Here is a 52,223-nt window from a genome sequence, read left to right as displayed (position 1 = left end):
AATTTCTATTGAACCGCCGTGTACCGAACGGTACGCACGGTGGTGTAAGAGGTCGGCTAATCAAATAATGATTAGCCTCCTACTTGATTTATATTAGGTTTAAGAGTAATTTTAACCTCTATTTAAACTAAATGGTCAGAGTGCTATAATAAGTAAGAGGTGATACAATATGCCAAGAAAAAAAATGAAAGTAATTATTCTTACAACATTAATAATTATAGCAATATTAATTACGGGCTTTATAGTTTTTTTTACAAAAGGGGACAGTGCAACTAAAACTTTCAATACATATAAGAATAATTGGGTAAAACAGGATTTCAAAACTATGTATAGCATGCTTTCAGTTAAAACTAAGGAAACAATAACTGAAGAGCAATTTGTAGATAAATATACAGCTATTTATAGTGGTATAGAAGCTAAAGGCATGTCAATGAAAGTAGAAAATGAAATAAAAGATGAAAATAAAAATACTATTAAAATACCATTTTCCATATCTATGAATACAGCCGCAGGAAAATTGAATATGCCAGGCTACAAGGCAACTATGGTGAAAGAAAAAGTAAATAATAAAAAGAAATGGGATCTCTTCACAAAAAAAGAATGGACATTAGTTTGGGATGAAAAAATGATATTTCCAAATATGGAAGCAGGAGATAAGGTTAGGATAAAACCAGAACTTGCTAAACGTGGAGAAATTGTTGATAGAAATGGAAAACCACTTGCTATAAATGCTCCTATTGTTTGCATTGGAATACAGCCTAACAGATTTATTAAAAGTAAGGACACTAATATATCACAAATGTCTAAGATACTAGATATTGATGCTTCAGTTATAGAAACTAAACTAAAAGGTAAAGAAGATTTAGATCAATTTGTACCTATTATTAACATATTGCCTAGTGAAAAAGTAAAAATAGCTGGAGTTATGAAGCTTGAAGGTGTAATCCATAATAAACCTGAAGGTAGAATATATCCTGGTGGAGAAGCCTTTGGGTCTCTTATAGGGTACATCGAGCCTATAACTGCGGAAGAACTAGAAAAACTGCCTGGACAAGGGTATACCTCAGTGAGCTTAATAGGTAAGGCAGGTTTAGAGCAGGTCAATGAAAAAAGGCTTAAGGGAGAAAATGGAGCAACAATATATATATCAAAAGAAAAGGATGGAAAGGAAACCCAAAACCTTGTTATTCTTAAAAAAGAATCTAAAGATGGTGAAAATATAAAGTTATCAATAGATTCTGAACTTCAGAAAAAAATATATGGTGAAATGAATAAGGATGCAGGAGCCTGCGCAGCAATAAACCCCAAAAGTGGGGAAGTGCTTGCTTTAGTTAGCTCTCCATCATATGATTCAAATGCACGGACCACTTATATATCCAATAGCCAGAGGAGTGCATGGAAAAGCGGTAAAGATCCATTCAAAAATAGATTTAAGGCTGTATATTCTCCTGGGTCTACCTTTAAAATGGTAACGGCTGCAATTGGGTTAGATAGAGGTAAGATAAAACCTAATGAATTTATAAACATAAAGGGAACAAAGTGGCAAAAGGATAAATCCTGGGGACCTCATAATATTACTAGGGTTTCAGATCCTGGAAAGCCAGTTAATTTAGAAGATGCATTTGTACATTCTGATAACATATACTTTGCAATGGCAGCGCTTAAAATTGGCAAAGAGGAATTTATAAAAGGAAGTAATAATTTTGGAATAGGCGAGCAACTGCCTGTAGGTTATCCCATAGCAAAATCACAGGTAGCCAATGATAATAAAATTAAAGATGACGTATCATTAGCGGATAGTGGATATGGTCAAGGACAGGTACTTATGAGCCCACTTCAACTTGCATTAGCTTATAGCTCAGTTGTTAACAATGGTAATATCATGTCTCCAACATTAGAGAGTTTTAATGAAAAAATAACATCTAAAGCATGGAAAACCAATGCAGTTTCTGTGGCTAATATAAAATTCATTAAAGATGGTCTTTATGCAGTTATAGAAAACACTGCGGGTACGGGACATGGAGCAAAAATTGAGGGTATAGCTCTTGCAGGCAAAACTGGAACAGCAGAACTTAAAAAAAATGCTGATGACAAAATTGCTGAAGAAAATGGATGGTTTATATGCATGGATACAGCAAATCCTAAAATAGTAGTATCTATGATTATAGAGGACGTCAAAAACAGAGGTGAAAGCCACTATGTGGTACCTATTGTAAAGGGAATAATGGGGTACTATTTGAAAAAAGCAGTAAAATAGGGTTAATGCAGAATCTGACTTTTTATGTGTGAAAAGAAGGAAATAAGTATTATTTAGGGAAGTATAATCTAAGTAGTATTTATACTTCTCTAACCATTAATAGAAAAAGGAGGCAAAATAGTATGGAGAAATTTATTGATTTAAATAGTGATGTAGGAGAGAGTTTTGGAGCTTATAAAATTGGAATTGATGATGAGGTACTAAAATATGTATCATCAGCTAATATTGCTTGTGGATGGCATGCAGGTGACCCTATTGTTATGAGAAAGACTGTAGAAGCGGCTACAATAAATGGTGTAGGTATTGGTGCACATCCTGGATTTTTTGATATTATGGGTTTTGGAAGAAGAAATATGATAATATCTCCCTACGAGGCAAAGCAGTATACGATATATCAGCTTGGAGCGCTATATGGTTTTGTAAAAGCCACAGGAGGCGAAATGCAACATGTAAAGCCTCATGGAGCAATGTATAACATGGCAGCAAAAGATGCAAAATTAGCCAAGGCAATAATAGAAGGTATATGGGAAGTGGATAGGGATTTGATAGTTCTGGGACTTGCAGGAAGTGAAATGGTTAAAGCGGCAGTGGAAAAAGGATTGAAAGTTGCAAATGAAGTTTTTGCGGACAGAGCATATAATCCCGATGGAAGCCTTGTGGCAAGAAGCCTTCCTGGTTCAATGATCATTAATAAAGATATTGCTATTTCAAGGGTAATAAGAATGGTAACTGAGGGGAAAGTCACTGCAATAAACGGTGAAGAGCTAGATATAAAGGCAGACTCCATATGCGTTCATGGAGACAATCCAGAGGCAGTTCTGTTCGTACGTCTTATAAAGGAAGAACTATCAAAGGCTAGAATAGAAATAAAACCACTACATCAATTCATAATATAGAGGGTGAATTAATGAATAACAAGGCACATTCAGAAAAACAACATTCAAACGCAAAAAATAAAAATAATTGGGGAGTGTTGATTGGAGCAGCTTTCCTTATGGCTACATCTGCCATAGGGCCAGGATTTATAACTCAAACCGCAGTATTTACAGAAAAGTATAAAGCTAACTTGGGATTTATTATATTACTAACTATTATTGTAAACGTTGTAGCACAACTCAATATATGGAGAGTTATTGGCGTATCGGGCCTTCGAGGACAGGACATTGCGAATAAGACACTTCCTGGCCTTGGTATTTTTTTAGCAGTGCTAATATGTATTGGGGGACTTGCATTTAATATAGGCAATATTGCAGGAGCTGGACTTGGTCTTAACGTTATCTTCGGAGTAGATGCTAAAATAGGTGCTGCAATTAGTGCTGTTATAGCTGTTATAATATTTACTTCTAAGGAAGCCGGAAAAGCAATGGACAATTTTACAAAGGTACTAGGTGTTCTTATGATTATTGTTGTGGGATATGTAGCATTTAAAACTAGGCCTCCTGTTGGAGAAATGATTGTAAGTACATTTATACCAACTAAGTTTGACTTTTTGCCATTTATAACACTTGTGGGTGGAACAGTAGGTGGTTATATTACGTTTGCGGGAGGACACAGACTAATAGATGCTAATATTATAGGTGAGGAGAATTTGGGAGAAATAAATAGGAGCTCAATAATTGGTATATTAGTAGCATCGCTTATGAGAATACTTCTTTTTGCCGCTGTGCTTGGAGTGGTTGTTAACATAGGTAAACCACTTGGCATAGAAAATCCTGCAGCTGAAGCATTCAGACTTGGAGCAGGTAACCTGGGTTACAAGTTCTTTGGAGTTGTTCTTTGGTCAGCCGCTATATCATCAGTGGTTGGCTCAGCTTATACATCGGTATCATTTTTAAAAACACTTGCGCCAATTTTTAACAAACACACCTCAAAATTTATAATAGGGTTTATTGCTATATCTACCGTAATATTCCTTACAATAGGTAAGCCTGTAAAGTTACTTATACTAGCAGGTTCATTAAATGGATTAATCCTTCCAATTGCACTTGGAATAATACTTATTGCTTCTAGAAGGAAAGATATTGTTGGGGAATATAAGCACGCAAAGTGGCTTATGTATTTGGGTTATATTGTTGTAATATTAGCACTTGTTGCAGGCTATCAGTCCATGAGCGGAATAGCTGCACTATTGAAATAGGAGATGAGAACCATATATGTATGAGAAAGTAAAGTATTTAATGGCTGGAGATAAAGCATTAGTTATAGAATTTGGAGATGAAATTGAAGAGGAGAGTAATGCTAAAATTAGAAGTCTCACACTGGCAATGGATAAAGAAGCTATTATAGGAATAATTGAGACTATTCCACATATAGGTCATTAATGGTGATTTATGAGCCTATGTTAATAGAACTAGATGAGATTATAAATAAAGTAAAATCCATCTTGTCCAAAATGGATGAAATGAAATTGCCTGATGCTAAGGTTATAGAGATACCAACACTTTATGGAGGAGAGTATGGCCCTGATATTGAGTTTGTGGCAGAGCACAATAAAATATCTCCAGAGGAAGTAATAAAAATTCATACGTCCAATGAGTACTTAATTTATATGTTAGGATTCACACCTGGATTTCCTTACCTTGGAGGCATGGACCATAAAATAGCAGCGCCTAGGCTGCAAACCCCAAGAACTAAAATACCAGTTGGAAGTGTAGGAATTGCAGGGAAACAGACTGGTATATATCCTATTGAAAGTCCTGGTGGCTGGCAACTAATTGGTAGGACTCCTGTTAAATTGTATGATCCATATAAGAAGGAACCTATACTATTAAATGCAGGTGATTATATAAAGTTTGTACAAATAGATGCGATGGAATATAAAAATATTGAGGCTTTAGAGAGTGAAGGTAAATATAAAGTTATCATAAGAGAAAAGAAGGTGAGTATATGACAATAATGAAAATATTAAAACCGGGTATGTATACCACCATCCAGGATGAGGGCAGATATAATTATCAGAAATCTGGAATGTCTGTCTCAGGTGCAATGGACCAATTTTCTCTAAAAATTGCAAATATTCTAGTGGGAAACAGTGATGGTGAAGCATGTATAGAAGTTACACTTATGGGACCAGAAATAAAATTTCAGGGTAATGCTCTAATTGCAGTTACAGGAGCAAATCTTGTACCAATGATAAATAGTGTAGTTGTGGATATGTGGTGTGGACTTAAAGTATCAAAAGGTGATGTACTTTCCTTTGGAACTGTAAAAAATGGTTGCAGAAGTTATATTTCAATAGCCCATGGTATCGATGTGCCTGAGGTTATGGGTAGTAAGTCCACCTATGTTAAGGGTAAAGTTGGAGGTTTTCAGGGAAGAATATTAAAGGCTGAAGACGAGATAAAAATTGGAGGTTCAGATGAAAGTAATTTTACTAATGTATTAAGACTTCCAACTGAGTTTATACCATGTTATAATAAGGATAATATGGTAAGAGTAGTAATGGGACCACAAGATGATTATTTTACAGAGGTGGGTACAAATACATTTTTAAATTGTCCCTATGAAGTAACAAATGAAGCTGATAGAATGGGATACCGCTTATCCGGAACTAAAATTTCTCACAAAGTAGGTGCAGACATTATATCTGACGGAATAACCATGGGGTCGGTGCAGGTTCCAGGACATGGATCACCAATAATTATGATGGCGGATAGGCAAACTACAGGGGGATACACAAAAATTGCTACAGTAATAACCCCGGATATAAATATAGTTGGACAGTTAAAGCCTGGTGACAATGTAAGGTTTAAATCAATAGGCATTCAGGAAGCTCATAAAGTATATAGAGAATATATGAACAACTTCCATAATATAAGAGAATGTGTGACAAAATTAAGAACCACCATAATAAGTACAAAGAATTATAAAATAAAAGTAAATGATAAGGAATTCGAGGTGGTAGTTGAGGAAATTAAATAGAGGAAATTAAATAGATCACAAAGTGAATCCTATTACTAAAATATTTAGGAGGCAGTTATTATGAATTTATTGATCTTAGCCCCAATTTGTTCCGTGTTAGCCCTTAGTTTTGCTGGATATCTTGCAATGAAGGTATTAAAAGAAGATGAGGGAACGGATCAGATGAAAAAAATTGCTACTGCTATTAGAGAAGGTGCAGATGCCTATTTAAAAAGGCAGTACACGGGAGTAGCTCTTTTCTTTATAGTTATGTTTATACTCCTAGGAATACTTGCAGCAACTGGGTTTCTTACCCCATTTGTACCTTTTGCATTTATAAGTGGAGGTTTTTTCTCAGGTCTTTCAGGTTTTATAGGAATGAAAATTGCAACACGTGCAAATGTTAGAACTACACATGCAGCAGGAAAGAGTCTTAACAGTGCTTTAAAAGTCGCTTTTTCAAGTGGTGCAGTAATGGGACTTACGGTTGTAGGTCTTGGACTTCTTGATATTAGCATATGGTATTATCTATTGGATTTTTTCTATAGAAATTTAGATCAAGCAGCAAGAATTCAAAATATAACAAGTGCAATGATTACCTTTGGAATGGGAGCTAGCTCCATGGCATTATTTGCTAGAGTAGGTGGAGGCATATTCACTAAAGCAGCAGACGTAGGCGCAGACCTTGTTGGTAAGCTTGAAGCTGGAATTCCAGAGGATGACCCAAGAAATCCTGCAGTTATAGCTGACAACGTTGGAGACAATGTTGGAGACGTAGCTGGTATGGGCGCGGATCTTTATGAATCCTATGTTGGTTCAATAGTATCCACTGCAGCTCTTGCCGTAGCAGCGGGGCTTGGGGTTTCAGGTGTTACGATTCCTTTGGTAATAGCAGCAATTGGTGTAGTTGCGTCTATCATTGGAACCTTCTTTGTTAAATCAGGGGAGAAAGCAGAACAAAAAGCTCTACTATCGGCTCTCAGGAGAGGTGTCTATGTAAGTTCTGCAATAATTGCAATACTTTCTTTCTTCCTAGTATGGAATGTACTTGGAATGGAGCGCATCGGAGTTTATTTTGCTATTTTAAGTGGGCTTGTAGCAGGTAATTTAATTGGCTTTTGTACAGAATACTTTACTTCAGATACGTACAAGCCTACTAAAAAATTAGCTGAAACAACAAAAACTGGTGCAGCTACAGTTATAATAGGCGGTCTTTCACTGGGAATGATGTCTACTTTTCTTCCTGTTATAATAGTAGCTGTGGCAATCTTTGCTAGTTTCTATTTTGCTGGAGGAGCAATAGATTATAATATGGGTTTATATGGTGTAGGAATAGCCGCAGTAGGTATGCTTAGTACATTAGGTATAACATTGGCCACAGATGCTTATGGTCCAGTAGCAGACAATGCTGGTGGTATTGCAGAAATGACTCATCAAGATCCTATAGTACGAGAAAGAACAGATGCTCTTGATTCACTCGGAAATACTACAGCCGCTACAGGGAAAGGGTTCGCTATAGGCTCAGCAGCTTTGACGGCACTTGCGCTTATTGCAGCATACAGAGATCAAGTGGAAATCATCGTAAAAAAAGAGAACTTGGATTTTGTTTTTAACTTGTCAATATTAAATCCTCAAGTTCTTATAGGGCTATTTATAGGTGGAATGGTGCCTTTTGTATTTGCAGCACTCACCATGGATGCAGTAGGTAAAACAGCACAACTTATAGTGGTAGAAGTTAGAAGACAATTTAAAGAAATATTAGGTCTTATGGAAGGTACAGCAGAAGCTGACTATGCAACTTGTGTTGATATTTGCACAAAAGCTGCTCAAAAGGAAATGGTTACGCCAGCACTGCTAGCTATTATTGTTCCAATAACGGTTGGAATACTTTTAGGTGTAAATGGAGTGGCAGGACTACTTGCAGGAGCAACTGTAACAGGTTTTGTACTTGCGGTTATGATGGCTAATTCGGGTGGAGCTTGGGATAATGCCAAAAAGCATATCGAAGCTGGAAACCTAGGTGGAAAAGGATCAGATTGTCATAAAGCGGCTGTTGTAGGCGACACTGTAGGAGATCCATTTAAGGATACTTCCGGTCCAGCCATAAATATATTGATCAAGTTACTTTCAATGGTATCAATAGTATTTGCAGCATTTATTTTGAAATTCTCAATATTTTAAATAAAACAAAAGCGGTTTCCTACTAATTTAGGAAATCGCTTTTAAAATTAAAAATATTAAACTTCTGCAACTATATCTTCATATCCTCTTTTATATGATCTTGGACAAATATTAAATTGTTTTTATTTAATTAATAAAGAACAAAGGATTTGAAAATATTTAGTCGAATTAGATATATTGTGTACAGAATATTTTGTTTAAAATAAATATGAATGTGAAAGGAATTTTTTTATGAATGATAATAAAAATATAAATAAAAACAAGAATAAATCTATAAAAATAATAGAGATTGATCCATATCTCAAACCATATGAAAAAGATATTCAACTTAGAGTAAATAGTTACAATTCTTGCAAAAAAAAATTACTTCAAAATAATCAAAGCTTTGAGTCTTTTGCCAATGGAGACTTATTTTACGGTTTTCATTTAGTAGCGGATGGATGGGTTTATAGAGAATGGGCTCCGGCAGCTGATGCTCTTTATTTAATTGGCGATTTTAATTGTTGGGATGCAAAAGCACATCCACTTCAAAAAAAAGAGAATGGCAATTGGGAGATTTTTTTGCCAGGAGTACAAACCTTAAAACATATGTCATGTGTCAAGGTAAGAGTAGTAGCTAAAAATGTATCAAGAGATAGAATTCCTCTTTATATTAAACGGACTGTGCAAGATCCTATTACTCATGATTTTGTAGGACAAATTTGGCAACCGGATTATGATTTTAAGTGGCAAGATGGTGAGTTTAATCTTGATAAAGAGAATACACTGTTTATATATGAGGCTCATGTTGGTATGGCACAGGAAAAAGAAGGAATGGGTACTTTTAAAGAATTCACAGAAATTACGCTTCCAAGGATAAAAGCTGCTGGTTATAATACAATACAGCTTATGGCTATAATGCAACATCCTTATTATGCATCTTTTGGTTATCAAGTATCTAATTTCTTCGCTGTTTCTTCTTGGTTTGGAACTCCTGAAGAGCTGAAAGTATTAATAAATACCGCCCACACAATGGGTATTGCGGTATTACTTGACTTAGTACACTCTCATTCAATTAAGAATATTGCAGAGGGTATTAATGAGTTCGATGGAACAGATTACCAGTTCTTTAATACTGGAGCTTTAGGGAATCATTCCGCCTGGGGTACAAAACTTTTTAATTATGGGAAACCAGAGGTTCTTCATTTTCTTTTGTCAAACATTAAGTTTTGGCTAGAGGAATATCATTTTGATGGTTATCGTTTTGATGGTGTATCATCCATGTTATATCACCATAATGGACTCGGAGTAGAATTTTCCGATTACAGTAAATACTTTAGTATGGATACAGATATAGACGCAATTACTTACCTTCAATTTGCAAATGACTTAATAAGAGAACTGAACCCTAATGCAGTAACTATAGCAGAAGATATGAGTGGAATGCCGGGAATGTGTTTACCTGTAGACTTTGGTGGTTTGGGTTTTGACTATCGTTTGTCTATGGGGGTACCTGATCTTTGGGTGAAAATACTAAAAGAGTTGCCCGATGAGAAATGGAGCATGAATCAGTTATGGCATGAATTAACTAGTAGAAGGCCTCGGGAAAAGAATATTGGCTATTCTGAATCTCATGATCAGGCACTTGTAGGTGATAAGACCTTAATGTTCCGTTTAGGAGACAAGGAAATATATACTCATATGTCAAAAAATGATGATAATTTGATAATAGGAAGAGCCATGGAACTTCATAAACTTATTAAATTTATTACCATAACTTTAGGTGGAGAAGGCTATTTGAATTTCATGGGTAATGAATTTGGTCATCCGGAATGGATTGATTTTCCAAGGGAGGGTAACAACTGGAGTTATCATTATGCAAGAAGACAATGGAGTCTAATGGAAAATAAAGAGCTCAAGTATGAATATTTATCAAATTTTGATAGAGAAATGTTAATTTTAGTAAAAACCTATAATGTTTTAGGCTCTTCTGATTTACAAAATCTTTGGACTGATGAGCAGCAGAAATTGCTTGCTTTCAGAAAAGGTGGGCTAGTATTTTTATTTAATTTTAACCCAGTGGAATCTTTCTCTGAATATGAGCTTCCTACAGGTGAGATGGGCGAATATAAGATTGTGTTTAATAGTGATGACAAAACATTTGGTGGGCAGGGAAGAATAGCAAAAGATTATATTTACCATACCGAGAAATTGCGGAAGAAGAAAGGTAAGATTGGTATTATAATATACTCACCTAGTAGAACTGTACTAGTTTTAAAGAAAGAATAAACGGGTTAAGGAAATTAAGTTAATAAAATTTACAATCTTATCCGAACAAAGGAGTATATAGTTAAAATGGCTATGTACTCCTTTGTTCCTTAAGGGCAAAATGAATTAGGTGCATTCATAAATTATATATTTTTACCTTTTTCATGAAGAAAATCTATTAACATTGTTCTATTTGTATTAATTATAAGTTCCTCAGGCATATCTACGTCTTTGAGTATTTTTTCTGCAACACTAAAATTTCCTATACAATAACAAAAATGAGCATCACTATTTACAATAATCCTTTGTCCAAATTCTTTGCAAAGTTTTACTATTTTAGTGCAATTGACGTCGCTGCCTAATCTTGAAGATACAAAAGAACTATTATTTAACTCTATTAGTATATTTTTTTCTTTTGCCTTTTTTACTATTTCTTCCTCGTGTATAGGAAACTTCGGATTTCCCATATGCCCTAAAATATTCACATTTGGATTATCCATAGCCTTTAAAATAGTAGCCGTATTTAAATCAGAACTCTTTCCACCTTCCATTAGAGGTTCATGCATACTAACTATCATTACGTCTAATTTTTTTTGCACCTCTACTGGTATATCAAGATTACCTTCATAATCAATTATATTAGCTTCACAACCGTAAAGCATTTTAACACCGTACAATTCTCTTGGAAGCACTTTAAAATTTCCGAAATACCAAAGATCAGGAGCACCTGGCATATTAGGACCATGATCTGTAACACCTAATATCTCAAGACCTATTTCACTAGCATATTTTGCATTTTCCATGAGTGTACTGTATGCATGGCCACTAACTATAGTATGTGTATGTAAATCTGCAACAAACTTCATAAAATCTCTCCTCTATGTTTTCCTTTATCATCTAATTATAAACCTCTTGTATACTTTTGGCTTCTTAAAAAAAGTCCTTATTTAAATTACTGTGAATTTTCCACCATAAACAGTAAAACCTATTACTAGCACTGCGAATAATACCAGGATATATATTACTTCAAATAAATTCCCCGCATCGGAGCCTGTGGTAATATGGGGTGGTAATTTAACTTTAAACTTGCCTATTTTTTCTAAAGCATGAACAAATTTATTGTGAAAACCCAATTTTTTAAATAACTGCGCAATAAACCTTGGCATTGAAAGTAATGGAACTCCTTCCTTTGTTAATATGTCGGCCCAATAAATATGGCTAATATATCCGACAAAAAAACATCCTGTTAAATATTCATACCCTAATTTATTAAATACATAGCTGGCTGAAATAGTAAAAATAGTAACACCTTCTATTGAGTGCAAAAATGATCTATGAGGGAAGGTTGCTATTCCAATTAGTAAAATACAAATAATATATATAAATGGATCATTGGAATTAGTAAAGTTATAAATTGCCAAAATTGCACTCCCACCAGCGTAAGTTAAAAACATGGAAATTCTTACAAAGTCATTTGATCCCACACTTATTATAGCTGATATTTTTTTATAAACTGACCCAATTATAGGAATCCTTTTAAAAATTCTCTCATTAGATACTCCTAAAAATATTAAAATGAAAGATATAGAATATGTAATTATAGGAGCATATCTCCCTATATATTTTAGCTCAACCAGCTGTCCTATAATAGTTTGTGAATACCATAAAATAAGTGCACCTAGTCCAACTCCTAAGAATAATCTTAACAAAAACTTTAATATTTTTTCTATATTATTTATTACTTTATTACTTGTACCTGTAAGTGGGTTCATGTGGTTTATTTTGCTATGTTGACTATCCGCATCAACAAGTAATCCTGAAAGACCTGCAGTAACAAGACCTATAAGGCTTATACCCATAGGTATATGTATATGTATATAGCTATTGTTGAATATTGGCAGGGAATTAACAGAAGGTATTGTTGCTACTATTGCATAGGATAACATTGCAATTTTTTGATGTGATTTTCCATTCATATTATGTCTCCTTACCTTTTTAATGTCATAGCAAAAATCACAAGCGAGATTAATTACATATTGTTTTTCAAATACTTAACTATATAACTTAAGGTGTAAAAGTCACAATCCAGTTCTGATTGAATCATATTTAATCCACTAGTTAAGGATTTTTCATCAAAATTTTCTAGTAATATCATTAAACTTATCATGTTAATACCGCCATCTTTTGTATCAAGAACTCTTGCTGCTTTTACATGTTTGTTTTTCATGGCATTTACAACAGCAATTCGAAGGTCTTCACTAATTTCAAGTTCAGGCATTTCACTAAATACTCTAGTATCCGTATTCTTAACACTAAGATTTTTAGCTTTTGTAAGATCAGTAGATAAAAATATAGTATTTTTAAATTCTGCATCTTTGAAATCAACCCCATCTAAATTCACGGAGTCAAATATAGCATTTTCAAATATAGTATTTTTAAAATCACTGCCCTTTAGATTTGTTCCAATAAATTCAGCCCATTTAAATGTACATTCGAAAAAAACACAGGCTTTAAAATGTGCACCTCTAAAAGTTACAAAGTCAAAATTTGACCTTGTAAAATCACAATTATAACAATTGCTTCTCTCAAGATTTTTATACATAAAGTTCTTCCCTTTTTTTTCAATATTATTGTAGACAAAATTATTCCTAACACTATGATTCTTACCCATTTTTACCTCCATGGCAAATACATTTATTTGCCTTCCTTCTATATATTATACTTAAAAAGACTTCTAACCAATTTTGTGAAGTGGCTAGAAGTCCTCATATTTCATTATAAATACTATACAAAAATTCAATAAAAGTCAATGATTTATTATAATCTTATATATTTGAATCATCTATAACAGATTTAAGTACCTTGGAAGAGTCAACAAGTTGGTCCTTTTCTTCCTTATTTAGATTAACTTGTAACAATTTCTTTACTCCTCCTCTACCTATAATTGTTGGAACACCCATATAGACGTCTTGAATTCCATATTCACCGTTTAACAAAGAAGACACTGTAAGAATGGAATTTTCATTGCTAAGTATTGCTTCAACTATCCTTCTAACAGCTAGCGCAACCGCATAATAGGTAGCTCCTTTCTTCTCAATAACCTTATAGGCTGCTTCTTTTACATCTTTATATATATTTAATTTCATCTCACCACCACATTTTTTAAGGCAAGTATCACAGTACTCATCAACATTCATGCCTGCAATACTAGTTAAACTCCAAGTGGCAATTTCTGAGTCCCCATGTTCACCCATTATATAGGTATGTATGTTTCGGGGATCAACTTCAAAGTGCTGACCAAGCATATATTTAAATCTGGAAGTATCCAAAACTGTTCCTGATCCAATTACTCTATTGCTTGGAAAGCCAGAAAGCTTGTAAGTTATATAAGACAATATATCCACCGGGTTTGAAACTACTATTAATATAGAATCGGGGCTGTATTTTACAACCTCTGGAACTATGCTTTGAAATATTTTAAGATTTTTTGAAATACAAGTAAGTCTAGAGTCTCCTGGTTTTGGTCCAATTCCAGCAGTAATAATTACAATATCTGAATCTTTTGTGTCTGAATATTCACCGGAAGTTATATCAATAGGCCTTACAAAAGGAGCACCATGAGACAAATCCATTGCCTCCCCTTCGGCTTTGTTCTTGTTTATATCTACTATTACAATTTCAGATGTAAGTCCACTAGTCATAAGTGCAAAGGCTGTAGTAGAACCTACAAAACCTGCACCAATTATAGATATTTTATTTCCTCTTGTTTTCATATAAAAACTTCCCTTCATTTGAATCTTTAACAATATTATATACTAAATAAGAACAATTATCAAGTCGGGGTTTTATAACAATTTCTTTAATTAAATTACCTTTTTGTGAAAATATAAATTGATTTTTTTGAAAAACATAGGGTATTTCTTGGAAAAACATTGGTTGACAAATACACCTAACATGATATACTGTTTAAATATTAAAGAATTTACGGAAACTAATTCAAACTTTTGTGAGGCGCAATTATGAAAAATGTCATTGTTAAAGGAATCAATCAAAAAGTATATTTTTATTTTAGCTTTAGCTATCGTTATTTTAGCGTTGGCTATTTTGCGTGCAAAAAAATATATATGATTTCTTTAAATAATGAGTTTAACCATAAAACTATAATACCGGCTTATGCTGATTTATAGAAAGTAAGCTGTGTCTGTTCGCAAGGAAGACTCATTATAAGAGGTTTTTCACTTTTAAAAGGGAAGACCAATTATAAAGGGGCTTCCCTTTTTTTTATAGTTTTTTATAACAGATTATAAACTAAAGATTTTATTGAAAATAGAGCAAATTAATAGTTTAGGAGGAATTTAAAATGGTAATTATAATGAATCAAAATGCAAAACAAGATGAAATAAGAGGTATCGTGAAAAAATTAGAGGGGCTTGGTTGCATTGTCCATCTTTCTCAGGGAGAAAACCATTGTGTCTTAGGCCTTGTTGGAGACACAAGTGCAATAAACGTAAGTCAGATTGAAGCAGAGGATTTTGTTGATAAGGTAGTGAGTGTTCAAGCACCTTACAAAAGAGCTAATAGACTTTTTCATCCTGAAAATACTATAATAAATGTAGATGACCAAGAAATAGGAGGAAAAGAACTAGCAATAATAGCTGGACCTTGCGCTGTGGAAAGTGAATCACAACTTATAACTATTGCTAAAGATGTAAAACTCGCAGGAGCTAATTTTCTAAGAGGTGGAGCATATAAACCAAGAACTTCTCCATACAGTTTCCAAGGGTTGGAGGAAGAAGGACTAAGAATATTATTAGAAGCAAAAAAAATTACTGGACTTCCAATAGTTACTGAAGTTATGAGTGTAGAGCTTGTTTCCAAAATTTCACAATATGCTGATGTATTGCAAATTGGTGCTAGGAACATGCAAAACTTCGATCTTTTAAAAGAGGTAGGAAGATGTAATAAGACAATCCTTTTAAAAAGAGGTATGAGTGCAACCATTGAAGAACTACTTATGTCTTCGGAATATATAATGTCTGAAGGAAATGAAAATGTAGTTTTATGTGAAAGAGGAATTAGAACCTTTGAAACTTTCACAAGAAATACTTTAGATTTAAGTGCAATTCCAGTGCTTAAGAAGCTTACGCATTTGCCGGTCATAGTGGATCCGAGTCATGCTACAGGTAAATGGTGGTTAGTAGAACCATTAGCAAAAGCTGCTATAGCAGTTGGTGCAGATGGACTTGAAATTGAGGTACATTACGATCCTGCTAATGCATTGTGTGATGGAGCACAATCTTTAAAACCAGAGAAATTCAAGGCTTTTATAAATTCAGTAAGGGCAATTGCAGAAACACAAGATAGAATAATTTAAGAGGTGATAAAATTGGACATTAGTGACTTTAATATTACAATTGTGGGTATAGGACTTATAGGTGGGTCCTATGCCATGGCACTAAAAGAATTAAAACCTAAAAATCTATGGGCTATTGATATTGATAAAGATGTTTTAGTAGCGGCGGAAAAGATGAATATTATAGATAAGGGTTATATAAATCCAAAAATACCTCTTAGGGATTCGGATATTGTAATACTTGCTATTTATCCTCAAAAGACAATAAATTTTGTGAAAAACAATATGAAGTTATTTAAAACTAGAGCAGTTATTACAGATACTACTGGAATTAAGAAGGATTTACTAAGTAAAATTATGCCCGTACTCAGGAAAGATTTAGATTTTATAGGGGGACACCCTATGGCAGGAAAAGAAGAATCAGGTTTAAAAGCTGCCACTGTGGATATGTTTAAACATGCTAATTATATTTTGACACCGATACAAGGTAACAAGGAGGAAAATATAAATTTAGTAGAGAATTTAGCTAGGGATATGGGTTGCAAAAGAGTGGTTCATCTTACCCCTGAAAAGCATGATGATATAATTGCTTATACTAGTCAATTACCACATATTATAGCTGTTTCATTAATAGACTCTAATAGCTCAATTACTGGGGTATCTAAGTTTGTAGGAGAAAGTTTTAAAGATATCACTAGAGTGGCTACTATAAATGGTGAATTATGGCCTGAATTACTCTTATATAACAAAGAAAATATAATTAATAAAATACAAGACTTTGAAAATAATATAAAAGAGATAAAAGAAGCAATAATAAATGGAGATGAAGCTTTTCTAAAAAAGAGGTTTGAGAGTGCAACTATGAAGAGGAAGGAGCTAGACTAAGATGTATAGTTTAGATGTTAAAGCATCCAGTGGAAGTTATCCAATATACATTAAGAATGGATTATTAGGTGAAATAGGCAGTGAAGTTAAAAAGATATATAAAGGAAGAAAAATAGCTGTAGTAACAGATTCTAATGTTAATAAATTTTATGGGCAAAAGGTTATTAACGCGTTAAATGCTGAAGGGTTTGAGACTTTTAAAATTGTGGTTAAGGCAGGGGAAGAAAGTAAGTCATTTGAAACTCTTTTACAGGTTTATGACAAACTATTAGATTTTAAGATAAACAGAGGGGATATTATAATTGCCTTAGGTGGTGGAGTTGTAGGTGATATGGCTGGCTTTGTAGCCTCCACTTTCCTTCGAGGAATTCCACTTATACAAATTCCAACTACACTATTGGCGCAAGTGGATAGTAGTGTAGGTGGAAAGGTGGCAGTAGATCTACCTCGGGGAAAGAACCTTGTAGGAAGCTTTTATAATCCAAAGGCAGTTTTTATTGATCCATTGCTACTGGGAACGCTTAGTGAAAAGTTTGTATCGGATGGCATGGGTGAAGTTATAAAGTATGGAGTAATTAAAGATAGTGAGTTATTTTATAAATTAATGAATTATGAAAATAGTGAAGCAGCTTTGAAAGGAATAGATGAAATCATTTATACTTGTTGCACAATTAAGGCTGATATTGTTGAAAGAGATGAGCATGACACTGGGGAAAGAATGTTATTAAACTTTGGTCACACAATAGGTCATGCCGTTGAGCAATTCTTTAATTTCACAGGGTACTCTCATGGAGAATCGGTGGGAATCGGCATGTATACTATAACAAAAATAGGGGAAGAGCTAGGAATTACTAAAATTGGCACAGCGAATATTATAAAAAACATCTTAATTAAGTATAATTTACCTTGGACCTTGCCTGAAATAAAAACCGAAGCTATAATTGAAGCTATAAGTCATGATAAGAAAAACATTGGTGATTCTATGAATTTTATATTAATAGAATCTATTGGTAATAGTTTTATTGGAGAAATTCATGAAGATAAGATTGTGGAATATCTTCAAAACAATCAAAAATAAATTTTTATTTCAAAGCGAGGTGATAATATATGAAAGCAGTTACTATTCAGCCCTTTTCATTAAATGGAAAAGTAAAAATACCACCTTCAAAATCATTATGTCATAGAGTAATTATAGCCGCAGCACTTAGCAACGGCCAATGTACAATTAATAATATTAGTATGTCTGAGGATATAATAGCCACCTGCGAAATAATGGAAAAACTAGGAGCACAAATAAAAAAGATCCCTGATGGTCTCCACATAAATGGTAAATGTGCTAGCGGGTTTTCCAGCCTAGGATTTGTAAATAGTAAACTTGAAAACAATGTGGCTGCACGCAATGAGCTAGAATGCAATGAAAGTGGATCAACCTTAAGGTTTCTAATACCTATAGGCATGCACAGTGGTGAAAAAATAATTTTTAAAGGGAAGGGTAAACTATCACAAAGACCACTTAAACCTTATTATGAGATTTTTGATAAGCAGAATATAAAGTACACTACAAAGGGAGGTTGCCTTCCACTAACAATAGAAGGAAAACTTAAACCCGGAAATTTTGAACTTAGAGGGGATGTAAGTTCTCAATTTATTACTGGGTTACTTTATGAACTACCCTTATTAAATGGCGATTCCACAATTGTAGTTACTACAAAAATGGAATCCATTGGGTACATAGATTTAACTTTAGATGTACTTTCCAAATTTGGAGTAACCATAGAAAATAATAATTATAGAGAATTCAAAATAAAAGGAAATCAATGCTATGAAAATAGAGATTATAGTGTTGAAGGCGATTTTTCTCAAGCAGCATTTTATCTAGCAGCAGGTGTTTTAGGTGGAGAACTACAGTGCCTCGATGTAAATATGGAATCACTTCAAGGCGACAAAGTAATAGTGGACATAATAAAAGATATGGGCGGAAATATATCACTTGTTGATGGTATCATAAAAGCTTCAAAATCAGATTTAAAAGGCAGCATTATTGATGTATCACAATGTCCTGACCTTTTACCAATAGTAGCAGTGCTTGGAGCATTAAGTGTTGGAACTACAGAAATCATTAATGCTAGGAGAGCTAGATTTAAAGAATCTGATAGAATAAAAGCTATAACTACGGAATTAAATAAAATTGGAGCGGAGGTTATAGAAAGAGGAGATTCACTTATAATTCATGGTAAACCATGGCTTGTGGGTGGCATTGTAAACAGTTGGAATGATCATAGAATAGCTATGGCCTTGGCAATTGCTTCAACTAGATGTACTGAAAATCTTACAATAGAGGATAGTGGTGCAGTAAAAAAATCCTACCCGGATTTTTATCAGGATTTTATGCGCCTAGGAGGGAAAGTTAATGAGTGGACAATGGGGTAAAAAAATAAAGTATTCTATCTTTGGAGAATCTCATGGAAGAGGCATAGGAATAACCATTGATGGATTACCAGCTGGTATAGCACTTGATATGAATTTTATAGCAAGCGAAATGCAAAGAAGAGCGCCAGGCAGAGATGAATTTTCAACCAAAAGAAGTGAAGGAGATAAAGTTGAAATTTTAAGTGGATATTTTAATGGATATACCACTGGAACACCACTTTGCGGGGTTATTTTCAATGAAAATCAAAACTCTAGGGATTATGATAAGTTAAAGGATTTAGTAAGACCGGGTCATGCAGATTTCACAGGAAAAGTTAAATATTCTGGGTTTAACGACTATAGAGGCGGCGGCCATTTCTCGGGAAGGATTACTGCACCACTTGTTTTTGCAGGTGCTGTTGCTAAACAAATCCTTAAAGGTAAGGGAATCAAAATTGGAAGCCATATTTTGAGTATTGGCAATGTCTCAGACAGTTATTTTTCTGGTGTCAATTTAAAAAATCAGCTTCTAATAGATATTTTAAAGAAAAACTTCCCCGTGATTAATGATGTGAAAGGTGAAAAAATGAAAAATATTATTTTAAAAGCCAAGGAAGAATCAGATTCTGTGGGAGGTATAATTGAAGCTGTTATATTGGATTTACCTTGTGGCCTCGGTGAACCGTTTTTTGATTCTATTGAGAGTAATTTAGCTCAATTACTATTTTCTGTACCAGCAGTAAAGGGTGTAGAGTTTGGTGAAGGATTTGAAATAACAAAAGTTCGGGGAAGCAATGCTAATGATATTCCTTACATGAATAACGGCAAGGTTTGCATGAAGACTAATAATAATGGTGGAATTAATGGTGGAATTTCTAATGGGATGCCTATTGTGTTTAGAGTAGCAATTAAGCCTACACCTTCCATAGCTAAGCTTCAAAATACTATCGATATGGGTACTTACGAGAACTCAGAAGTATCTGTTACAGGTAGGCACGATCCTTGTATAGTGTTAAGAGCACTACCAGTAATTGAATCCTGTGCAGCAATGAGTATTTTAGATTTTATATAATATTACAGCTTCGTAGAAAATAAGCAGCTGCGATGGTGATAATTTAAGGATGTGATTTTATGAGTAATGTAGATGATTTTGACATAGTTGATTTGAGGAATGAAATTGATAAAATTGATGGGAATCTCCTTTCACTTTTTGAAAAGCGTATGGAGGTAGTTCTAAAGATAGCCCAATATAAAAAGAAAAACAACATAGATATTCTGAATGCTGCAAGAGAAGAAGCAGTTATAAAAGAAACTTTAGATTTAGTTAAAAATAAGGATTTACTTTTAGAAGTAGAAGAGTTCTTTAAATCTGTTATGGAAATAAGTAGGGGATATCAAAACAAAAATTTAAATACGGATGGAGTTTTAATTAGGGATGAAAAGCTAACTGTTGGATTTTATGGTGTTAAGGGTTCCTTTAGCGAGGAAGCACTTAAAGGATATTTTGGTGAAAAAGTGTATACAAAAGCAATAAGTGAGTTTGAAGATATATTTTTGGACTTAAGATATGGGAAAATAAATTATGGTGTTATTCCTATAGAAAATTCATCTACAGGAGCTATATCTGAGGTTTATGATCTTCTTAATAAATATAGCTTTTATATAATAGGGGAAAAATATCTTAAAATAAGCCAAAATCTAATGGGAATTAAAGAAGTTTATTCTCACCCCCAAGGTTTAGAGCAAAGTATGGAATATTTGAAAGGTTATAAGCATTGGAAGTTAATTCCTTTTAATAGCACTGCGAAAAGTGCAGAGTTAGTTAAAGAAAGGCGGGATAAAACCTTGGCTGCTATAGCAAGCTCTAAGGCGTCAGAAATATATGGTCTGAAAATTTTACAAAAAAACGTAAATTCAAATGCAACAAACACCACTAGATTTGTTGTCATTGGGAAAGAAATGGAAATAACTAATAAAAACGATAAAATAAGCTTGGTTTTGTCCACAACCCACAAAGCAGGCTCACTTTATAACGTATTAAAGCACTTTGCAGAGAATAATATAAATCTTTTGAAAATTGAATCTAGACCAATAGTGGATAAGCCCTGGGAATATTTCTTTTATATAGATTTCGAAGGAAATATAAATGAACCTAAGGTAGTAACTTCAATTGAATTAATTAAATTGAATAGTCGTTACTTTAAGACATTGGGCAATTATAGAAGTTCAATATCGGATATAAAATGAAGATGAAAAATATAGTTTTAATTGGTATGCCTAGCTCGGGTAAATGAGACTAGTCCTCTACTTGCAAAGGATCCTTCTCAAATTTATAGATTATTTTACTAGAGAGGACTATTGTACAAAAGATATTGTGACTATGAAATTATGAATATTAGTAATATTGATGATATGAAGAGTAATATTATAGATATATATGCAGAAAATATTAAATAAGGAGAGAGGGTATGAAGGTAATAATAATTAATGGTCCAAACCTAAATTTTCTTGGAATAAGGGAAAAGGGTGTGTACGGAAACACAACTTACGAAGAAATGTGTAGCTATCTCTATAAAGAGGCTAAAAAGATTCAGGTTCACGTTGATATTGTCCAAAGCAATATTGAAGGTGAAATAATAAATTTTATACAAGGGGCCTATGAAAAGTATGATGGAATAATCATCAATGCTGGGGCATATACCCATTATAGTATTGCAATATTTGATGCTATAAAATCCATATCAATAAATACTATAGAGGTTCATCTTAGTAATATTCAGGCAAGGGAAGAATTTAGACATAAATCAGTAATTGCACCAGCCTGCTACGGTCAAATTTGTGGCTTTGGTAAATATGGATATGTTATGGCAATAAACGCACTAGTTCAGCAATAGTAAAGCACTACCGTCCATTTTAAATATAGGCAAAATTTATACAAAGGAGGAGAAAGCTCGTGGCTGAATTTTTACTAGAGTTAGGTTTAAAGTTTCAAACCGTTAGTGTTTTAATAAGGTTAATAATAACTTTAGCTCTAATAATTATATTTCATCTAATGAAGAAAGGTATCTGCTCATTTGTAGATAAATCGAAGTTTTATTCTAAAGATATAATAAAATATAAAAAGACAACTTCATTATTTATAAATATTTTATCAGTTATAGTTATTATACCAATATGGATGTATGAGTCTAAGGACATATTGACTTTTTTAGGTATTTTCTCAGCAGGGCTAGCCTTTGCCTTTCGTGATGTTGTAGCTAGTTTTCTGGGGTGGGTAATAATCAACACCCAAAAGCCCTTTGCAATTGGTGATAGAATAAAAATCGGAAAAAGTCTTGGTGACGTATTGGCAGTTGACTGGTTTTATACTACTATAATTGAAGTTATTGAAAATGACAACAAAACATACGGACAAAGTACTGGAAGAATTACTCATATACCCAATATAATGGTTCTAACTGAAGAGCTTATAAATGAGACTAACTCCTTTCCATTTACTTGGAATGAGATTGAAATACACCTTACCCTAAGCAGCGACTGGAAAAAAGCTAAAGATATATTAATGGCTATAGCTAATGATAAAGTAGGGGATATAGAGGAAGAAGCAAAGGGCGCACTAAGTATAGCCTCAAAAACTCTACCAATTTATTACGAAAACCTCTCTCACACAATATATACCTCCATGGAGGAGGGAGGAGTGTGCCTTAGCTTAAGGTTTATTTGTAAGGCACGAAATTTCAGAAATTTAAAACATGTGCTAGTAGAAGATATCTTAGAAGAATTATCTAAACATAAGGATATAGAATTATTATAATGAAAGGTAAGTGGTGTTATTTAACTATGGACCTTTCATTTTTTTAATTATCTTTATTTTTTTCGAATAAAAACTGACCTCTACCAAGATTATTAACCATTACTTTTACATTAACGTTAATGTCTGCACTACAAACAATGTTATCCCAATCTGTTTCAAGATTTCTTCCAAAAGCAGCTGCGGCATCACGGCCCAGTTCTAGGCAGTCGGTTTTATACCCGTTTTGCATTTTATTTATAAATTCGTTACACCTTTTCTTTGTTTCTTCCTCTAATTCATGAGTGTACTTAGCTATAGTTTCGGGATTTGTCATGAAATCCTTATACATAGTATTACTTACAACCGTGCCGCTAAATTCTAAATCAATATTAAATTTATATTTACCATTGATTTTTTCGCACCGTACCTTCCTTTTTACCTTTCCATAAGTCGATACCAAGTGTTGTGAATCCTTTTGAAGTGTGAGTGTTCCTTTAACTTTATTATTCCTTAAAAAATTCATATACCTGGCTTCTTCCATTGGCATTTTTGCAAGCAACTTGTCTTTTTTGAAAGCAACCATACCGGTTATAGTAATTTTATTGTTTAATATTTCTAAGTACGGAAGAACTAGATCTCGTCCCTCTGAACCTACCCGTACAAACACATCTACGACTTTATAGTCTCCAGACATGAAGTTCTGTTCGATGGAGCTTTCTATAATACCGTCAATATGATCTGATGAGGTGACAGCATCCTCAACTTTAAGCTTTAGCATATCAACAGCCTTTCCTTTACAAACAACCACCCATGTAGAATCATTCATTTGTTGATTGGAAAACATTATATCAATAATGGGATTAATGCCAGAAGCTGACACATCTTCACTAAAAATAAAAACTTTCTGCAATCCAAGTAAGAATTCTTTGCTACTGATAGTTGACCTGATCGATCTGGTATCAGGGATGTTTTTAGCAATAGAGTCTAATATAACACTTGAAACTTTATCTTTCTGGGGGAAAGCATACGTACTTGCACCAACGTTATATTCATTTATCGGGCTACTTGTAATGAGGTCAAAGGATAAGCCCGAGCAAATATCAATTTTTTCTATTGCAAGATTACCTTTGCTGGAATTAAATATGAGATATATAACTATACATGAAATAGATATTATAAGTATACTATATCTTTTCATTTAGAAGATTCTCCTTTTTCTTGAATATATCTAAGTTTGCTTTTACCTTTTAAAAGAGTTAATAGCGCAATTATGGTTATATAAGAAATATTAAATAAGGTTACCCAAGGAATAATCATACCTGCAATATTTCGCCTCAACACTTCATTTTCCATAAACAGTGGTAAAATTAAGGCAATTGGTAATAATAAAAAACAAATTATCTTTCTTTTAATATTAGTAATACTATTTAATATTTTAGTTGCGGCATAAAATTCAATAGATATGGTTTTATATGCTAGAGCAATCCATATAAGTATCTCTATATATCTAAAATTATTTACCACTGGTATTTTGAATGATTCAGCCACGAAAGAGAATGGCCATAATTGTTTTACTATTAAATCTGGTCCAGAAAAATAAATAGATGTAAAAACTATCCAGGTATGAAAGACGGTTACTACAAGTGTACTCATTAAGGCAGCTTTTAGTATGTTTTTTTTATCTTGCACATATGGATATATTATTAGTAGTAATTCCATAGCTGAATAGGCGAAAATAGTTTTTAGGCTTCCGCTTAAAATTTTCGACAAACCTGAACCAAAAAAAGGTTTTGCATTTAAGATACTACCAGCCTTAAAGGATACTGTGGAAGCTACAATAATAAAAGATAACAAAAAAAATGTTATTGTAGTAAATTTGGCTAATACCTTTAAACCTTTAATCGAAGCATAACAAGCAACAGCAACAAAAAGTATAACTATTTTAAAATGCGGGATAAAATATATACTATATGCTCTTAATTGATTGCTTGAAGCGGAAATAACTAGTACCATGTAGAATAAAAATGAAAACAGAAAGAATAAATTTAAAATATTGCCTATTATCTTTCCAAAGTATGATTTGCTTAATTCCATAATATTATTATTAGGGTGTCTTTTTATTATTATTCCGGAAGCTAAGACAATATATAATGGATATACTCCACCTATTATAGTAGAAATCCACCCATCTTGATGTGAAATGGTTACTACATCCGCAGGGATGCTAGTGACACCCATACCAATAATACAACCAATTAATATAAAAAATAGCTGAGTAGAGGTTAGTAGCCTGTTTTTTTTATTCATCTTTCTTTCTCCTAAATTTATATCTGAAACTAGTTTGTCTTTTTTTATTTCTTTCTGAGATTACGGAGGGACGCGAATTCATTTCCCATAATGGGGCACGAATAAAAGTATCCTTTAAATCATTCTTATTAAATTCCATATATGGAACACCGAAATTCTCTAAGGAAGATAAATGAAGGATAAGAAGTGTATATCCTGTAGCAACCCCCAATATACCTATGCTATTTGCTAGAAACAACATCGGAAATCTTAATAGTCTTATAGAAATAGACATATCAACCGAGGGCACTGCAAAAGAAGCAATAATTGTGATACCAATTACAAGCAGAGTAGTAGGACTTACCATATTTGATTGTACTGCGGTATTTCCTATAATAATACCACCTACTATACTTAAAGTTGAGGCTATTTTTGAAGGAAGGCGTAATCCACCTTCTCTTAATATTTCCATTAGTATTTCTAGTATAAGTATTTCTATAAAAGGTGAAAGAGATATTCCTATTCGTGATTGTACTACCGGAAGAACAAATTCTATAGGTATGAGTTCGCCATTATATTTAATTAATGTTAAATAAATTGAGGGAAGTGTAATAACTAATAAAACTGATATAAATCTAATGAGCCTTATTATATTTGCAGATATTGTTCTTTCATTATAATCTTCTACGGTGTGAAAAAATTCAACAAATATAGAAGGAAGTGTTAATACAAAGGGAGACCCATTTAAAATTACAGCTATTCTACCTTCCATAATAGCTGGAGATACTCTATCTGGTCTCTCTGTGGACATACACATAGGAAAAATACTGTAGGGGTTTTCATCTATGAATTCTTGGAATGCCCCAATTCCAGTAACTGAATCTACGTCTATTGCATTTATCCTTTCTTTTAGATCGTCTAGAGCCTCTGTATTAACTAAATCTTTAATATAAACTAAAGCTAAATCCGTTTGTGATCGCCTTCCGACAACAAATTTTTCAATGGAGAGGTTAGGGTCTTTTATCATCCTCCTAAGTAAACTTATATTAACTTCTAAGTTTTCCACAAAACCATCTCTTGATCCCCTTAATGAAGTTTCATTCAATGGGTCGCTTACTGCCCTAATTGCACCACCAGTGGTATCGATTATTACATAGTCTTCTATATTTTCAATTTGAAGTAGTGTGTTTCCATTTTTAATAGGCTTACAAACTTCTTCAGTGTTGCCCTTAATAAAAGAACAATCTGCCGTAATGTAATTACTACATAAAAAACTTGCAGTGTCCATATTTAGTTCTATGGAGCTGTTTATTTGAATCATTAGTGGATTAAGAATATCCCTATTAATAATGTTTTTATCTACTAGACCATCAATATAGATAATTGCACCTTGTATTGATGGATTTTTACCAATTGATATTCTTTTTACTTTAGTAGGAGTGGATGTTCCTATGGCATTTATAATAGTATTTATTTTTGAATCAATTGTTTCAATTTTCATATATATCACCTTCATGGTATATTAGTACTAAATATAATAATTATTATAGTTTACCCCTTAAAAAACATTGTATGTAAATATTATTAAGAAATTATATAATATTTTTAAAATAACTAAAAACCTTTGTAACAATGAAAAAATAAAGTAGCTAGGATTTTATAAAATCCTAGCTACTTTATTTTTATTTAACTTCAGTCCATATCTTATCTAAATCTGTTGCCGACTTTCCAATATCCTTTAAGTACTCACCTTTTTTTACAGCTTCTTCTGGTGGATAAACTGCCTTATCATCCAGTATTGCTTTATCTATATACTTGTAAGCTGCAGTATTAGGACTCCTATAAGGGAACTTTTGAGAAATTTAAGCACTTATTTCTGATTCCATTATAAAATTAATAAAAAGCTCCGCTGCCTTTATATTTTTTGCAGCTTTTGGAATTACAAAATTATCTTGTTGGAGGAATAGAACTTCCACAGGTATTACATACTTTATGTTTAAATTTTCACGACTAGCCAAGTTTCCTTCTGCTCCCCAGGCAAAGATTGCTTTTGCTTCTCCATTTATAAGACTTGTTTTTGGACTATCACTGTCATAAGACTTAATATTTCAACCATGAAATCACTGGCAACTGTTAAATCATAATTTCCGCCACCTGCCATGAGTTTTGCTAGCATTTCTTCATTGGAAGAAAATGTACTATAATTTACTTTAATATTATAAGTTTGTTCAAATTTATCAATAACAGATTGTGGTAAATATTCAGACCAGTTAAAAACATTTAAAACCTCTTTAGGCTCAGTATTGTTTTTAGAATAAAGAAATATTCCACCACCAATACTTGAGAAAACAAGGAAAATTGAGGTAAGTATAAGTGTGATTTTTTTCATGTTTATATTCACATTTCTAATCAAAAGTGCAAATCCAAGTACTATAACTGTTAACAATATTATTAAGGTGGATAGAGCATTAATTTCAGGTGTAACACCAAATTTCACCATAGAGAAAACTTTAAGTGGCAAAGTCACACTTCCAGGTCCAGCTACAAAAAAAACTGATTATTACATCATCAAGTGATAAGTTAAAGACTAAGAGCCACCTGCTATAACCCCTGGCATAATAATTGGTAGTGTCACATAAAAAAAAGTTTTTAATGGAGTTGCACCAAGGTCCATTGCTACCTCTTCAACTGATTTATCGAAACCGTCAAGACTTGTTTTAACTACAGCAACTACATACGCTATGCTGAAAGTTACATGAGCGATAATTAATGATACTTTTCCTAAAGGAATTTTTACAATAGAAAAGAAGACAAGTAAGGATATACCCATAACTATTTCAGGTATAACTAAGGGAACATAGAGTATTGCGTCAACTATTCTCTTTCCTTTAAACTTATATCTATACATTCCAATAGCAGCTAAGGTTCCTATAATTACAGAAAGTATTGTACTTATTATAGCTATGATAAAGGAGTTTTTAACAGCCTCTAAGATTCCTGCATTATGGAGAAGGCTTTGATACCATTTAAAGGTGAAGCCTGTCCAAACAACATTTAATTTTTACTGATTAAAGGAAAATGTGATAAGTACCATAATCGGTATATATAAAAACATGAATATTAAAAGTAAATATACAAATTTTATAGAAGCTATTTTTTTATTTTTCATCCTTATAAAACCTCCTTAGTTCCCTTAGTTCCTGATACTCTCGAGTTATATATAATAATTGATAGCATGAAAATTATTAAAATAACTGATATAGCGCAGCCGAAGGGCCAATCTCTTACAGTAAGGAACTGATTTTTAATAAGATTACTCATAAGGATTACTTTACTTCCACCCATAAGGTCAGTTATGAAGAAAAGACCAAGAGTAGGAATGAAAACTAAAATTGAGCCAGATACAATTCCACCCATTGTAAGCGGAAGGTGTATAACGAAAAATCCAATCATCCATAGCATAGCAGGTAAAATTGTGGGGAAGTATTTTATAATTGCATTTCTATATTTATTAGTTTTCATTTATGACCTCCATTTATGCTTTAATTACAATAGTATGATTTGGGTCCCATGTTATGAAATACTCTTTGATCTCATCAGAAACTATAAACTTATCTCCCAGCTTATAATTTAGGTTAGGTATTCTTATTATGCCTTCTTCATGTTCAAGTTTAAGCAGAACTTCATCTTCTTTTAACTTAAAGATTTCTCCCTCTAAAATATTTGTCTCTCCTAAAAAATCAGCTACAAATTTAGTTTTAGGGTGTTCATAAAGTTCTTCCGGTGTTCCAATTTGCTCAATAATTCCATTGTTCATAACCACAATTCTATCAGACATAATCAGTGCTTCTTCTTGATCATGGGTTACAAATACAAAGGTTATACCAAGTATTTTTTGGAGATGTTTAAGTTCTAACTGCATTTGCTTACGAAGTTTTAAATCAAGAGCGCCCAGTGGTTCATCTAAAAGAAGAACCTTTGGATTATTTACTATAGCTCTTGCAATAGCAACACGTTGAATTTGGCCGTCACTTAACTGCGATGGCTTCCTATTTTCATAACCCTCAAGTTGAACCATTTTCAACATCTCATTTATCTTATCTTTGATTTTACTCTTTGGCATCTTTTTCATTTTAAGACCAAAGGCTATATTATCATTCAAAACCTGCTATCATTCTTAAGGTAGTTGTTTTTCCACAACCACTTGGTCCAAGTAAGGTTAAAAACTCCCCTTGTCTAATATTAAGGTCTAAGTTTTTAATGACTGCCTCATCTTAATCAAAACTTTTACAAACATTTAACAATTGAACAAAAACATTTTTTGTCACACCGTAACAGCTCCTTTTTTATAATATATTTATAGTATACTAACTATATTAGAATTGTTATAAATTACAAGTTATAATTATACATTATATTGAATAATTATAACTTAAAAAATAATAGCATAATAGTTTTTAAATATCAATAATTTTATATATTATGACAGCGAGTTTATATTTTTTAGCAGATTAATTAAAAATAAAATTAGTAGTTCTTAGCAAAGAGAATTCATTAATCGTATTGCAATAAGCGTAATGTATACTTTTTTTCTTTTTTATTGCTTTAATATTTTTTTGATGTTACAATTATTATTGTGAAATTAATAAAATAGAATATTAGCAATAGGTGCCCTGTGACAAGGGTTAAAAGGGAAAGTGGTTAAAAACCACTGCAGCCCGCCGCTACTGTATTAGAGGATGAAATCCAAAAAACCATTGGGAAACTGAGAAGGTTGGAGAGTAAGATGATGCTAAAGCCAGTAAACCTGCCTAAATGCTCAAGATTTTAGTCTTCGGAGGGAGGATGAAAAGTGCTTAATTTAGCAATGATATTGGGTAATCCAATAGATGGAAAAATTAATTGCATTACCACATCCATGAGGTGTGGTTTTTTTATTTGCTGGACTTTTTTTAACTAGGGTTTTATCAATAAATTAATAAGGAGTGTACTATGAAAAAAATTGTACTTATAACAGGTGGTGCAAGAAGTGGGAAAAGTACCTATGCTGAGAAGCTAGCTAAAGAAGCTAATGGCGGAGTACTTTATATTGCCACTTCAATTCCATTTGATGATGAAATGAAGGATAGAGTAAAAAAGCATAAAGAAAGAAGGCCATCTACTTGGCATACTTTTGAAGGCTATAAAAATTTAAAACAGGTATTTTATAATAAAGAAATAAAATTTGATACAATTTTATTGGATTGTATAACAATAATGGTTACAAATCTTATGTTTGAAAGTGCCGGAGATAACTTCGACGATTTAAATAATGAGGAAATAGATAACATGGAAAGTGAAATTTTAAAAGAGGTAGCTGATTTTCTTTGCGAAGCTGAAAAAAGTTCAAAAACAATTATTATTGTAACTAACGAAATTGGATCAGGAATTGTTCCAGAATATAAGATGGCCAGGATTTTTAGAGATATTGCAGGTAGAGTAAATCATTATATCGCATCCAGATCACAGGAAGTTCACTTAGTGGTTTGTGGCATACCAATTAAAATAAAATAACAAAGTAGAAAATTAAAATTTGTATAGGCTAAACAATTAATAGTTTAGTGCCAATAAGGAATACTAGGAGGAATATTGTGTTTAAAAAAAAAAGTATTATAAGTATAGTTTTAGCCGTTATTGTTTGTTTTGCGTTTAGTGCTTGTGGTAACAAAGCTACGGACAAGAAGGTAAGCACTACTAAAAAGGAAACAACTGCTGTTGTCTATCCATTAAAAGTGGTGGATTCATATAATAGAACCGTTACAATTGAAACTGAACCAAAAAGGATCATTACAATTGCACCCAATATAACAGAAGGAATATATGCCCTTGGTAAAGGTGGAAATTTAGTTGGAAGAAGTGATTATGATGACTATCCAACAGAGGTTAGTAAGGTATCATCTGTTGGTAGTTTATTACAACCCAATATAGAAAAAATTGTTGAATTGAAACCCGATGTAGTTATTGCATCAACTCATTTTGATAAGGCAGTTGTTAAAAAATTAGAAGCTCTTAATATAAAAGTTATAGTACTTTACGGTGAAGAGAGTTTTGCTGGAGTATATGATACAATGGCAAAGCTTGGCCAGGTTGTAAATGCAAATGAAAAAGCACAGTCGATAATATCAGATATGAAAAAGAAAGTTGCAAATATAACAAGTAAGGTAAAGGATGCAAACAAACCAACAGTATATTATGTAGCAGGTTTTGGTAAAAGCGGTGATTTCACTGCAGGAAAAGATACATTTATAGGTAATATGATAGAGATGGCTGGTGGGACGAATGTTGCAGATGATGCGATTGGTTGGAAATACAGTGTAGAAAAGCTTGTAGAAAAGGACCCAGATGTGCTAATATGTTCAAAGTTCTTTGATTCAAAAAAAGGTATAGAAGCTACTACAGGTTACAAAGATTTGAAAGCAGTTAAAAATGGTAAATTATTGGAAGTTGACGATAATTCTATTGTTAGGCAGGGACCAAGACTTGCAGAAGGTCTAGAAGCAATGGCTAAACTAATTCATCCTGAACTTTTCAAGTAAAAGGGGTTGCACTACCATGACATTTATAGAAAATAAGAGTTATTATAAAAGAGTTTTTGTAATTGGAGTATTTATACTTATAATTGCGATAATTGCCTCAGCAAATTTTGGGGTGGCAGATATTTCTTTTAGACAGACAGCTTTAATTGTAATAAGTAAAATCCCAATATTAAATAAATTTGTATCTATAGAAGGAATTAAGTCTACATCTATAATCATATTATTAAATTTAAGACTTCCTAGAATACTCTTAGCATGTTTAGTAGGAGCAGCACTTTCAGTGGTGGGGACTTCTTTTCAAGGGATTTTTAAGAACCCAATGGCAGACCCCTTCGTTCTGGGTGTTTCGTCAGGAGCAGCGCTTGGAGCCACTATAGCCATGGTTTTTCTTAGTGAAACTCATTTTTTCGGAATGAGTTTGGTAGCATTCACTGCTTTCATTGGGGCTATAATAACTACTTTTTTGGTTTATAATATTGCAAGAGTTGGTACAAAAGTTCCAGTAGCCACATTACTTCTGGCTGGAATTGCTATAAATTATTTGCTGTCTTCTATTATTTCATTATTGATGACCTTTAATAGCGATAATATTGAAAAAATAGTTATGTGGACTATGGGTAGTTTTTCCACAGCAGGGTGGAACGAGGTTATTTTACTATTTATAATAATAGTTCCCTCTATTTTATTTATATTCACATTTTCAAGAGATCTGAATATTATGCTGCTTGGAGAAGATAGCGCAAGAAGTCTAGGTATAGATGTAAATGGATTTAAAAAGTATATATTTATAATAAGTACACTAATGGTGGCAGCAGTTGTATCTGTAAGTGGGATAATTGGATTCGTAGGCCTTATAGTACCTCATGCTATTAGAATGATTTTTGGTTCTGATAATAGAGTGGTTATACCATTTTCAGCACTTGGAGGAGCTATATTTCTAATAATTTGTGATACGCTTGCAAGAGTAATAGTGCCTCCATCGGAAATACCAGTTGGAATTATTACTTCGATTTTTGGGGTCCCATTTTTTATATATCTATTATATAGAACAAAGAAGAAGGCGATTTGATTGATAGAAATAAATAACCTGTGTTTTTCCTTTGAACACGAAGTATTAAAGAATATTAACATAAATATAGAAAAAGGGAAATTTTATACCATTCTAGGACCTAATGGATCAGGTAAAACTACTCTTTTAAGACTATTATCAAAATCGCTGCATATGGAAAAAGGTGAGATTTCAATTAATGGAGTTGATTTATCCCAAATAAAAGCAAACACACTTGCAAAGGAAATGTCTGTGGTACCACAAAGTACAGACATTGAATTTGATTTTTCAGTGCAAGATATAGTTCTTATGGGGAGAACTCCTCACATTCCTAGATTCTGCTCGGAAAGTGAAAAAGACGTAGAAATAGCTATGACCGCTATGAAGTCTACAAACACTTGGGAACTTAGGAATAAAAGCATAAATGCACTTAGTGGCGGTGAAAGACAACGAGTTGTAGTGGCAAGAGCAATTTCTCAAGAAACAGAAATAATTCTTCTAGATGAACCTATTTCTCACCTAGATATTCATCATCAAATTGAAATAATGAATCAATTGAAAAAATTGAATAAGAATAAAAACATAACAATTATTGCAGTGCTACATGATTTGAATATAGCAGCTGCCTATGGTGATCATATGATACTAATGCATGATAAAGAAGTTTATAAAGATGGAACCCCAGAGGAAGTATTAACAGAAGATATAATTAAAAAGGTTTATGGATTAGATGTATATATAACTAAAAATCCTAAAACAGGAAAGACTTTTATCATGCCTTTTTAGTATAAGAATAGCGGAGATTTTAATCTTTAGCTATTCTTATTTTGTATGGCATTAAATTTATTCGAATTGCTTATAGCACAAACTGTAATAGCTTTTGCTATAAGTACATATAAATAGTTAGGATAAAAAATTCTCATTTGATATGAGAATTTTTTTTATATACTAATTTATTAATATGAATAATAACTCAATATTTATTTTTAAAACATATGTATTTACTAGTAATAATGTGTTATTATTTTATCTATGTAACGATATCTATTATTTGTTAATAAATAATATTCTCAAGGAGTGTCTGTATATGGAAATGACTAATATAAATGGAGAAGTATTATATAACAAATTTATATCGGGTGTTATGTACGTAAGAGTGCGAATAAAAAAAATAAAATAAGCTCATATAGTGTAGTTCATGCTAATGCTAATGCAAAGGCTAATGAATTGAGTCTGAAATTAACAGAGAGTTTAGGACAACCGCCAGAATATATTACTGAAATATCACCGGTTGTTGGATTAAATGCAGGTATTGGTGCCATCGCTGTATCATTTATAACTCTATAGTATTGTAGATGGTAACTTCAAGTGATGAGTAATGTTAAAATACAAAATAAGGGGGTTTAGTATGAATTTATATGTTAAAATATATATAGATTTAAAAAATCAGGATGAATTTTATGAAAATCGGGAAAATATTATCGTTTATTGGTTTTTTATTAATGCTTGGAATGCTTATATATGGTTTTACTATTGGTAGTTTCACTGGGGAAGGTAATATATTATTAGGAATGTCCTGGGGACAAATATCTCTTGTAGATATTTATATTGAATTTATTATAGTATGCTCTTGGATAGTGCATAGAGAGAATAATGTTATTAAATCTATAGTTTGGGTTTTATTCGTTTTGATTTTAGGAAGCATGATGAGTTGTTTATATATTTTCTTAGCCTTTAATAGTAGTAATGGAAACTGGGAAAAATTCTGGCATAAAAATAGAATTAACTATTTAAGTTAAAGGGAATTAAATTTTAAAATGAAAGGAAGCCTTAATATGATTAGAAATCAATGGTATGGTATTTTGGATTCAAAAGAAGTAAAAAGTAAAAAGCCAATAGGTGTGACAAGACTGGGTGAAAAATTGGTTTTTTGGAGAAGTGAAAATGGTAAAGTAAATTGCATTTTTGATAAGTGTTGTCATAGAGGGGCTTCTTTAAGTGCAGGTAAAATAGCTCATGACAAAATGACTTGTCCCTTTCATGGATTTCAATATGATGCGTCTGGAAAAGTAACTTTAATACCAGCTAATGGTATTAATACACCTATACCAGAAAGGTTTAAGGTTAATGCTTATCAAGTTGAAGAAAGATATGGTCTGATTTGGTTATGGTTTGGAGAATTTACTTATGAGTTACCGGAAATTCCTTTTTTCAAGGAGTTACGGGAAGGTTTCTCCTATGGAGGATTTTCAGAGATGTGGCCAGTTCATTACACTAGAGCTATTGAAAATCAATTAGATGTTGTCCATTTACCCTTTGTGCATACCTCTTCTATAGGTAGAGGAAATAAAACACTAGTAAATGGGCCTGTAGTTAAATGGAAAGAAAATTTGATGACTTTCTATGTTAATAACATTGTGGATGATGGTAAAGTACATCCATTAAAACAAAATGAAATTAAAAATTTTGAAAAATTGTTTAGTCTTCAGTTTCAAATGCCAAATCTATGGCAAAATGTTATTAGTGCTGACCTTAAAATAGTAGCAATTTTTGTACCTATCGATGATGAACACACTCAAATTTATCTCAGATTTTATCAGAAATTTATGAAAATCCCTGTATTAAAACAATTAGTTAATAAAATGAGTAATATTAGTAATAAATATATTCTTCATCAAGATAGAAGAGTTGTTTTAGCACAAATCCCTAAAAAAACTGAATTTAAAATGAATGAAAATCTTATTCAAGGAGATGCTCCTATTATCGAATTTCGTAAGAGAAGAGCATTTCTAAAAGGAGAATTATAATATGGATTACTTATTCCCTATTAACAAAAATGAATTTGATGATTTAGAAATATAAAATACATGGTAATTTATGTTGTAAAATAAATATAAAAAAAGTAAGATATAGTTGTAACATTAAATTAAAACAACTGTAGGGGGAATTTTAAACATGTTTGAGATGAAAGAAAAATACTACACAGGAATTACGTTTATTGATGAAGAGCATAAAAAACTTTTTGAAATAGCAGAAAAAGCCTATCAATTGCTAAAAAGTCCATATGAGTTGGATAAATATGATAACATAGTGGAGGTAATTGAAGAACTAAGACAGTACACAGTTTATCATTTTAAAGATGAAGAAAAATATATGGAGAGTATAAATTACAAAAGATTATTTACTCAAAAAATTGATCATGCAAATTTTATAGAAAAATTATATGAAGTGAATTTAATCAAAGTTGATGAAAATCCAGATGAGGCTATTATGGAAATACTAACTTTTTTAAATGATTGGCTGATTAATCATATATTGGACAAAGACTTACTTATAGCTTCTAAATAAAATTTTAATTAACAATAAAGCTTGGGATTGTGAAAACAATTTTAAGCTTTTTTTCAGCAGGTGCGGTCCTTGGACTTATCATCACAAGAATAATAATTTATATTTTTAATCGAATAGGTCACAATAGCAAGGCATGTATATAGAATATCTATTAATCACTCCAGTAGCTTAAAGTTACTGGAGTGATTTCTTTTTACAATAAAGTCTATCCATAATAACTTTTAAAAATAAAAAAACTTTATAAGAAATAAATGGGAAAAGCAACAGTTGACATCCTTATAGAAAGATGATATTATTTTATTAGTTTAACAAGTTAACGCAATACAGTGGTGAAGTAAAGACGAAGGAGTGGGATTTTGAATAATTGGAAAAGGAATATACCTGAAGGTTCAAGAGATATACTTTTTGAGGATTGTAGTAATAAAATTAAGATTATAAATACCCTTAGGAAATTATATATAAAGTCTGGTTTTTTAGAAGTAATATCCCCTACTTTAGAATTTTATGATGTTTTTCAAGGGGATAATTTATCCATTGAACAGGAAAGAATGTATAAGATTTTTGATAATGCAGGAAGAATATTGGTATTAAGACCAGACATGACAATGCCAATAGCCAGAATCGTAGCAACAAAACTTAAAGATTCACTATATCCATTACGAATATGCTATAGCGGAAACATATTTAGAATGAATGAAAATTGGGATGGAAAGGTAAGTGAAACCACCCAATCGGGAATTGAAATAATAGGAAGTGAAGGAGCAAAATCAGACGCAGAAGTAATAATAACAGCAATAAAAGCGCTTCTCGCTATAGGTGTGCAAAAATTCGAACTTGAAATAGGACAAGCAGAGTTTTTCAAAGGTCTTGTTGAAGGAATAGACCTTTCGGAAGATGAGATGGAAAAATTAAGAGGACTTGTTGAAAACAAAAACTTTGGAGCGCTCAGACAGTTCATAGAAGAAAGAAAAGGAATACTTGGCACAAAAAATTTAGAGGCTTTAAAAAAACTGCCTGAATTATTTGGAAACATTGAAATATTAGACAAGGCAAGAATGTTAACACAAAATAAGAGAGCACAATCCGCAATAGATACTATAGAAACAATATATAAAAGAATAGAAAGTGTAGGTCTGGGTGATTATATTTCTATTGATTTAGGAATGGTACAGCATATTGATTATTACACAGGCATTATTTTTAAAGGATACAGTAGTAAGGTAGGCACTACAATTATTAGTGGGGGTAGATATGACAATTTGATTTCCAAGTTTGGTGAAACTAAACCAGCAGTTGGATTTGCAATAGATGTGGATAATATTCTATCTGTTCTTGAAAAACAAGGTAATAATGAAAAAGATAGGCCAAAATTTCTTATTCATTATGAGGATTCGCGAATAGGAAATTCAATTAAAATTGCAGAAGAAATTAGAGTAAAAGGTTTTGTTTGTGAATTAAGCTTATTTGAAGAAAAAGAAAAGGCTATAAGATATGGAGAGCAAAAGAACACAGATAAGATGATTTGCATACTTGAAGACGAAAAAGCTGAAATAACAGATATTAAAAGTGGAAAAAGTTGGCAAGTGGATATTTATGAATTTATTGAGAGTTTGGAGGAAAAATAATGAAGGTAGTACGGATAGCATTAACAAAAGGAAGACTTGAAAAGTACGCTGTTAATATGTTTGAAGATATAGGAATAGACTGCAGGGAACTTAAAAACAAAGGAAGAAAATTAATTCTAAAAGATGAGAAAAACAATATAGAATTTGTTCTAGTAAAATCTACTGATGTTCTAACCTATGTAGAACATGGTGCAGCAGATATTGGAATTGTGGGCAAAGATACACTAATGGAGCAGAACAAAGATTTTTATGAAGTAGTGGATTTAAAAGTTGGAAAATGTATGTTTGCTGTGGCATCACTACCAAGTTTCAAAAATTATGATGGATACAACCGTAAAAAGATAGCTACCAAATACCCTACAGTGGCAAAAGAGTATTTCAAAAAAAATAACGAAGACGTTGAGATCATTAAACTTGACGGGTCAGTGGAACTTGCCCCAATACTCAAGTTAGCTGATGCAATTGTAGATTTGGTTGAAACAGGAGACACGTTAAAGGAAAATGGATTGATTATTATAGAAAAAATTTGTGATATTAGTGCAAGAATGATTGTAAACAGAGCCAGTATGAAGATGAAAAAGGAGAGAATCAGCAATTTGATAATCAAGATTCAACAATATGTAGACAGGAATGAGGTGACGATATAGTGATAAAAATTACACAAGCAAATAGTAAAGAGGGAGAAGAATACATAAATTTTTTGAAGGAAAGAGCTGAAGACGTCCAAAAGGATGCAAATATTGTAGTTAATAAAATTTTAGAAGATGTAAGAGCTAGAGGCGATGATGCCATAATAGAATACACACAAAAATTTGATAGTAAATTTATCACTTCTAAAAATCTTATAGTTTCGAAAGAGGAAATTAAAAATGCATATAAAATGGTAGACCAGGACTTTTTAGATGCAATAACAATGGCAAAGCAAAATGTAGTTGAATTCCATGAAAAACAAGCACGAACTCCTTGGAGCATAAAAAAAGACAAGGGCATTATTTTAGGCCAAACGGTAAGAGGGCTTGAAAGTGTAGGGATATATGTGCCTGGAGGTACAGCGGCTTATCCTTCTACCGTTATTATGAATGCAATTCCAGCAAAGGTGGCAGGTGTTAAAAATCTAGTTATGGTAACCCCACCTACAAAAAACGGAAGTATAAATCCACATATTTTAGTAGCAGCAGATATAGCAGGGGTGGACAAGATTTATAAGGTAGGTGGTGCACAGGCAATAGCTGGACTTGCTTTTGGAACAGAAACTATTTTTAAGGTAGATAAAATAGTAGGACCGGGAAATATCTACGTGGCCATGGCGAAAAAAAGTGTATTTGGCTTTGTTGATATAGATATGATTGCAGGTCCCAGTGAAATATTAATTATAGCTGATGAAAGTGCCAGTGAAAAGTTTATTGCTGCTGATTTAATGTCTCAAGCAGAGCATGATGTGCTTGCCTCTGCAATGCTTATAACTACTTCAAGTGAACTTGCAGAAAAGGTTGCATTTGAGCTAGAAGTCCAAATAAAAGCTATGAGTAGGAAAGATATTATAGGTGAGTCTTTGGAAAAATATGGTGTTATATTAATTGCTCAAAGTATAAAAGAGGCTATAAATTTAGCCAATGAAATCGCACCAGAACATCTAGAAGTTATGCTTAACAATCCATTTGATTTTTTAGGGGATATAAAAAATGCAGGCTCTATATTCCTAGGGCAATATTCTCCAGAACCACTTGGTGATTATATTGCAGGTCCTAACCATGTACTTCCAACTAGTGGCACTGCAAGATTCTTTTCTCCATTATCTGTGGATGATTTTATTAAAAAATCAAGTTATATTTATTATACAAAGGAAGCATTAAGTGAAACTGCAGATAAGGTTATAAAACTTTCAGAAGTTGAAGGCTTAACTGCTCATGGAAATTCTATAAAAGTGAGGTTGGAATAATGATACAGGATTTTTTCAGAAGTGATTTAAGTGATTTTAAAGCATATGAGGTTTCCAAAACTGATTATAAAGTTAGGCTAGATGCCAATGAAAATTTCAGTAATCTACCTAGCGAGGTAAGAGCAAAAATAGCTTGGGCAATAGAGGATTCTATTTTTAATAGATACCCAGATGGAGCTGCATCAGAAGTATGTGCCCGTTATGCAGAGTATGCAAATGTAAAAAGTACAAATGTAATGGCTGGCAATGGTTCAGATGAGTGCATACAAATCATTGCTAATACCTTTCTGAATACTGGTGATAAGGTTTTAGTCCAAAGTCCTGATTTTTCAATGTATGGTTTGTATACTAAAGTTGCGGGAGGAATCCCAATTGAATTTCCACTGGGCAATGAATTAAAATTGGATATAAATGGATTTATTTCAATGGCTAATGAAAAAAAGGTTAAAATAGTATTTTTGTCTAATCCTAATAATCCTACAGGTGGCATTATTCAAAGAGAGGATATTATTAAAATAATAAATGGCTGCAGTTGCATTGTAGTCATTGATGAAGCTTACTTTGAGTTTTATGGAAAAACTATAGTTGATAAAATTGAATCCTATGAAAATTTAATTGTACTTAGAACTTGTTCTAAGGTTGGACTTGCTGCAATAAGACTAGGATTTTTGATTACTAATAATGTTCTAATGGCAGAACTTAAAAAAGTTAAACCACCTTTTAATGTGAATGCAATTTCTCAGTGTATTGCTTGTGTTATTTTAAAACAACCGGAGATAATATATAAGAATGTAGAGTGCATACTTAACCAGCGAAAGTACTTATGGCAAAAATTGAAGGATATTAATGGTATACAGCTCTATAGAACAGGCGGGAATTTTATGTTGATTCAAGTTGAAAATGCACAAAAAATGAAAGAACGACTTTTGCAAGCTGGTATAAATGTAAGAAGTTTTACAGCTGCTACATTAAAAAATTACTTAAGAATAACCGTAGGAAGTAGAGAAGAAAATGACTACTTGCTTAAGAATATTTCATGTAAAAACGGAGGCATTATATAAGTTTTAATATATTGATATTTATAAGAATTGAAGGGGTGAGACCTGTGATTTTAAGACAAGCTAAAATTGTTAGAGAAAGCAAAGAGACAAAGATTGAAATACGTATAAACTTAGATGGATCTGGAAAGTATGAAGGAGACACGGGAATAGGTTTTTTAGATCATATGTTATGCCTTTTTGCAAAACATGGATTTTTGGATTTGTATGTAAAAGTAGAGGGAGATTTAAATGTGGACTCCCATCATACAATTGAAGATGTAGGAATAGTACTTGGCAGTACCATTAAAGAGGCAATGAAGGGCAAAGAGGGTATAAAGAGATATGGAACTAGTTTTGTACCTATGGATGAAACATTGGCTACAGTATCGCTAGATTTGAGTGGAAGAGCCTACCTTGTATTTGATTGTAACTTTACACTAGACCGACTTGGAAGTTTTGATACAGAGATGGTGGAGGAATTTTTTAGGGCCGTTGCAGCAAATGCAGGAATTACACTTCATGCAAGAGTGCTTTATGGTAAAAATAATCATCATATGGTAGAAGCACTATTTAAAGCTTTTGGAAAAGCACTAAGTGAAGCCTTAACTTATGACGAAAGAATAAAAGGTGTATTATCTACAAAAGGATGCTTATAAGAGGAGGAATGTAATGATAGCCATAGTGGATTACGGTGTGGGAAATTTAAAAAGTGTTCAAAATGCGCTTAATAAACTTAATATTCCTTCCATAATATCTTCAGATAAAGATGAAATAGCAAAAAGCAGAAGCATCATTGTTCCAGGTGTAGGTGCTTTTCCGGACGCAATTAAAAATCTAAAGGATATGGGACTAGATATAGTAATCAAAGCTGCAGCAAAGAAAGGCATACCAATACTTGGTATTTGCCTTGGAATGCAACTTTTGTTTGAGGAAAGTGATGAAATTGTAAAATGCCAGGGGTTAGGACTTTTAAAAGGAAACATTAAAAAATTAGAAGGTTCTATAAAGATTCCTCATATGGGTTGGAATGATTTATACTTTGAAACTTATACACCACTTCTGGAAGATGTAGTAGTGCATAGTTATGTATATTTCGTTCATTCTTATTATGCAGAGGTTGGTGAAAAAAACCTAGTAAATGCATTTAGTATGTATGAAAAAAAGATACCTGCAATTGTAAGTAAGGGTAATATTTTTGGTTTACAATTCCATCCAGAGAAAAGTGGAGAGGCTGGAATGAAATTACTTGAAAACTTTGGGAGGATGATGTAATGAAAATTTTTCCGGCAATTGACTTGAAAAATGGAAAATGTGTTAGGCTTTATCAAGGTGAATTTTCTTCATCTCAGATTGTGGGTGAAGATCCTATGCAAACAGCCCTAAACTTTGTAGCCCAGGGAGCGGAGAATCTACATATGGTAGATTTGGATGGTGCTTTAAATGGAAATATTAAAAACATAAATAGTATAGACAGTGTTTTAAAGCATGTAAAGATCCCTATACAGTTGGGTGGTGGGATAAGAAGTTTGGATACTATTGAAATGTTACTTGAAAAGGGCTTGAATAGAGTAATATTGGGTACTGCAGCTTTAAACAATCCTCCACTAGTAAAAGAGGCGGTAAAAAAATTTGGAAATAAAATTGCAATTGGTATTGATGCAAGAGATGGGTTTGTAGCAGTGGAAGGTTGGAAAAAAAGCAGTAAAATAGAATATATAGATTTTGCAAAGCAAATGGAAGATATAGGGGTGAAAACTATTATATTTACAGATATAAGTAGGGATGGTACTTTAACTGGACCCAATTTAGAGGCAACGGGGAAGATAAATGATAAGGTTACCTGTAATATTATTGCTTCAGGTGGTATGAAAGGAATTGAAGATATTAAAAAACTAGTGCAGATGAATATGTATGGAGCAATAATAGGAAAAGCACTTTATAGTGGAAATATATCTCTAGCAGAGGCAATCTCTGAGGGAAGGGGGATACCATATGCTGACTAAGAGAATCATTCCTTGCCTAGATGTAACTATGGGAAGAGTAATGAAGGGAATCAATTTTATTAATTTAACAGATGTAGGTGATCCTGTAGAAATTGCAGAGTTTTATAACAGTGAAGGTGCAGATGAAATTGTATTTCTGGATATAACAGCTACTAATGAGGGAAGAAAAAACATGTTGGATGTGATAAAGCGAACTGCTGAAAAGGTATTTATTCCTCTAACAGTAGGTGGGGGAATAAAGAGTATAGAGGATTTTAAAGAAACACTTAGAGCTGGAGCAGATAAGATATCCATAAACTCAGCGGCAATTAGAAGTCCAAAGCTTATTTTCGATGCAGCCGCAAAATTTGGAAGTCAATGCGTAGTTGTTGCTATAGATGGGAAAAAGAATGAGGATAGCCTAGGGTGGCATGTAGTTATAAATGGTGGAAGAATAGATACAGGCCTTGATGCAGTGAAGTGGGCAAAAAAGGTAGAAGAGCTAGGAGCCGGAGAAATACTCTTAACAAGTATGGATGCAGATGGAACAAAAGAGGGATATGATATAGAGTTCATAAATGCAATTACAAGCAGTGTAAATATTCCTGTTATAGCATCAGGTGGCTGTGGTAAAATAGAAGATTTTTATGAGGTCTTTGAAAAAAGTGGAGCCGATGCAGCCCTTGTAGCTTCATTGTTCCATTATAAAGAACTATCAATTAAAGAAGTAAAACAGTATCTTAAAAATAGTGGTGTAGAAATTAGAATATAATTAAAAATAAAGAAATGTGGTGGCTTTTATGGAAGACATAATAAAAATTCAATTTATTAATGGATTAGTACCTGCAATCGTACAAGATTATAGTAGTGGCAAGGTTTTAATGTTGGCATACATGAACAAAGAATCCTTCAGAAAAACTACTGAAACTGGAACCACTTGGTTCTTTAGTAGATCTAGAAATAAATTATGGAATAAAGGAGAAACTTCAGGACATTTTCAATATGTAAAAAGCATAAGATATGATTGTGATGGTGATACAATTCTTATACAGGTAGAGCAAATTGGCGTAGCTTGCCATACTGGAAATGAAAGTTGTTTTTATAGAGAAATTTGGAATGCGCAAGTAAAGAAAGAAACAAAGTAATATTAAATAAATAAAAATAAATATAGAAGGGAAGTAATAAAATGAGTGAAAATAACGTAATACAGGAACTTTATAAAATAATTGAAACAAGAAAAGAGAGTCCTATAGAAGGATCTTATACAAGTTACCTTTTTGAACAAGGCTTGGACAAAATCCTAAAAAAAGTAGGAGAAGAAAGCGCGGAAGTTATAATTGGTAGTAAGAACAATGACACAAAAGAGATAGTCTCAGAAATATCAGATTTAGCATATCACATTTTAGTACTCATGGTAGCACAAGGTGTAAAAGTAGAAGATATTGTTACTGAACTTGAAACAAGACGAAAAAAAATATGCAATAAAAAGCAAAAAAGAGAAGACATTATAGGTATACACTAATATTAGAAGACGACATCTTCAAATTATATCATAGGACTTTCCAATGCTAATCATGCATAAATATAGGCATTCCAAATGAAGAATGCCTATATTTTTATGGCCTAAAAGTTACTTTTCCGGTCTTATCAATAATATTTATTTCTACTATCTGAAAGTCCATTAATTTTAAATTTTCCATATTTTCCATAGACTGCACAGCAATCAAGGTATTGTTGTCTTTAAACCAAAAGCGCTCTGTATAGTTTTCAGTAAACAGTTTAGTTATATTTCCTTTAGCATCTGTAAAACTTAAATCTTCGGAATTTAAGAATTTACTTGTATCCGAAACTTCTTTTACATCTATTGGAAGCACACCTAAGGTTTTTACTTTAGCTACATCCCAAATCACTGTATTTTTATCATCTTTTACAGAAACTACCCACTTATAGGTTGAGTCATTGTATTTATTGTACCATTTTACATTTTCTCTTTGCATCTTAAAATTAGTGACAAACTCTTTAGCGGTACCATTATTTACATCATAGATATATAAACTCTTATCAGACTTTAAATCTCTCTCCAGAATATTAGTACCAAATAGCACATAGTTTCCATCAGGGCTAATGCTAAAAGTTATTACCTGACTTCCTTGGTAGGTTCCCACCTTTAAATTACTGAAATCTAGAATAGAATATATGCCTTTCTCTTTTTCACTGTAGTTATATGCTATCATATGACCATAATTATAAAATATCATCTTATCATTATTACAATAAATTGTTCTCCAGGGACCTACGCCTTGCGGTAATTGTTTCATTTTGTTTAGCATTTCAACTAGCTTTTTTCGAGATGTTGAATTAACAAAAGAGCTTATTCCATCTCCAGTCGGATTTAAGAGCTGTTTAGGAATATCCTTAAAATTTATTTTTACAGTTGAAGAGATTATAGGATTAGCTGTTGGGATCACTTTTTCTGAGGGCTTATCTACTACCACATTTTTTTCAGTCATATTAATAGTGTATTGCATAACTGTATTGTAGATATTCTCTCCATATTTAAGTGCAATAAATATTAAAAACCCAGCGGCCGCCACTGCAATAAACGTTTCTCTTTTAACATGTTTCATTTTTTTACTCACCCCTATGATTGTAAATTTAAATCTGTTTATGTTAATAAGTTTTTACATTTCAACTGTAATACGTATTAATTTATAAATAGTTCCATTAATTCTATATAAATGAAATGAAAATATATTAATCTATTATATCATCTAAAATTATTAAACAATTTTAGCAGTGTTATAGTTGTAAATGATTATATAAATTCATTGATATAGATTAATATTATGTAATAAAAAAGCTAAAAAAAGATGCAAATGGTAAATAACATGTTGACAAAGTTTTAAAAAAGGTGTATTTTAATAGTATATTTAGCACTCAACCACATAGAGTGCTAACAAATAAAAATAATAGGAATTGTACGAAAGGGGAAATTTTAATTGGAAAAGAAACAGTTTAAAACGGAGTCAAAAAGAATTCTGGATATGATGGTAAATTCAATATATACTCATAGGGATATATTTTTAAGAGAACTTGTCTCTAATGCTAGTGATGCTATTGATAAAATTTATTATAAGACATTAACAGATGAATTATTAACATTTGATAAAGATAACTATTACATTACAATAACTAATGATAAGGAAAACAGGATATTAAAAATATCTGATACAGGTATTGGAATGTCAGAAGAAGAGCTTAGCGATAATCTTGGAGTTATAGCTAAAAGTGGATCTTTGGCATTTAAAAAAGAAAATGAAATAAAAGATGGTTACGATATAATTGGTCAATTCGGAGTTGGATTTTATTCTGCGTTTATGGTAGCTGATAACATTACTGTTATAAGTAAAGTTTTAGGTAGCGAAAAAGCTTACAAGTGGGAATCTGATGGTGCAGAGGGTTATACAATAGAACCTTGCGTAAAAGATTCTATTGGTACAGAAATTATACTTAAAATAAAAGAAAATACTGAAGATGATAACTTTGATCAATACCTTGAAGAAAACGGAATAAAATCTATTATAAAGAAATATTCTGATTTTATTAGATATCCAATTAAAATGGAGGTAAGTGAATCAAGACTTAAAGAAGGTAGTGAAACAGAACATGAGGACTTTACAGTTGAAAAGACTGTAAATAGCATGGTTCCTATATGGAGAAAAAACAAAAGCGAACTCACTGATGAAGATTATGACAACTTCTATGCTGAAAAACACTATGGCTTTGACAAGCCAACAAAGCATATTCATATAAGTGTTGATGGTGCTATAAGTTACAATGCAATTTTGTATATTCCAGAAAAAACGCCTTATGATTTCTACACAAAGGAATATGAAAAAGGCTTAGAATTATATTCAAGCGGTGTCTTAATAATGAATAAGTGTGCAGAGTTATTGCCTGACTATTTTAGTTTTGTAAAAGGAATAGTAGATTCAGAGGACTTGTCACTAAATATATCAAGAGAAGTTCTGCAACATGATAGACAACTTAAACTTATAGCTAAGAACATTAAAAACAAAATTAAGAGCGAGTTAGAGAATTTACTTAAAAATGAAAGAGAAAAGTATGATGAATTTTATAAATCTTTTGGAAGACAATTAAAGTATGGTATTTATAGTGATTTCGGAAGTAATAAAGAAGTTTTACAAGATTTATTAATGTTTTATTCTTCAAAAGAGAAGAAAATGGTTACTTTAGATGAGTATGTTTCTAGAATGCCAGAGGATCAAAAGTATATTTACTATGCAGCTGGAGAATCAAATGAGCGAATAGAAAAACTACCACAAATTGAAATGGTATCAGATAAGGGATTTGAAATTTTATACTTTACTGATGACGTAGATGAATTTGCTATCAAAATGATAATGCAATATAAAGAAAAAGAGTTTAAATCTGTATCAAGTGGTGACTTGGGTATAGAAGTAGACGAAAAAGAAGACGATATTAAGGCTGATGACAAAGAAAGTAAAGAATTATTTGAAAGCATGAAAAAACTTTTGTCAGGTAAGGTAAAGGATGTTAGAGCATCAAAGAGACTTAAAAACTATCCAGTATGTTTATCAAATGAAGGTGAACTTACTATAGAAATGGAGAAAATATTAAGTGCTATGCCTAACAATGAAAATATAAAAGCAGATAAGGTATTAGAAATAAATATAAATCACGATATGTTTAAAGCACTTAAAGAATCTTTCGAAAATGACAAAGACAAGTTTGATTTATATACCAATATATTATACAATCAAGCATTGCTTATCGAAGGATTACCAATTAATGACCCAGTAGAATTTACAAACAATGTATGCAAAATAATGATATAGTACTATTTTATAAATGGAGAAGAACTGCTTAAGATTAGCAGTTCTTTTCCATTTTATGTATTATATTAAAATAAACAGTTATACTCCTGAATGTTAAATAATGAAGTTTTTAAAATACTGATTAGAGCTGCTCTTTTGCAAATTTGAAAGGATGGTTAATTATGAAGAAAGTAGTTAAAATTAAAGATGTTACAATTGGCGAAGGATTACCTAAAATTTGTGTTCCGATGGTGGGAGAAACTATTCCAGAGCTTATAGCGGAAGCTGTTTTTTTGAAGGAGCTTGATTTAGATGTTGTAGAGTGGCGGGTAGATTTTTTCAAAGATGTTATAAATATAGATAAAGTCAAGCAAGCATTACAAGCAATTAGAGAGGTGCTAGTTGAAAAGCCTATTATTTTCACTTTTCGTAGTGCTAAAGAGGGGGGACATAAGCAAGTTAATACAGCATTTTATCTTGAATTAAATAAAGTAATTGCTGAATCAAATCTTGTTGAAGTTATAGATGTTGAGTTATTTAATGATGAAAAAGATGTAAAAGCATTAGTTGAAGTAGCACATGCAAATGGTGTCGCCGTTATTATATCTAATCATGATTTTCATAGAACACCAGAAAAGCAGGAAATTATATCACGATTATGTAAGGCTCAAGAATTAGGGGGAGATCTTCCTAAAATCGCTGTAATGCCAACTTGTGCAGAAGATGTTATTATACTCTTAGATGCAACTCGTATTATGAGTGAAGAATATGCTAGGGGTCCTATTATTACAATGTCTATGGCAGGAAAAGGCATTATAAGTAGATTATCAGGGGAATTATTTGGTTCTGCATTAACATTTGGTTCAGCCAAGAAGGTTTCTGCTCCAGGTCAAATTTCTGTGGTAGAATTACGTAAAACTATTGACTTGCTTCATAATAATGTGTAAAAAGTGTTAATCTCGATAGTTTCTTAATAAATCAAATAAGGTGGAGGTAGAAAATCAGATGATAAAAAGTATAGTTTTAATTGGAATGCCAGGTTGTGGTAAAAGTGTAATCGGAGAAATAATTGCAGAAAAAATAAAGATGACTTTTATAGATTTAGATACATATATTAGTGAGAGTACAAAGAGTACCATTGCTGAATTATTTGAAAATGGCGAGGAGAGTTTTAGAGACATTGAATCTAAAGTAGTTGTGGAATTATCAGAAAAAGCCCCAGTACTTATTGCAACTGGTGGTGGAGTGATTAAAAGAAATGAAAATATTTTAAACCTTAAGAAAAATGGTATTATAATTTACATCAATCGCCCTATGGAAAATATAACAAAAGATATAGATGTTCTGATCCGTCCATTACTTTCAAAGGACCCATCTCAGATTAATAAGTTGTTAGAAGAGCGTGGTCATTTGTACAAAAAATACTGTGATTATGAAGTTGTGAATACTGGTAGTATTGATGATATAGTTAATAATATTATAGAAATACATACACTAATTAATAAATGAAATGGATTAAGGCTATAATCTGTTAGGTTCCACAAACAATAGTTGTAGAATAATGATACAATGAAACTATACTTTTAATATGATTTAAGTAAGGAGAAAAGATTTATGATAAAACTAATTGCAACAGATATGGATGGTACATTATTGAATGATAGTGGCAATATAAACGAAAAGGTATTTGATATAATACATGCTCTTAATGAAAAAGATATAAAATTTGCAGCAGCCAGTGGCAGGTTTTACTCTCAACTTAGCAAGAATTTTGAAAAAGTAAATACGAAAATGATATTTATTGCTCATAATGGAGCACTTGTTAAGTATAATAATAAGGGAAAGACACTATATTCAAATAATATTGATGAAAAAGAAATAGAGTCTGTAATAAATTTAGCCCCAAATATGGGAGAAGAAATATTTTTAGCAGCAGAAAATGATGCATATGCAGTGAATCCATCAGAAAATATGTTAAAGCAATTCACATTTTCTCAGGTGCCTGTAATAGTATTAAAATCTTTTAGTGAACTAAAAAGTCCAATATATAAGATTACTTATTATATGAATAAAGGTGTAAATTCATCTATAGTAGATTATCTAAAGGAAAATTTGAATGATAAGCTAGAATTTGTTGTATCCGGAGACAAGTGGATAGACATAATGAATAAAGGTATAAGCAAGGGTAATGCCATAAATATACTTCAAGAAAAATTTGATATACATGAAAAAAACACCATGGTTTTTGGAGATTATTATAATGATTTGACTATGTTTAAAGCAGCACATTATAGTTATGCAATGGGCAATGCTCCAGAAGATGTGAAAAAGCATGCTAACTTTATCGCCGAAAGCAATAATGAAGATGGAGTATATAATGTACTAGCTTGTTTGTAGAAGTTTGATTTATAAAAAAGATAGCCATTCCTTACACTAGGGAGGCTATCTTTTTTTAAAAATTTTACCTATAATAGTTTTTTTGTATTAGGGAAATTCTTAGTTGACCAATTTTGTATCATTTCTAATGCTGGGAAAAGTTCTTTACCAATTTCTGTTAGTAGAAATTCTACTTTTGGTGGAACTTCAGGATAAACTATTTTTAATATTAAACCATCCCGTTCTAATTCATGTAGTTTCTCATTAAGAACCTTTTGACTAACACCGCAAGTTATTCTTTGGAGTTCCAAAAATCTCTTTGGACCATCATTTAGATGACATAAGATTACAGCTTTCCATTTCCCGCGAATTAATTCCATCCCAAGATCTATATTACAGACATATTTTTTACCATTATATGTAATCAATTATACACCTACCTATTAAAAATTTATTATATAAAAACATTGTAAATAAGTATTATTATATACTATTTAACTTATATATATCAATTTAGTTAGAAAAAAAAGTCTGAAATCACTGAAAATGCAACAATTCATACCTTTTGGTAAGGTATCCTACAAAAAGGTGCGTACTTGTCCTATATTTTTTAATGACGTATAATTCAAAATAGAAATGTGTTAATTTAACAAAATATGAGGAGTGAATCTAGATGATAACTATAGTTGCAAAAAATTCAATAAAACCAGGTAAAGCAGAGCAGTTCAAAGTATTAGCAGAAAGACTTATAAATGAAAGTAGAAAAGAACGTGGATGTATATCTTACAACTTATATGAGGATGCTAGTAATTGTAATATATTAACCTTTATAGAAGTATGGGAAAATAGTGAAGCAATTAATCTTCATAATAATTCAGAACATTTTACTGGTATTGTTCCCAAATTTGGAGATCTTAAAGATGGTAAATCAGAAATTAACCTGTATAAAGTGGTATAAATCAATATTTGTCAATTTTCACATAGAAATGGTTTAATTAAATATAATTAGAAGGTAGGTAAAATAATGAAAGTTGTGGCATTTAACGGAAGTCCGAATAAAGAAGGAAATACATATCAAGCAATAAAGTTGGTTTTAAATGAACTTGAAAAAGAAGGAATTGAAACGGAAATCATTCATGTGGGTAATAAGTCAATTAGAGGTTGTATTGCCTGCAATCAATGTGCAAAAAAGAAAAATGAGAAATGTGTGCTTCCAGGTGATGAAGTTAATGATTGGATCCAAAAAATGAAAGCTGCAGATGGAATAATTTTAGGGTCTCCTGTTCATTATTCAGCAATAGGAGGAACAATGAAATCATTTTTAGATAGAGCGGTTTATGTTGCAGGTAATAATGGCTCATTGCTACGACATAAGGTTGGTGCATCTGTTGTTGCTGTAAGGCGTGCAGGCGGGATTCCAACATTTGACCAGCTTAACCATTTTATTAATTATTCAGAAATGTTAATGCCAACTTCAAATTATTGGAATGTCATTAATGGAACAGCGCCAGGAGAAGCATTACAAGATGAAGAGGGTATTCAAATTATGAGAGTGCTTGGAAAGAATATGGCATGGCTTATGAAATTAGTTGAAAATGGCAAAGAAAATATTAAAGCACCAGAAATAGAAGATAAAATAATGATGAACTTTATTCGTTAATATATTTCTATATTAAATGATGGGCTTAGTAAAGCATATAGGTTTTTATGGAATGAAAAAGAACTGCTTAGGATAGCAGTTCTTTTTTGCGTTTATATCATTTCAATAAATGCAGCAATTCTTGTTTTAAGTTGTCCTACATCATTTTGAGAATAATCTGTTTCTAAACTCATATAGGGAGTATGTTTCTGTTCTTTCATAAATTTATTGATTGAATAACTTTCCACACTATAAGTATGACAGGCTTGTAGAATTACGTCTATTACACCATCTACCCTGTACTCATCTACTAAAATAGAATATATCCTACTGAGCTTCAAGAAATTCAGATGGGCAAAACCTTTGGATGTTGTAGATTTGTATATAATAAAATATTATCTAAAAAAATTGATTTATATAAAACTGATAAGAAATCATTATCTAAAATGGATTGTAATAATTATTGTAACAGGGAACTCAA

52 protein-coding genes, 4 pseudogenes and 1 riboswitch are annotated in these 52,223 nt (G+C 32.1%); of the genes and pseudogenes, 41 read left to right on the top strand and 15 right to left on the bottom strand.

The window, feature by feature from the left end; translation table 11 throughout:
* Positions 1–169 precede the first annotated feature (169 nt).
* From KPL51_RS18490 to KPL51_RS18460, 7 genes and pseudogenes are all read left to right on the top strand, one after another.
* Complete coding sequence (locus KPL51_RS18490; RefSeq protein WP_216164723.1) at positions 170–2,257, top strand: penicillin-binding transpeptidase domain-containing protein; 2,088 nt, start codon at positions 170–172, stop codon at positions 2,255–2,257.
* A 122-nt stretch (positions 2,258–2,379) separates the two neighbouring features.
* A complete protein-coding gene (locus tag KPL51_RS18485; protein ID WP_216164720.1) occupies positions 2,380–3,153 on the top strand; it encodes a LamB/YcsF family protein in 774 nt (257 codons plus the stop codon).
* Between the two features lie 11 nt (positions 3,154–3,164).
* Complete coding sequence (locus KPL51_RS18480; RefSeq protein ID WP_216164717.1) at positions 3,165–4,394, top strand: NRAMP family divalent metal transporter; 1,230 nt, start codon at positions 3,165–3,167, stop codon at positions 4,392–4,394.
* 16 nt (positions 4,395–4,410) lie between these two features.
* A pseudogene (pxpB, locus tag KPL51_RS18475) lies at positions 4,411–5,147 on the top strand (5-oxoprolinase subunit PxpB).
* Positions 5,144–6,178 carry a 5-oxoprolinase subunit C family protein gene (locus KPL51_RS18470; protein WP_216164714.1) on the top strand — a complete coding sequence of 345 codons (1,035 nt, stop codon included), beginning with the start codon at positions 5,144–5,146 and terminating at the stop codon, positions 6,176–6,178. Before pxpB ends, KPL51_RS18470 begins: the two are co-directional and overlap by 4 nt.
* 60 nt (positions 6,179–6,238) lie before the next feature.
* Positions 6,239–8,338 carry a sodium-translocating pyrophosphatase gene (locus KPL51_RS18465; protein ID WP_216164709.1) on the top strand — a complete coding sequence of 700 codons (2,100 nt, stop codon included), beginning with the start codon at positions 6,239–6,241 and terminating at the stop codon, positions 8,336–8,338.
* Positions 8,339–8,569: 231 nt separating this feature from the next.
* A complete protein-coding gene (locus tag KPL51_RS18460; protein WP_216164706.1) occupies positions 8,570–10,606 on the top strand; it encodes an alpha-amylase family glycosyl hydrolase in 2,037 nt (678 codons plus the stop codon).
* Between the two features lie 122 nt (positions 10,607–10,728).
* Here the strand turns inward: KPL51_RS18460 and KPL51_RS18455 are convergent, their stop codons facing one another.
* From KPL51_RS18455 to KPL51_RS18440, 4 genes are all read right to left on the bottom strand, one after another.
* A complete protein-coding gene (locus tag KPL51_RS18455) occupies positions 10,729–11,451 on the bottom strand; it encodes a phosphatase (RefSeq protein WP_216164704.1) in 723 nt (240 codons plus the stop codon).
* An 81-nt stretch (positions 11,452–11,532) separates the two neighbouring features.
* Positions 11,533–12,561 (bottom strand): metal-dependent hydrolase, encoded by a 1,029-nt coding sequence (locus KPL51_RS18450; RefSeq protein WP_216164701.1) that lies wholly within the window; start codon positions 12,559–12,561, stop codon positions 11,533–11,535.
* Between the two features lie 53 nt (positions 12,562–12,614).
* Complete coding sequence (locus KPL51_RS18445) at positions 12,615–13,256, bottom strand: pentapeptide repeat-containing protein (protein ID WP_224854449.1); 642 nt, start codon at positions 13,254–13,256, stop codon at positions 12,615–12,617.
* 154 nt (positions 13,257–13,410) lie between these two features.
* On the bottom strand, positions 13,411–14,358 hold the full coding sequence (locus tag KPL51_RS18440; protein WP_216164695.1) for an L-lactate dehydrogenase: 948 nt from the start codon (positions 14,356–14,358) through the stop codon (positions 13,411–13,413).
* Positions 14,359–14,604: 246 nt separating this feature from the next.
* Between KPL51_RS18440 and KPL51_RS18435 the strand changes: the two genes are divergently transcribed.
* From KPL51_RS18435 to KPL51_RS18395, 9 genes are all read left to right on the top strand, one after another.
* Positions 14,605–14,772, top strand: coding sequence for a hypothetical protein (locus KPL51_RS18435; RefSeq protein WP_216164692.1), 168 nt, complete (start codon positions 14,605–14,607; stop codon positions 14,770–14,772).
* Between the two features lie 173 nt (positions 14,773–14,945).
* Entirely contained in the window at positions 14,946–15,959 is a 1,014-nt protein-coding gene (gene aroF / locus KPL51_RS18430) for a 3-deoxy-7-phosphoheptulonate synthase (protein ID WP_216164688.1), read from the top strand.
* 12 nt (positions 15,960–15,971) lie between these two features.
* On the top strand, positions 15,972–16,823 hold the full coding sequence (locus tag KPL51_RS18425) for a prephenate dehydrogenase (RefSeq protein WP_224854452.1): 852 nt from the start codon (positions 15,972–15,974) through the stop codon (positions 16,821–16,823).
* A 1-nt stretch (position 16,824) separates the two neighbouring features.
* A complete protein-coding gene (aroB, locus tag KPL51_RS18420) occupies positions 16,825–17,901 on the top strand; it encodes a 3-dehydroquinate synthase (protein WP_216164685.1) in 1,077 nt (358 codons plus the stop codon).
* A 29-nt stretch (positions 17,902–17,930) separates the two neighbouring features.
* Complete coding sequence (aroA, locus tag KPL51_RS18415) at positions 17,931–19,253, top strand: 3-phosphoshikimate 1-carboxyvinyltransferase (RefSeq protein ID WP_216164682.1); 1,323 nt, start codon at positions 17,931–17,933, stop codon at positions 19,251–19,253.
* Positions 19,234–20,304: a chorismate synthase gene (gene aroC / locus KPL51_RS18410; RefSeq protein WP_216164666.1), complete on the top strand. Its 1,071-nt coding sequence runs from the start codon at positions 19,234–19,236 to the stop codon at positions 20,302–20,304. The genes aroA and aroC overlap by 20 nt, the downstream gene beginning before the upstream one ends.
* Before the next feature lie 59 nt (positions 20,305–20,363).
* The gene (locus tag KPL51_RS18405) at positions 20,364–21,479 is read left to right on the top strand and encodes a chorismate mutase (protein ID WP_216164662.1); all 1,116 of its coding nucleotides are present in this window, start codon (positions 20,364–20,366) and stop codon (positions 21,477–21,479) included.
* A gap of 221 nt (positions 21,480–21,700) precedes the next feature.
* On the top strand, positions 21,701–22,126 hold the full coding sequence (gene aroQ / locus KPL51_RS18400) for a type II 3-dehydroquinate dehydratase (RefSeq protein ID WP_216164660.1): 426 nt from the start codon (positions 21,701–21,703) through the stop codon (positions 22,124–22,126).
* A 59-nt stretch (positions 22,127–22,185) separates the two neighbouring features.
* The gene (locus tag KPL51_RS18395) at positions 22,186–23,046 is read left to right on the top strand and encodes a mechanosensitive ion channel family protein (protein ID WP_224854455.1); all 861 of its coding nucleotides are present in this window, start codon (positions 22,186–22,188) and stop codon (positions 23,044–23,046) included.
* Between the two features lie 43 nt (positions 23,047–23,089).
* Here KPL51_RS18395 and KPL51_RS18390 read toward each other — a convergent pair whose 3' ends face one another.
* From KPL51_RS18390 to KPL51_RS18365, 8 genes and pseudogenes are all read right to left on the bottom strand, one after another.
* Positions 23,090–24,223 (bottom strand): Ger(x)C family spore germination protein, encoded by a 1,134-nt coding sequence (locus KPL51_RS18390; RefSeq protein WP_216164657.1) that lies wholly within the window; start codon positions 24,221–24,223, stop codon positions 23,090–23,092.
* The gene (locus KPL51_RS18385; protein WP_216164654.1) at positions 24,220–25,332 is read right to left on the bottom strand and encodes a GerAB/ArcD/ProY family transporter; all 1,113 of its coding nucleotides are present in this window, start codon (positions 25,330–25,332) and stop codon (positions 24,220–24,222) included. Before KPL51_RS18385 ends, KPL51_RS18390 begins: the two co-directional genes overlap by 4 nt.
* Positions 25,325–26,812 (bottom strand): spore germination protein, encoded by a 1,488-nt coding sequence (locus KPL51_RS18380; RefSeq protein ID WP_216164651.1) that lies wholly within the window; start codon positions 26,810–26,812, stop codon positions 25,325–25,327. Before KPL51_RS18380 ends, KPL51_RS18385 begins: the two co-directional genes overlap by 8 nt.
* A 361-nt stretch (positions 26,813–27,173) precedes the next feature.
* A complete protein-coding gene (locus tag KPL51_RS24645) occupies positions 27,174–27,356 on the bottom strand; it encodes a hypothetical protein (RefSeq protein ID WP_446681741.1) in 183 nt (60 codons plus the stop codon).
* 17 nt (positions 27,357–27,373) lie between these two features.
* A complete protein-coding gene (locus KPL51_RS24640; RefSeq protein WP_446681740.1) occupies positions 27,374–27,832 on the bottom strand; it encodes a hypothetical protein in 459 nt (152 codons plus the stop codon).
* A 66-nt stretch (positions 27,833–27,898) separates the two neighbouring features.
* Complete coding sequence (locus KPL51_RS24635) at positions 27,899–28,219, bottom strand: ABC transporter permease (RefSeq protein WP_446681739.1); 321 nt, start codon at positions 28,217–28,219, stop codon at positions 27,899–27,901.
* A gap of 263 nt (positions 28,220–28,482) precedes the next feature.
* A pseudogene (gene potB, locus KPL51_RS18370) lies at positions 28,483–28,755 on the bottom strand (spermidine/putrescine ABC transporter permease PotB); the annotation flags it as partial.
* A gap of 202 nt (positions 28,756–28,957) precedes the next feature.
* A pseudogene (locus KPL51_RS18365) lies at positions 28,958–29,573 on the bottom strand (ABC transporter ATP-binding protein); the annotation flags it as partial.
* Between the two features lie 387 nt (positions 29,574–29,960).
* A riboswitch (cobalamin riboswitch) is annotated at positions 29,961–30,141 on the top strand.
* 162 nt (positions 30,142–30,303) lie between these two features.
* Between KPL51_RS18365 and cobU the strand changes: the two are divergent.
* The 18 genes from cobU (at position 30,304) to hisE (ending at position 44,390) form a co-directional block, all read left to right on the top strand.
* Positions 30,304–30,864: a bifunctional adenosylcobinamide kinase/adenosylcobinamide-phosphate guanylyltransferase gene (gene cobU, locus KPL51_RS18360; protein WP_216164647.1), complete on the top strand. Its 561-nt coding sequence runs from the start codon at positions 30,304–30,306 to the stop codon at positions 30,862–30,864.
* Between the two features lie 77 nt (positions 30,865–30,941).
* Positions 30,942–31,886 carry an ABC transporter substrate-binding protein gene (locus tag KPL51_RS18355; RefSeq protein ID WP_224854457.1) on the top strand — a complete coding sequence of 315 codons (945 nt, stop codon included), beginning with the start codon at positions 30,942–30,944 and terminating at the stop codon, positions 31,884–31,886.
* A gap of 16 nt (positions 31,887–31,902) precedes the next feature.
* Entirely contained in the window at positions 31,903–32,955 is a 1,053-nt protein-coding gene (locus KPL51_RS18350) for a FecCD family ABC transporter permease (RefSeq protein ID WP_216164644.1), read from the top strand.
* Entirely contained in the window at positions 32,956–33,720 is a 765-nt protein-coding gene (locus tag KPL51_RS18345) for a heme ABC transporter ATP-binding protein (RefSeq protein WP_216164641.1), read from the top strand. It begins immediately after the preceding gene.
* Positions 33,721–34,062: 342 nt separating this feature from the next.
* Complete coding sequence (locus KPL51_RS23665; protein WP_216164732.1) at positions 34,063–34,281, top strand: DegV family protein; 219 nt, start codon at positions 34,063–34,065, stop codon at positions 34,279–34,281.
* 113 nt (positions 34,282–34,394) lie between these two features.
* Complete coding sequence (locus tag KPL51_RS18335) at positions 34,395–34,733, top strand: DUF1475 family protein (RefSeq protein ID WP_216164638.1); 339 nt, start codon at positions 34,395–34,397, stop codon at positions 34,731–34,733.
* A gap of 36 nt (positions 34,734–34,769) precedes the next feature.
* Positions 34,770–35,741: a Rieske 2Fe-2S domain-containing protein gene (locus KPL51_RS18330; protein ID WP_216164634.1), complete on the top strand. Its 972-nt coding sequence runs from the start codon at positions 34,770–34,772 to the stop codon at positions 35,739–35,741.
* Between the two features lie 148 nt (positions 35,742–35,889).
* Positions 35,890–36,282 (top strand): bacteriohemerythrin, encoded by a 393-nt coding sequence (locus tag KPL51_RS18325; RefSeq protein WP_216164631.1) that lies wholly within the window; start codon positions 35,890–35,892, stop codon positions 36,280–36,282.
* Positions 36,283–36,638: 356 nt separating this feature from the next.
* Entirely contained in the window at positions 36,639–37,907 is a 1,269-nt protein-coding gene (locus KPL51_RS18320) for an ATP phosphoribosyltransferase regulatory subunit (RefSeq protein ID WP_216164628.1), read from the top strand.
* Positions 37,907–38,554 carry an ATP phosphoribosyltransferase gene (hisG, locus tag KPL51_RS18315; protein WP_216164625.1) on the top strand — a complete coding sequence of 216 codons (648 nt, stop codon included), beginning with the start codon at positions 37,907–37,909 and terminating at the stop codon, positions 38,552–38,554. Before KPL51_RS18320 ends, hisG begins: the two co-directional genes overlap by 1 nt.
* Entirely contained in the window at positions 38,554–39,846 is a 1,293-nt protein-coding gene (gene hisD, locus KPL51_RS18310; RefSeq protein WP_216164622.1) for a histidinol dehydrogenase, read from the top strand. Before hisG ends, hisD begins: the two co-directional genes overlap by 1 nt.
* Positions 39,846–40,907, top strand: coding sequence for a histidinol-phosphate transaminase (gene hisC, locus KPL51_RS18305; RefSeq protein WP_216164619.1), 1,062 nt, complete (start codon positions 39,846–39,848; stop codon positions 40,905–40,907). Before hisD ends, hisC begins: the two co-directional genes overlap by 1 nt.
* Positions 40,908–40,954: 47 nt before the next feature.
* Positions 40,955–41,542: an imidazoleglycerol-phosphate dehydratase HisB gene (hisB, locus tag KPL51_RS18300; RefSeq protein ID WP_216164729.1), complete on the top strand. Its 588-nt coding sequence runs from the start codon at positions 40,955–40,957 to the stop codon at positions 41,540–41,542.
* A gap of 13 nt (positions 41,543–41,555) precedes the next feature.
* Complete coding sequence (hisH, locus tag KPL51_RS18295; protein ID WP_216164616.1) at positions 41,556–42,158, top strand: imidazole glycerol phosphate synthase subunit HisH; 603 nt, start codon at positions 41,556–41,558, stop codon at positions 42,156–42,158.
* Complete coding sequence (gene hisA, locus KPL51_RS18290; RefSeq protein ID WP_216164612.1) at positions 42,158–42,889, top strand: 1-(5-phosphoribosyl)-5-[(5-phosphoribosylamino)methylideneamino]imidazole-4-carboxamide isomerase; 732 nt, start codon at positions 42,158–42,160, stop codon at positions 42,887–42,889. Before hisH ends, hisA begins: the two co-directional genes overlap by 1 nt.
* A complete protein-coding gene (hisF, locus tag KPL51_RS18285) occupies positions 42,879–43,640 on the top strand; it encodes an imidazole glycerol phosphate synthase subunit HisF (RefSeq protein WP_216164609.1) in 762 nt (253 codons plus the stop codon). The genes hisA and hisF overlap by 11 nt, the downstream gene beginning before the upstream one ends.
* A 28-nt stretch (positions 43,641–43,668) precedes the next feature.
* Positions 43,669–44,013, top strand: a complete 345-nt coding sequence (gene hisI, locus KPL51_RS18280; RefSeq protein ID WP_216164606.1) for a phosphoribosyl-AMP cyclohydrolase — start codon at positions 43,669–43,671, stop codon at positions 44,011–44,013.
* Between the two features lie 41 nt (positions 44,014–44,054).
* Positions 44,055–44,390, top strand: coding sequence for a phosphoribosyl-ATP diphosphatase (gene hisE, locus KPL51_RS18275; protein WP_216164603.1), 336 nt, complete (start codon positions 44,055–44,057; stop codon positions 44,388–44,390).
* 94 nt (positions 44,391–44,484) lie between these two features.
* Here hisE and KPL51_RS18270 read toward each other — a convergent pair whose 3' ends face one another.
* Complete coding sequence (locus tag KPL51_RS18270) at positions 44,485–45,495, bottom strand: WD40 repeat domain-containing protein (RefSeq protein WP_216164600.1); 1,011 nt, start codon at positions 45,493–45,495, stop codon at positions 44,485–44,487.
* Between the two features lie 372 nt (positions 45,496–45,867).
* On the opposite strand from KPL51_RS18270, the gene htpG reads away from it, so the two are divergent.
* The 4 genes from htpG (at position 45,868) to KPL51_RS18250 (ending at position 50,124) form a co-directional block, all read left to right on the top strand.
* A complete protein-coding gene (htpG, locus tag KPL51_RS18265) occupies positions 45,868–47,748 on the top strand; it encodes a molecular chaperone HtpG (protein ID WP_216164597.1) in 1,881 nt (626 codons plus the stop codon).
* Positions 47,749–47,909: 161 nt separating this feature from the next.
* On the top strand, positions 47,910–48,674 hold the full coding sequence (gene aroD / locus KPL51_RS18260; RefSeq protein ID WP_216164593.1) for a type I 3-dehydroquinate dehydratase: 765 nt from the start codon (positions 47,910–47,912) through the stop codon (positions 48,672–48,674).
* 58 nt (positions 48,675–48,732) lie between these two features.
* Entirely contained in the window at positions 48,733–49,236 is a 504-nt protein-coding gene (locus KPL51_RS18255; RefSeq protein ID WP_216164590.1) for a shikimate kinase, read from the top strand.
* Positions 49,237–49,341: 105 nt separating this feature from the next.
* On the top strand, positions 49,342–50,124 hold the full coding sequence (locus tag KPL51_RS18250) for a Cof-type HAD-IIB family hydrolase (RefSeq protein ID WP_216164586.1): 783 nt from the start codon (positions 49,342–49,344) through the stop codon (positions 50,122–50,124).
* Positions 50,125–50,192: 68 nt separating this feature from the next.
* Here the strand turns inward: KPL51_RS18250 and KPL51_RS18245 are convergent, their stop codons facing one another.
* Positions 50,193–50,531 (bottom strand): winged helix-turn-helix transcriptional regulator, encoded by a 339-nt coding sequence (locus tag KPL51_RS18245; protein WP_216164582.1) that lies wholly within the window; start codon positions 50,529–50,531, stop codon positions 50,193–50,195.
* A gap of 245 nt (positions 50,532–50,776) precedes the next feature.
* Between KPL51_RS18245 and KPL51_RS18240 the strand changes: the two genes are divergently transcribed.
* Both KPL51_RS18240 and KPL51_RS18235 read left to right on the top strand, forming a co-directional pair.
* On the top strand, positions 50,777–51,061 hold the full coding sequence (locus tag KPL51_RS18240; protein ID WP_216164579.1) for a putative quinol monooxygenase: 285 nt from the start codon (positions 50,777–50,779) through the stop codon (positions 51,059–51,061).
* Between the two features lie 66 nt (positions 51,062–51,127).
* On the top strand, positions 51,128–51,763 hold the full coding sequence (locus tag KPL51_RS18235; RefSeq protein WP_216164576.1) for a flavodoxin family protein: 636 nt from the start codon (positions 51,128–51,130) through the stop codon (positions 51,761–51,763).
* A gap of 92 nt (positions 51,764–51,855) precedes the next feature.
* On the opposite strand, the pseudogene KPL51_RS18230 reads toward KPL51_RS18235, so the two are convergent.
* Positions 51,856–52,137 (bottom strand): annotated as a pseudogene (locus KPL51_RS18230) (2-hydroxyacyl-CoA dehydratase); the annotation flags it as partial.
* Here KPL51_RS18230 and KPL51_RS24585 point away from each other — a divergent pair.
* Positions 52,093–52,223, top strand: a 131-nt coding sequence (locus KPL51_RS24585) for a helix-turn-helix domain-containing protein (protein WP_376770103.1), incomplete at its 3' end; no start/stop codon positions are given. The pseudogene KPL51_RS18230 and the gene KPL51_RS24585 sit on opposite strands and share 45 nt — an antisense overlap.

Origin of the sequence: Clostridium bowmanii, from assembly GCF_018861315.1 — a bacterium.
Taxonomy (GTDB): Bacteria; Bacillota; Clostridia; order Clostridiales; family Clostridiaceae; genus Clostridium_AD; species Clostridium_AD bowmanii.
Note: the sequence above shows the minus strand (reverse complement) of the source record. Positions and strands in the feature narration are given on the sequence as shown.

Bases quoted from the DNA above. Each gene is read 5' to 3' on its own strand.
- KPL51_RS18490 (WP_216164723.1), top strand. From the start codon at position 170: ATGCCAAGAAAAAAAATGAAAGTAATTATTCTTACAACATTAATAATT.
- KPL51_RS18485 (WP_216164720.1), top strand. From the start codon at position 2,380: ATGGAGAAATTTATTGATTTAAATAGTGATGTAGGAGAGAGTTTTGGA.
- KPL51_RS18480 (WP_216164717.1), top strand. From the start codon at position 3,165: ATGAATAACAAGGCACATTCAGAAAAACAACATTCAAACGCAAAAAAT.
- KPL51_RS18470 (WP_216164714.1), top strand. From the start codon at position 5,144: ATGACAATAATGAAAATATTAAAACCGGGTATGTATACCACCATCCAG.
- KPL51_RS18465 (WP_216164709.1), top strand. From the start codon at position 6,239: ATGAATTTATTGATCTTAGCCCCAATTTGTTCCGTGTTAGCCCTTAGT.
- KPL51_RS18460 (WP_216164706.1), top strand. From the start codon at position 8,570: ATGAATGATAATAAAAATATAAATAAAAACAAGAATAAATCTATAAAA.
- KPL51_RS18455 (WP_216164704.1), bottom strand. From the start codon at position 11,451: ATGAAGTTTGTTGCAGATTTACATACACATACTATAGTTAGTGGCCAT.
- KPL51_RS18450 (WP_216164701.1), bottom strand. From the start codon at position 12,561: ATGAATGGAAAATCACATCAAAAAATTGCAATGTTATCCTATGCAATA.
- KPL51_RS18445 (WP_224854449.1), bottom strand. From the start codon at position 13,256: ATGGGTAAGAATCATAGTGTTAGGAATAATTTTGTCTACAATAATATT.
- KPL51_RS18440 (WP_216164695.1), bottom strand. From the start codon at position 14,358: ATGAAAACAAGAGGAAATAAAATATCTATAATTGGTGCAGGTTTTGTA.
- KPL51_RS18435 (WP_216164692.1), top strand. From the start codon at position 14,605: ATGAAAAATGTCATTGTTAAAGGAATCAATCAAAAAGTATATTTTTAT.
- aroF (WP_216164688.1), top strand. From the start codon at position 14,946: ATGGTAATTATAATGAATCAAAATGCAAAACAAGATGAAATAAGAGGT.
- aroB (WP_216164685.1), top strand. From the start codon at position 16,825: ATGTATAGTTTAGATGTTAAAGCATCCAGTGGAAGTTATCCAATATAC.
- aroA (WP_216164682.1), top strand. From the start codon at position 17,931: ATGAAAGCAGTTACTATTCAGCCCTTTTCATTAAATGGAAAAGTAAAA.
- aroC (WP_216164666.1), top strand. From the start codon at position 19,234: ATGAGTGGACAATGGGGTAAAAAAATAAAGTATTCTATCTTTGGAGAA.
- KPL51_RS18405 (WP_216164662.1), top strand. From the start codon at position 20,364: ATGAGTAATGTAGATGATTTTGACATAGTTGATTTGAGGAATGAAATT.
- aroQ (WP_216164660.1), top strand. From the start codon at position 21,701: ATGAAGGTAATAATAATTAATGGTCCAAACCTAAATTTTCTTGGAATA.
- KPL51_RS18390 (WP_216164657.1), bottom strand. From the start codon at position 24,223: ATGAAAAGATATAGTATACTTATAATATCTATTTCATGTATAGTTATA.
- KPL51_RS18385 (WP_216164654.1), bottom strand. From the start codon at position 25,332: ATGAATAAAAAAAACAGGCTACTAACCTCTACTCAGCTATTTTTTATA.
- KPL51_RS18380 (WP_216164651.1), bottom strand. From the start codon at position 26,812: ATGAAAATTGAAACAATTGATTCAAAAATAAATACTATTATAAATGCC.
- KPL51_RS24635 (WP_446681739.1), bottom strand. From the start codon at position 28,219: ATGTATAGATATAAGTTTAAAGGAAAGAGAATAGTTGACGCAATACTC.
- cobU (WP_216164647.1), top strand. From the start codon at position 30,304: ATGAAAAAAATTGTACTTATAACAGGTGGTGCAAGAAGTGGGAAAAGT.
- KPL51_RS18350 (WP_216164644.1), top strand. From the start codon at position 31,903: ATGACATTTATAGAAAATAAGAGTTATTATAAAAGAGTTTTTGTAATT.
- KPL51_RS18335 (WP_216164638.1), top strand. From the start codon at position 34,395: ATGAAAATCGGGAAAATATTATCGTTTATTGGTTTTTTATTAATGCTT.
- KPL51_RS18330 (WP_216164634.1), top strand. From the start codon at position 34,770: ATGATTAGAAATCAATGGTATGGTATTTTGGATTCAAAAGAAGTAAAA.
- KPL51_RS18325 (WP_216164631.1), top strand. From the start codon at position 35,890: ATGTTTGAGATGAAAGAAAAATACTACACAGGAATTACGTTTATTGAT.
- hisG (WP_216164625.1), top strand. From the start codon at position 37,907: ATGAAGGTAGTACGGATAGCATTAACAAAAGGAAGACTTGAAAAGTAC.
- hisC (WP_216164619.1), top strand. From the start codon at position 39,846: ATGATACAGGATTTTTTCAGAAGTGATTTAAGTGATTTTAAAGCATAT.
- hisH (WP_216164616.1), top strand. From the start codon at position 41,556: ATGATAGCCATAGTGGATTACGGTGTGGGAAATTTAAAAAGTGTTCAA.
- hisA (WP_216164612.1), top strand. From the start codon at position 42,158: ATGAAAATTTTTCCGGCAATTGACTTGAAAAATGGAAAATGTGTTAGG.
- hisF (WP_216164609.1), top strand. From the start codon at position 42,879: ATGCTGACTAAGAGAATCATTCCTTGCCTAGATGTAACTATGGGAAGA.
- hisI (WP_216164606.1), top strand. From the start codon at position 43,669: ATGGAAGACATAATAAAAATTCAATTTATTAATGGATTAGTACCTGCA.
- hisE (WP_216164603.1), top strand. From the start codon at position 44,055: ATGAGTGAAAATAACGTAATACAGGAACTTTATAAAATAATTGAAACA.
- KPL51_RS18270 (WP_216164600.1), bottom strand. From the start codon at position 45,495: ATGAAACATGTTAAAAGAGAAACGTTTATTGCAGTGGCGGCCGCTGGG.
- aroD (WP_216164593.1), top strand. From the start codon at position 47,910: ATGAAGAAAGTAGTTAAAATTAAAGATGTTACAATTGGCGAAGGATTA.
- KPL51_RS18255 (WP_216164590.1), top strand. From the start codon at position 48,733: ATGATAAAAAGTATAGTTTTAATTGGAATGCCAGGTTGTGGTAAAAGT.
- KPL51_RS18250 (WP_216164586.1), top strand. From the start codon at position 49,342: ATGATAAAACTAATTGCAACAGATATGGATGGTACATTATTGAATGAT.
- KPL51_RS18240 (WP_216164579.1), top strand. From the start codon at position 50,777: ATGATAACTATAGTTGCAAAAAATTCAATAAAACCAGGTAAAGCAGAG.
- KPL51_RS18235 (WP_216164576.1), top strand. From the start codon at position 51,128: ATGAAAGTTGTGGCATTTAACGGAAGTCCGAATAAAGAAGGAAATACA.